This window comes from Blastococcus xanthinilyticus, assembly GCF_008124835.1.
GTDB classification, from domain to species: domain Bacteria; phylum Actinomycetota; class Actinomycetes; order Mycobacteriales; family Geodermatophilaceae; genus Blastococcus; species Blastococcus xanthinilyticus.
On record NZ_VNHW01000018.1, the window covers coordinates 1 to 56401 of the forward strand.

Consider the following 56401-nt stretch of genomic DNA (forward strand, 5'->3'; position numbering starts at 1 on the left):
GCAAATGTGGGAGTCAGACCGCCCCGGACCCGGCGTCCGTGCCCCGCAGCCTGCCCGGGAGGGACCGGTTACGGGAGCCCGATTCCATCAATGCAAGACGTGTGACGGCCACCGATCTTGATTGCTCCAGTTGCGAGCACGGCAGCCACCGGGGGCACGACCGTGACAACGTCAACCAAGGTCGACCTGAAGCTCATCGGCCCGTCCGCCATCGCTCGACGGTCTTGGTCAGGTCCTTCAACGCCTTCTCGACGTTGGCAAGACTTCCGGCATCGACATCGGCCGCCTGACCGGCGAAGTCGGCTAGCGAGAGGTCGTAGACCAGAGGCTCCACCTCTCCGAAGGGGCCGATGCAACGGACTGTCACCGTGCTCGGCGGGGGTGGTGCTTGACCCTCCTCGAAGTAGCTGAAGGACGTTCCGAGATGCCACGACAACGAGCCACCGGGCGGCAGGAACGTGATGCCTCCCTCGAGGTCATCGAACGTCCCTCTATCAGCTCCCAGGCGACGCTGCAGCGGAGGGTCGAAAGACACTCGAACATCGCGGGCGACTGAGTTCCCTCGGTTCTCGACCACGACCTGCAGAAGGTGCCCACTGTGCGAACTGGCGCGCACGTCCGCCACCACGTAGGGCTGCGCCTGATCTCGCCGCATCTGCTCGGACAACTCGGTCTGTCGTTCGGCCGCAGCCGCAGCGTCGCGAGCCGCTGCGACCTGCTCGCGAGCCGCCATGACCTGGTCGCGTGCACTGCTTGCCTGCACGTTCGCTGCCTGCGCCGATTCTTTGGCGCTCCTCGCTTGGTCTTTGGCGCTCTGCGCGGACAGAATTGCGACGACGAGCGCTCCCCCCGCGATTGCGACCGACACAATGGCCACAATGAATTCCCCGCTCATGCGGCCAATCGTCACAGCTGAGTCTCAGAACCAGCAGCCGCCACGCGCATAGGGAACGTCGCGACTCGTGTCCCGTGGACCGAGGTGGGTCCCGCTTGGCCCACTGCGGGAGGGGCTCGCAGGTAGCGTGAGGACATGGATCACGAGCACGCCTTGGATATCCATATCCTCGCCGACGGCTCCGAGGAGCGCCGGCAGCCTTGGGTGATCACCGACGGGCACGAGAGGCTGACTGGGGCGCACTCTGGCGGCGTATGCGTTCACGCCGAGGCGTCGTTCGAGGTCGCGAGGCGGGGGCGGCTCTCCGGGTCACTCTCGCTTCAGCCCGGCAGCTCGGCCCGCATCGCCGGTCAGCACGCTGGATCGCTGCATGTGGGGGCCGGGGCCGTAGCGGAGGTCGTCGGCGACCAGAGCGGCTCGGTGCACGTGGAGGACGGAGGCCTGGTGAAGGTCCACCCCGGCGGCAAGCTGGCTGGGTCGCTGCACGTGGCGGGCCTCGTCGAGAACCGGGGGATTCGGGGAGGTCCCGTTCAGGTGAGCGGCGGTGTGGTTGAAGACCTGGACGGCGGGTCCGTGAAGCAGCCGACCAAGGGTCCGCGCGGCGAGAACGTCTACAGGTGGTGACGCCGGGCGCGAGTGACCCGACTGTGGTCACGGCCCCAGAGGGAGCTGGCACGAGGCTGCAACCTCGCCGTATGAGCCGTGTGGCGTGACCCATCCATGACCCACGCAGCGCAAAACAGGGGTAAAGACGGCTCATTCAGGCCTACCGGAGGATCCTCCAGACCTTCTCCCATTACGCTAACGGGGGCTCTTACCTGCGGTAATACGTGGACTGACCGGGGTCGAAGCGAGATGGCCAGCTTGGAAGGGATCGACCACCAGAGGGCGGTCGCATGCCCTGCGGCGGTCCTACTGCCGTCCGGTAGGTTGTCTCGGGCGCCGAGGGGATCGCTGGACCGGGGACCCCCGGAAGGAGAGCGCGTCGTGGCCGTACCGCTCCCCTGGGAGTGCACGGTGCGTGGAGTACCGGCATCGCTGCAGGCCAGCAAGACGAAGATCGGCGACTGGCGGCGTCGGGTGGCCGAAGCAGCGAAGGAACGGTGGCCCTACGGAGAGCCGCCGCTGGAGCAGCCCCTCGCGCTGCTCGTCGCGTTCATGCACTGGGGGCAGAGTCTCGACGTCGACAACATGCTCAAGCCGACGCTGGACGGGCTGATCGATGTCACCTACGTCGATGACGCGCTGCTCGAACAAGTAGTAGGCGCACGGTGGGACCTCTCGCGGATGCTTCGCGTGGAGCGACTGACACCCGTCCTGGCTAGGGCGGTGGTGGAGGCCATCGTCGATGAGCGACCCTTTGTGTACCTGCGGTTGAGTCCGCCGGTCGGACTGGAGGAGCTGCTGCGGTGACGAAAGCGACCCAGCTCGATCCCGGACGCCATGAGGCGACTGAGCGAACCATCGAACGCCTGCGCGCTGGAGGCTGGGACGTGGTCGTCAGACCCGGACCGGATGAGCTGCCCGAAGCCTTGTCTGACTTGCAGCCGGACCTCGTCGCGCACCGGGGTGATGAGCACGCCGTCGTCGAGGTCAAGTCGCGGCTAGCGCCGCCCAACCTCGACCTCGTTACCCTGGCCGAACGAGTTGCCAGCCTTCCGGGCTGGCGGCTGGAGCTGGTGTACATCCCTGATGAGCCTGCCGTCGCAGAGCCCGCGCAACTCCGGCGATGGGCCTCGACCGCGTCGGAGCTGGCGGGCTCATCACCGGAGGCCGCGCTGCTGTTGTCATGGGCCGCACTAGAGGGACTCCTGCACCAACTGGCCCAACAACGCGGCGTCGACACTAACCAGGCCGGCAGCTTGCTTGCTGCCCTCGCCAGCCTCGGTGTCCTCGACGATGACGAGCACGACCGGCTGCGACGTGCGATGACGGCCCGCAACGCTCTCGCGCATGGCCGTCAAGGCCCGCCCATAGAGGCGGCCCATATCCGGGAGCTGAGCCAGCTGGCTGGCCGATTCGCCGATCGCGCCGAGGATGAAGAATCCGGCGACAGGTCACCAGCCTCTACATGAGGCCGTACGCGTCTTGGACCTCATGACCGCCGGAATGCACCGCGTGTGTCAGCTGGGTTCGGCGTGGTGACTCAGATGTCGCGTGCTTCCGTATAGGACGTTGGCTCGAGTCGGCCTGGTGCGTAATTGAAGTACCTGAAGAGGATCGGCAGCGCTGTGCGCAAATACTCGGGCTGGGCTGGAGTTGTGAACCATTATGAGAGGAGCTGCGCCCGCCGCTCAGCGGTCCGAGACTTGGCAAAGAGGTGTCGATGACCGTTTCGCCATGCGCGGGGCCCCGTCAACCGTCGCCCCGACCGGCCTACGATGACGGCTGAAGGCCTTCGGGCGGCACGGTTCAGCATCGGGAGTGACCATGGTCGAAGTTGCGTGGCCAGTTATACATGCAACCCAGGTCGAACAAGTCATAGCCGTTTTCCTGTCCCGCGAGCACCCTCACGCATTACGGATCACCCCTTCACAAGGGGATAAAGGGCTCGACGTTATCGTGGAACAAGCAGACTCTACATATCACAACTTCCAGGTGAAATACTTCGCAACAAACCTGAACTCTTCGCAGAAGCGGCAGATCAAGAAGTCGCTAGCGTCGGCTATATCCCTCCATAACGACAAGGATTCGGACTTCGACTTGTCTTTGTGGATTCTAACGATGCCATGGAACCCCACGACTCAGCAGCTCGGCTGGTTCCGGCAGATCCAGACCGACTTGGCATGCCCCTTCTCGTGCGAATGGCGGGGTCTGGACTACGTCAACGGGCTAGCGTCCAAATACCCACAAGTTGTTGATTACCATCTCGGGAACGACAAATCGCGCCTCGAGCAGCGGATCAAGGATCTCGAGAACTTTCAGAGGCTTCGAGCCCTAGCCGGAATGCCCTCAGCAGACTCGACTCTCGTCCCCCAAGATCTCTTGACGCCACTCGCAGAGGTCGTGCAAGCCATCAATCGCGACGATCCGCACTATCAATTCTCGGTTGAGGCTGGCCCTTATGCTCCACCCGCCGTCAGCCGACCAGGACTCATTGCGAGCACCACGATTGGCGAAACGCAGGTCGGCCCCTTCGTGACATTTCATGTCTACGCTCGATACCGGCACGCAACAGATGACCGACCCCTACCCCTAACCATTCACCTGAATGAAGCGGCTCTCACGGAAATGGACCGCGCTGCGTGGCAGGACGCGATACGGTTCGGCAGCCCAGTCACGCTGGCTCCTGGGTCATTCACATTGGACATCGATCTACCGGGCGGGTTAGGTGTCACGAACGGTGAAGGAACGCTTCGTCTGTTCGCCTCTGATCTTCAAGCTCCGCAGCCGGGTCCCGTCCGTTGGGTGATCGTCGGTCCCGCGTCATGGTCGGTGATCGCGGAGATTGAGGTACAGAACGGGCCGGCGACCAGAGGCGTCGCTGGTGGCATTGAGTTCGAGGGCATTGACTCAACAGGCATCATGACGACCCGTACCCGAGCCACCCCAAACCCGAACGGCACGTTTAACCTCAATGTGACTATCAGCTTGGCGCCCGAGCAGGAATTGATCGGACTGCCAGTGGCTCAAGCACTCCAAATTCTACGGTTCATCGACGCATACAAGCCAGGTAATCGACTTGCCTTCGGACCGCGTTGGGAGCCAATTGTTCGGGATTCTGCCCAGCTAATCCAAATCGACGCGGGCAGTGCCACCGCGCTGATATCCTTTCTCACGGATCTGAACCTAGTTAGCAATGAATGCGGTGCTCCAGCGAGCGTGCCGAACTGGCGAGAACTGACCCGGCAAGAGTTCCTTGGCGTGCGTAACGCGGCCAGGGTCTTAGCGGGGTCGACGGCCCGCTTAGAGGTACACGAATCATACATCGCAGAACTGGCCAAGTCGGATATAGAGATGCTCCCCAAAGGCGAACCGGTAGCCGTCACTATGCCCACGCAGTTCGAGCTGAAGGTGGCAGAGCAGAAGTTTGTTCTACCGTTCACGGAGATTAGCTTTTCCCGCATAACGATAGAGTCATCGGATCAGACGTCACCCGACCCGGATCGCGGCTTTATCGTATTCCGCCCGATGGAGGGTTGCGAGATCACGCAGTCAATGCCGTACGGTGCAGAGGGTGATGATTCACTGGAATGACATTGGCGAAACCCATGCTGTGGCTAGCGGCCAGCGAGATCAGCAACCCAGGGTGCAGTCGGGCCGCCAGGCAGCTCGAGACATCTGTTGGTCCATGCAGGCAAGCCTTGGCCCTGTGCAGGTCCACGGCGGGGCATGGGTAAGTCGCTGGCGGCGACCACGGTGGAGCTCCCGCGCTGGGGACGTCTGGTGAACTCACGAGCGCGAGGCTCAGGTCTCGAGAAGTCCGCAAGAATCGCAGAACGGCCGGTCTCAGCCGTTCGCCATCGTCGACAATTGTCGATATAGCCGCTGGACAGTATGTTGTTTGCAGCGCCAGTCCATCACGGTGGAACACCCCATCAACGTTTGCTCAACTCCTGCACCGCCGAGCTGGCCATCCGCGATACCGACGCTTTGCGCGCGTTTGGGTCGGGGCAAACCACTATCGAGCGCCGCCGAGCAGTCGCTGTCACTGCCCAACGGCGGCATGCCGTCGCTGCCCTCAAAGTAGGCATGAATCTGCTCACCTTGGGTGGGGTGGGTCTGATCGAGGTTCTGGCGGACGAGTTTGTGCTCGGCCGCGTAGCGGTCGAAGAGGACCGATGGTCAGTGCGCGGAGCGGGTGACCGGGATCGAACCGGCATGGCCAACCCGGAAGGTTAGAGGCCCCGCAGCTCATTATGCGCAAGGTTCACCTTCACCAACTTGGCGCTGCCTCCACGCCGCCACCGGCGCCGAAAATGTCGATCGGCACTGTGGTGGGCTCTAGGGTATTCCACCTGCTTCCAACGAGGACCCGATAGTCGACATTGGTGGCACGTTCACTCCAGCGACGGACCTGCTCGTCGCTGAGGAAGCGCGGCTGACAGAATTGCAGCACGGTGTCGAAGGCAACTCCGATGGCGTCGCTGACAGCTCGATCATCGTCGGCCGCGGCGAACGTGAATCCGACATGCCATGGATGGTCGGCCAAGAGATGGACTATGAGCGGCCGGATCTCATCCAGCTGACTGTCGTGCCACAGCCGGCGGATGTCGACGGGCCGCTCGCGTGGATAAAACTCGGCGTGCCATAGGTAGCCAGCACCCGGGCTGGCATGTGTCTCGCGGTCGGCCCAAGGTCGTCTGCTTAGACGCAGCCGGAAGCGCGTCTCGTACTGGCGGCGGGCGTGCTCAATGAGGCGCTGCGCCGCCTCATGCTGACCGCGGAGCCATCCATGACCGATGGCATTGGGTACATCACTGGGGTCAGGAAGCCAGCGGTCGTTGTAGGTGGCGAAGGCCGTGAAGGCGCCTCGCTCCAAGTCGCGGAGCGTCTGCTCGAGTCGACCCAGGTCGTCCTGGTGCGGTGCTCGGACATGTCCGATGCGGTGCCTTATTCGACTGAGGTCAACGAGCCGCCCCTGCCAGGTGGACCGCTCCATCAGGGCGTATCCCATCTGATCCCAGCGCCGCTCGATCAAGTCGGTGAGGCTGCTGACGTCGAGGTAGGCCAGCGGATCCTGGCTGTCGGCACTCAGCATGTGGGTATAAGCCGCATCCTGGGTCTGGCGACCGGCGGCTGCCCTGACTGCCTCCGTCCAAGCCGCGCCTCGTAGGGCGCGGAGCTCAAGGTATGCCAAGTCGCGCAGCCAGGTTTCCAGCTGCCACCAACGGGCGTAGAGCGCGAGCGACTCCGCCGGCATGCCGCTCCCGACGGCCGCTTCCAGGGCGCGGCCGACGACGGAGTTCTCGGTTGGGGGTGGCTCCGGCCACATGCCGCAATCCTGCCGCCTGGGGTGACATCGCGCCGGGCGGTCATGCCGCGGGGCGGCGCGGGTGAGTGGCGCGGACATAGGTCCAGTAGCGGTCCGACGAGCAGCGCCAGGAGGGGCGCCCGCTGCGACCGCAGCCCGGACCAGTCCGGAGAGAACCCGCCGCGCGGGGGGCGGGGGCTTCGGTGGGTGGCCACCGCCTGCGTGGCAGGGGACACACGGTCGAGCGTGGACCGATGGGGCAGTGGGGGCGGGTGTCCCTCCGGGACGTCGGCGTACTGAGTGCCTGTCCGCGCTGCCTGCTGCCAGGATCGTCGCGGTAGCGCTGGTTGCAGTTGCGGTTGCAGTTCGCGGCGTTCGCCCCGGTATGCCGACGTCCGCCGCCGTTCGAACCAGCAGGTCAAAGGGTTTACGGAACGGCGGCGAACCGCCACGCACGCGATCATGACGGCCTGGCAGTGTGGGGGTCAGGGGTTCGAGTCCCCTCAGCTCCACCCCGATGACCAGGCCGTTCTCCTCCGGGAGAGCGGCCTGAGTCGTCGTCGGTGCCTTTCGCGGCCGGGCGGGCTCAGGGCGCCACCGCGAGCGCGGCCGAGACGGCGTGGCGGCGCCGGGCGCTGAGGTCGGCGAAGAAGGCGGGCGCGTCGTCGAAGGGCACGACGTCGGTGAGCAGGTGCTCGCGGACGAGATCACCGGAGCCCGCCAGCAGGGCCAGTGTCTCCCGGGACAGCCGGGCGCGGTCCCAGAGGTGCGCCAGCCCTCGCGGCACCCGGCCGATCTGGGCGCACCGCACCGACAGCCCGTTGTGGTGGAACTCCTCGCCGAGGGGGAGGTCGGGGGCGCCCCCGGTGTAGAAGGCGAGGTCGACCACGGTCGCCTGCGGCCGGGCGCAGCGCAGCGCCGTCGCCAGCGCCGCCGACTGCCCGCGGCACTGGAACACCACGTCGGCGCCGTGGTCGGCCGGCCCGTGCCGCCACCGGGTCTTCAGGGTCCGCGCGACCTCCGGGGTGTCGTCGACGGCGGTCAGCCCGAGCCCGGCGGCGGCGGCCCGCCGCTCGGGGGTGGGGTCGACGACGACGACCTCCGCGGCGCCGTGCACCCGGCAGAGCAGCCCGACGAGCAGCCCGATCGCGCCGCCGCCGACCACGACGACGAGCCGGCCCGCGACGCCGTCGCCCAGCTTCCGGCCGCCGGCGTCGGCGGCGGCGTGCAGCACGCCGTTCACGCAGATCGGCCCCAGGTGGGCCGCGTAGATGCCCAGCAGCGGGTCGAGGTCCGAGGGCAGCGGCACCACGTGCTGGGTCACCGGGTCGCCGTGGACGACGGTCGCGTGCCCGTACGCCATCGCCACGACCGCGCCCTCGGCCACCGCGGCGGTGCGGCTGTCGGTCACCCGGGCGACCTCCATGTAGCCCAGCTGCCGGACGGGGAACGACCGGGGCTCGGCCGCCGCGTCGAACAGGCCGAGCTCGGCGTCCCAGCCGGTGGCGAGGTAGGGGCTCGTCCCGCGGAACCAGGTGAGCTCGGTCCCCGCCGACACCCCGCTGTGCAGCGTCTCGGCCCGGAAGCGGCCGTCGGCCAGCGGTGGCTCGGGCGTCTCCTCGATCTCCAGCACCCCGGGGCGGGGCACCACCAGCGTGCGCACGGTGCTCACCGGCCCACCCGGACCGTCGCGCCGGTGCGCGTCGCCTCCGCGACCGCGCAGCCCAGGCGGTGCGTGGCGAGCGCCTCGGCGACGTCGACCAGGCCCGGCGGCGCCGGCCGCCCCGACAGCACGTCCACGAACGCCCGGTCGACCGCGGTGCGGGCGTCGAGGGTGGGCGCGGTCTCCTCGTCCCCCGCCGCCGTGCGCACCCGGAGGGCGGTCTCCGTGAGGTGCACGGAGGCTCCGTCGGCCACCACCTCCAGCCCCGAGGCGGTGGGCGCCGGCAGCACGCAGGAGGTGCTCACCGTCCCCACGGCCCCCGACGACAGCCGCAGCACGGCCGCCGTCGCGTCCGGCACGTCCCGCCCCTCCCGGGTGGACGGCGCCGCCCCGCCGACCACCTCGTCGACCTCCCCGGCCAGCACCCGCAGCAGGTCGAGCACGTGCGTCGCCTGCTCCACGACCTGCCCGCCGGAGCGGTCCGCGCGGCTCCACCAGGCCGGCGGCGGTGTCGTGCCCCACCACCGCGCGTCGACCAGCCGCACGGTGCGGCCGGCCAGCGCGGCGCGGGCGCGGGCGACGGTGTCCAGGTGCCGCCAGTGGTAACCCGTCGCCGTCGGCAGACCGGCATCCGCGACCGCCGCGGCGACCCGCTCGGCGGTCGGCAGGTCGGCGGCCAGCGGCTTCTCCACGAAGAAGGGCAGCCCCGCACGGACCAGGGTCAGCTCCAGCTCCCCGTGCGCGAACGGCGGGACGCACAGCCAGACGGCGTCCAGGCCGCGGCCGAGCAGCCCGGCGAGGTCTGCGGCCACGGGAGCCGCGACCTCGGCGGCCACGGTGACGGCGGTGGCGGGGTCGGCGTCCCAGATCCCGGCCAGTTCGACGTCGTCGAGACCCGACAGCACGCGCGCGTGCCGGGCGCCCACGGCCCCCGCCCCCACCAACCCGACCCGGATGCCCATGCCCGGATGCTGCCGTCCGTGCCGGTCCTCCGCGCGAGAAAAATACGGACGAAATCGTTCCCGGTATGCGAGCCGGGCGGGGGTCAGGATGCAGCACCCCGACCGGGAGGGCTGCGATGCGCACCGATGTCGCTCACTGGCTGCACCACCGCACGTTCCGCGCGTCGGACTACGACCCGCACCGGCTGCTCGAGCAGAAGCGCTGCCAGGGCTCGACGGTCAGCGTGGTGCTCCCCGCCCTGGACGAGGAGCGCACGGTCGGCGCGATCGTCGCCGCGCTGCGCCGCGACCTCGTCGACGGCGTCCCGCTCGTCGACGAGGTGGTGGTCGTGGACAGCGGGTCCACCGACCGCACGGCGGGCGTCGCCGGCGCCGCGGGGGCCCGCGTCGTGCACGTCGACGACGTGCTGCCCGAGCACGGGCACGTGCCGGGCAAGGGCGAGGCGCTGTGGAAGTCGCTGTACGTGACCTCGGGCGACCTGCTGGTCTTCCTGGACTCCGACCTGGTGGGCTTCGACCCCACCTTCGTCGTGGGCCTGCTCGGCCCGCTCCTGACCGATCCGGCGATCGGCTACGTCAAGGGCCTCTACGACCGGCCGGTGGACACCCACGACGGTCTGGTGCCCACCGGCGGTGGCCGCGTGACCGAGCTGACCGCCCGCCCGCTGCTCAACGCGCTGTGGCCGCACCTGTCCGGCTTCGTCCAGCCGCTGTCGGGGGAGTACGCGGGCCGGCGCGAGCTGCTGGAGCAGGTGCCGTTCGTCTCGCACTACGGCGTCGAGCTCGGGTTGCTCGTCGACCTGGCCGACCTCGCCGGCATCGACGCGCTGGCGCAGGTCGACCTCGGCACACGGCGGCACTCCCACCAGAGCGACGCGGCGCTGGGCCGGATGGCCGGGCAGGTGCTGCAGACGGCGCTCGCCCGGTGCTGGGGGATCGGGGTCGGTGAGGACACGCTGGTCCAGTACGTCCGCACCGAGGCGGAGATCGAGGCGGTGACCTGGGAGGTCGGCGTGCGCGAGCGGCCGCCGATGCGGTCGGTGCCCGGCTACCGCGGGGCGCGCGCCCGTGGGCGGGTCCGGTGAAGATCCTCATGGACGCCGGTCCGTGGCTGCCGGTGCCGCCGGTGGGCTACGGCGGCCTGGAGAACGTCGTCGCGACCCTCACCACCGAGCTGCGCCGCCGCGGGCACGTGGTCGTGCTGGCCACGGTGGGGGACAGCCGGCTGCCCGCGGACGGCCGTGTCGCCGCCTTCCCGACCGGGCAGTTCCCGCAGCTCGCCGCTCCCTACCCGGAGGTCACCGGCATCGCCCACGCCCACGTCCACGCGGTGGTCGAGGCGATCCGCCGGCACCAGGCGGACGGCGTGCCGTTCGACTTGGTGCACACGCACCTGGAGGTCGTGGGGCCCGCGGTGCTCGCCGCGCTCGGGGCGGCGGCGCCGCCGGTGCTGCACACGCTGCACTGGGACCTCCGCCGCAATGCCGATTTCTACGCCCGCTTCGACGGCGGGGGACGTGTCTTCTTCGCGGGCGTCTCGGACTCCCAGGTGGCCCGCGGCCCCGAGGTGCTGCGCCGGCAGACGCTGGGCGCGGTCCCGCTCGCCGTCCCGATCCCGGAGCGGCCGCCGGTCCCGCGGGAGGAGCGCACCGACGCCGTCCTGGTCCTGTCCCGGCTGTGCGAGACGAAGGGCACCGACGTCGCGCTGCGCGCCTGCCGGGCCGCCGGGGTGCCGCTGGTCCTCGCCGGGCCGGTCGGCGGGCAGCCCGACCGGGCGAGCCTCGAGGCGGCGCTGGCCGACCCGGCGAGCCCGGTCGCCGGCTACCCCGACGTCCGGTGGTTCCGGGAGCACGTGGAGCCGCTGCTGGACGGCGACCGCGCGCGCTGGATCGGCAGCGTCTCCGGGGCCGAGAAGGCGGAGCTCCTCCGCCGGTCCCGGGCCGTGCTGTTCCCGATCCGGTGGCCCGAGCCCGGGGGGACGGCGGTGTGCGAGGCCCTCGCCGCGGGGACGCCGGTCGTCGCCCACGCGCAGGGCTGCCTGCCCTCTCTCGTGGACCACGGCGTCACGGGCTTCCTGGCCGGGGACGAGGAGGCGTTCGTCGCGGCCCTGCGCCGGCTCGACGAGATCGACCCGGCCGCCTGCGCGGCCACCGCTGCGCGCCGCTTCGCCCCGGCCGTGATGGCCGACGGGTACGAGGTCCTCTACGCCGAGGTGCTGCTGCGCGCCGGTGCCGTGCCGGGTGTGCCGCGCTTCCCGCAGCCCCTTGCGCCCGTCGCGGCGGTGGAGCGAGGGCCGTTCACCCCCCGCATGAGCAGCCCCATGGGGTGAGGGCGGGTGCCGGGGAGGGGTCGATTCCGGCCCGGCGAGGTCACCCTGGACGGCATGACCTGCGACGACTGCCTCGAGCTGGCCACCTTCTGCAGCTGCGGGTACCGGCCCTGGTGGCGCCACTTCCGGTAGGCCGGCGGACGGGCGGTGAACCGGACACCCCCGGGCGGATGACCGTACCCGCCCGTAACCGTTACCGCCCTCGGCCGTTGTACCGCGCACTGCTGCCCCTCTCACCTGGAGGAGACGTGCGCCGTCTCGCTGCCTGCGTCCTCACCGCTCTCGCCGTCCTGACCGGCCTCGTGGTCGCTCCCACCGCGCAGGCCGGGCCTGCGCCGCTCCGGTACGTCGCGCTCGGCGACTCCTACAGCGCGGCCTCGGGGGTCCTGCCACCGGACCTGACCGCGCCGCCGCAGTGCCTGCGCTCGATCCGCAACTACCCGCACGTGCTGGCCGCGGCGATCGGCGCGCGGCTGACCGACGTCACGTGCGGGGGAGCCGACACCGGTGACTTCTTCGCCGCGCAGTACCCCGGTGTCGCGCCGCAGCTGGCGGCCCTCGGCCGCGACACCCAGCTGGTCACCATGACCATCGGCGGCAACGACAGCGGCGTCTTCATCAACTCGATCCTCGCCTGCAGCACCGCCGGCCTGTCGACGCTGGGCACCGGCAGCCCCTGCAAGGACAGGTACGGCTCCTCCTTCGAGGACACCGTGCGCACCACGACGTTCCCGGCCCTGGTCGAGGCGCTGCGCGCGGTCCGGCGGGCGGCTCCGCACGCGAAGGTCGCCATCCTCGGCTACCCGTGGATCGTCCCCGCCAGCGGCGGCTGCTTCGACCGCATGACGATCGCTGCGGGCGACATCCCCTACCTGCGCAGCCTGCAGGCGACCCTCAACGACGTGGTCGCCCGGGCGGCCGCGCGCAGCGGCGTGACCTTCGTCGACCTGAGCAGGGTCTCCGACGGGCACGACGCGTGCCAGCGCCTCGGGGTCCGCTGGGTCGAGCCGGTGCTCCAGGGCACCAACGCGGTGATCGTGCACCCGAACGCGCTGGGCGAGGCCGCGATGGCGGCGCGGGCGCGCGAGGTGCTGCGTCTCGGCCGCTGAGCCGGGGGCCGGAGGCGGCTAGCGTGACGGCGTTCCCCAGGGGCGTCGAGCACGGAGGTGGCCGCGTGGCCGGTCGGGTCGAGGGCAGGTCGCGGGCGCTGGTGCTCGGCGGTGGCGGGATCGCCGGGATCGCCTGGGAGATCGGCCTGCTGGCCGGGCTCGCCGAGCACGGCGTCGACGTCCGGGCGGCGGACCTGATCGTGGGGACGTCGGCCGGCTCGATCGTGGGCACGCTGCTCCTCCGCGGCGGAGACCTGCAGGAGCTCTACGCCGTCCAGGCCACGCCGCCGGGCCCCGAGGAGCCCGTGGTGGAGTTCGACGCGCTGGCGATGATGACCGCCTTCGGGGAGGTGCTCGCCGGGGCCACGGCGGAGCAGGACGCCCGGGCCCGCATCGGTGGGCTGGCGCTGCGGTCCAGCTCCGTGCCCGAGAGCGAGCGGCGGGCGATCATCGCCGGGCGGGTCGGCGACCCCGACTGGCCGGAAGGCCGGCTGGTGGTCACCGCCGTCGACACCGGCGACGGGTCGTTCCACGCGTTCGACTCCACCTCCGGGATCCCGCTGCTCGACGCCGTCGCGGCCAGCTGCGCGGTGCCCACCGTGTGGCCGCCCACCACGATCGGCGGCCGCCGGTTCATGGACGGCGGCATGCGGTCCATGACCAACGCCGACCTGGCCGCCGGTGCGAAGAAGGTGCTGGTGGTGGCGCCGTTCCCCGGCACGCCCGGCAACCCGATGGGCCCGGACCTGGCGGGCGAGACCGAGGTGCTGCGCCGGGACGGCGAGGTGCACGTGCTCCTCGCCGACGACGCGGCGCTGGAGGCGTTCGGCACCAATCCGCTGGCACCGGCCAGCCGGCAGCCCGCGGCCCTGGCCGGGCGGGCCCAGGCCGACGCCGTGTGGGCGGAGGTCGCCGCGTTCTGGAGCTGAGGGTCAGGCCTGGCCGGTGGTCGGGACGCCGATCCGGCGGGCCACCCGGGCGGCCGGCGGCATCGCGGCGTAGCCGTTGAGCAGGGAGCTGCGGCGGGCGAACGCGCCGGCGCGGTCCTCGGCGATGAGCCGCAGCACCTGATCGATCCCGGCATCCAGGACCAGGTGCGTGCCGTCGACGAGGTGCACCTCGGTGTCGCCGTGGTGCTCGATGCGCTCGATGTGGTCGGGGTCGACGGCGAAGTACTTCCCGTTGCGGCAGGTCACGGCGATCACGGGAGCACCCCTTTCGGTGGGTGGTGCGGCGGGCCGGTCGGATGCCGTCCCTGCAGGTCAGCCATCGGCCGCCGCAGGCAGGTGCTGGAGAGGGTGACCGGAACCGGCACCCGATCGGGTGACCCCGGTTCAGCCCTTCGCCGCTCCGCGGTGCGCCAGGTAGGTCAGCGCGGCGGTGGCCACCGCCGTGGCCCACCCCCACTGGACGGCGACGAGCACGGCCAGCGGCGGCCCGTCGACGAGCAGCGCCACGAGGATCGGCGCGCTCCCGAGCAGACCGACGTCCACGCCCTGCACCAGGGTGGCCCCGGCACCGGCGGGCACGATCCCCATGGGCGTGGAGACGACCGGCCCGCCCCAGTCCAGTTCCGGGCGGTAGGCCCCGCGCACCGCCGCCGCCGTCCAGGCCGGCACCGCACCCAGCGCCAGCACCGTCCAGGCGAAGAGGTCGTCGCCGCTCTGGCCGATCAGCAGCCCGCCGCAGCCGCAGACGACCGTGAGGAGGACGGCCGGCACGACGGCGCGGGCGACGACCAGCCGGCCGGGGGAGAGGGGGAGCAGCCGGTCGAGCGCCGGCATGGCGTGGCCCTGCCGGGAGGGGTGGCCGACGGCCACCGCCGCGAGCAGCCAGCCGAGGACCAGGCCGACGGCGCCCGCGACGGGCAGCCGGTCCAGGCCCTCGGTCCGCACCGCGAGGACCGGGAGGGCGACGGCGACGAGCAGCTGGCCGAGCTGCCAGGGGCTGCGGGCCATGAGGGTGAGGTCGGCGAGGACCACCGCGCGCCCGGGACCGCGGGCCGGCCGGAACCGGCGCGGCCGGGACGGGGCCCGCCGCGGCGGGCGGGCCAGCGCGCGACCCAGGTCGCGCAGGTCCATGGAGAAGACCGAGGCCGAGGCGAACGCCGACGTCGAGCCGAGGGTCCGCAGTGCACCGGCGCCGATCCGGCCCAGCCCCCGGTCGGCGGCGACCAGCAGCAGCACCGCGACGGCTGCCGCGGCGAGGGCAGCGGCCAGGGGGACGGCGCCGCCGACGGCGGGAAGCTCGCCGGCCGCGCGGGCCAGCGGTGGGGCGATCGCCAGCAGCGCCGCCGTGGTGCTCGCGAGCACCGCCACCGCGCCGGCGACCGTGGACAGCCGGCCGGTCCGGCCCCGCGTCTGCGCCAGCGCGACCGCCCCGACCAGGCCGGCCGCTGCTGCGGCGGCGGTGACCGCGGCCGCCGTCACCGTCGCCGGTGTGGCGCCGGGCAGCACCATGGCCAGGGGCAGGGCGAGCACCGCGCTGGTCGCCGCGCATCCCGCGGCGAGGCGGACCAGGTCCCCGCGGAGCAGGCCGCGCCGGTCGGCGGGCAGCGGGAGCCACCAGCCGGCCGCCGCGGGGCTGGCGCTGATCGGGCCCAGCCGGTCGAGCAGGCCGATCAGCCCGGCGACCACGACGACGAGGGCCACCAGCGCGGCGGCCGACGCCGGCAACGGTGCGGCCGCAACCGGTTCGCGCACGGAGATCTCGTCCCGGACCGACGCCAGCCACCCGCCGGCGACGGCGAGCAGGATCGCGACGTAGGCGATCGTCGACCACGCGTCCTCCACCCGGGTCCACCACGTCGTGGAGGCCCGGGCGGCGGCGCTCCGGCGGGTCAGCCTGCGGACCTCGCGCCCGTCCAGGGGAGCGGCGGCCGGAGTCGCGGCGGCCACGGTCATCCCTCGGTGCCGGCCATGGTGGCGGGCACGGCCTCCGGCGGCAGCAGCACGCACTCCTCGTCCGCCAGCAGCGCCTCGTCGGCGGCCGTGGTCACGAAGGCCGCGTCGTGGCTGGCGAACAGCACCGCCAGCCCGGCGTCCCGCTCGGCCGCCACCCGCTCGGCCAGCGTGCGGCGCATCTCGGCGTCCAGGCGGCGCTCCGGCTCGTCGAGCACCAGCAGCCGCGCCGGGCGGACGAAGGCGGCGGCCAGGGCGAGGCGCCGCCGCTGCCCCGAGGACAGCCGGGACGGCAGGGCGTCCGCGCGCTCCTCCAGGCCGAAGGCGGCCAGCTCCGCCGCCACCACCTCCTCGGCGTCCTCGACCCCGTGTGCCCGCGCGGTCAGCAGCAGGTGCTCGCGGCCGGTGAGCGCGGGGAAGAACGCGTCGTCGTCCAGTACCTGGGCGACGTCCCGGCGGAACGACGCCCGGCGCTCGTCCACCGGCTCCCCGTCGAAGCTGACGCTGCCCCCGAGCGGCGGCAGCAGCCCGACGAGGGTGTGCAGCAGCGTGGACTTGCCGGCGCCGTTCGGCCCGATGACGGCCAGCGCACGGCCCGGGGGCAGGTGCAGGTGCACCGGAGCGCTGGTCGGGACGTCGTCGTGGCCGGCGGTCAGCTCGTCGGCGCGCAGCAGGGCGGCGTCGGGGGAGTCGGGCATCGCGGCCAACCTAGTGCGCGGCTGCCGCGACGACGGCGATCACCGGTCGGGCGCGGTACCGATGCCGTTCAGCAGCAGCGACCAGAAGTGGTCGGCCACCTCGTCGGTGGTCAGCGGACCGCTGCGGCCGAACCACTGGTAGGTCCAGTTCATCAGCGACAGCACCGCGAGGCTGGTCAGGTCGGGGTCCACTCCCCGGAACTCACCGAGCTCGTTGCCGGCGGTGATGACATCGGCGACCAGCTGCCGGTAGCGGGAGCGCTGCGCCGCCACCGAGGAGCGGGCGACGGGCGGCAGTTCCCGGTAGCTCTCGAAGAAGATCCGGAGGTAGCCGGGGTGGGAGTCCATCAGCCCGATGACGTCCCGCATCATGGCCCGGAGCTCGTCGCGGGGTCCGAGCCGCTCCGCCGTCCGCCGGTCGAGGTGGCGGCCGATGACGACGGTCATCAGCGTCTCGTGCAGCTCGACCAGCAGCTCGTCCTTGCTGCGGAAGTAGTGGTAGAGCGACGCCTTGCGGATCCCCGTCCGCTCGGCGATCGCCTGCATCGACGTCTCGTGGTAGCCGTCCCGGTCGAAGAGGTCGGCGGCGACCCCGATGATCTGGGCGCGTCGCGGGTTCTCCGCTGCGGTGCTGGCCACGCCGCGCAGGCTACCAATGCATTGACAGGCCGACGCCATTCTCCATAGCCTTCCGACCGGCCGGTAGGAATGGCGCGACGCACCGGGACGGAGCCGCGTGAAGGCGTGCATCATCGGCGCAGGAGCGTCTGGTGTGACGGTTGCCAAGGCCCTGGCGCAGCGCGGGATCGACTTCGACTGGTTCGAGAAGGGGTCGGCGCTCGGCGGCCTCTGGCGCTACGACAACGACAGCGGGACGTCGTCGGCCTACCGCTCGCTGCAGATCGACACCAGCTCGCGGAGCCTCGCCTACCCGGATTTCCCCGTGCGCCCCGACCGGCCGGCGTACCTGCGCGCCGGCCACGTGCTGGAGTACCTGGAGAGCTACGCGGCGGAGTTCGGGGTGGCCGACCGGGTGCAGACCTCGACCGAGGTCACCTCGGTGGAGCCGGTGGGGAGCCGGTGGTCGGTGACCACCGACCGGCACGGCGCCCGGAGCTACGACGCGGTCGTCGTCGCCAACGGGCACCTCAGCGTCCCCCGCCGGCCGTCCTTCCCCGGCACGTTCACCGGGCAGCAGCTGCACTCCCACGACTACCGGACGCCGGAGCCGTTCAGCGGGAAGGTCGTCGTGGTGGTCGGCATGGGGAACTCCGGCTGCGACATCGCCGTCGACCTCGCCCGGGTCGCCGGGCAGGTCCACCTCTCGACCCGCCGCAGCGCCTGGATCCTGCCCAAGTACCTCCTCGGCGTGCCCACCGACCGCTGGTCCGCGCTGTTCACCCGCCGGCTGCGGCTGCCGACGCCGGTCTCGCGCAACCTGGTGAAGACGCTGGCCAGGATCGCCGTCGGGCCCCAGGAGCGCTTCGGCGTGCCGACGCCCGCGCACCCGATCCACCGCGAGCACGCCACCATCGGCCAGGAGCTGCTGCAGTACGTGGCCTACGACTGGATCCGGATCCGGCCCGACATCGCGTCGTTCGACGGTGCGGAGGTCCGCTTCACCGACGGCTCCAGCACGACCGCCGACGCCGTCGTCCACGCCACCGGGTACGACCCGTCGTTCCCGTTCCTGCCCGCCGACGTCGTGGCGGGGGCCGAGGACGGAGCGCGGCTGTACCGCAGGATCGCGCACCCCGATGCGCCCGGGCTGCTCTTCGCCGGCCTGGTCCAGCCCGTCGGCCCGACGATCCCGCTCGTCGAGATCCAGGGCCGGTGGATCGCCCGGGTGCTGACCGGGGAGGTGCAGCTCCCGGACGCCGAGGCGATGGCGCGGGAGATCGCGGCGCACCGCCGCTGGGTCCGCGCGACCTTCGTGGCCTCGGCGCGCTACCGCCTCGAGGTCGACTTCCGGACCTACGCCAGGCAGCTCCAGCGGGACATGGCGGCGTGAGGCCGGGGGGCATGGCCGCGTGAGGCCGGGGGACATGGCCGCGTGAGGCCGGGGGACATGGCCGCGTGAGGCCGGGGGACATGGCCGCGTGAGGCCGGAGGACATGGCCGCGTGAGGCCGGAGGAGGGGACATGCAGGTACTCGTGACCGGCGGCACCGGGATCATCGGCAGCCTGACCGGCCGCACGCTCGCGGCCCGGGGGCACCGGGTCAGGCTGCTCGACGTCGCCCCGGATCCGGTAGCGGTGGCGCGCAACGGCGGGGAGGCCGGGGACGTGGAGGTCGTCGCCGGGGACGTCCTGTCGTTCGCCGACGTCGGCGCGGCCGTGCAGGGCGTGGACGTGGTCGTGCACCTGGCCTACAGCCTCGGTGAGGCGACGAACCGTCGCCCCTACGCGGCCAGCCAGCTGAACGTGCAGGGGACCGCGACGGTGCTGGAGGCGGCGCGGTTGTTCGGTGCGCAGCGCGTCGTGCTCGCCAGCTCGATCGCGGTGTACGGCTCCGACGGGGCGTACGCACCGGAGGAGCTGCCGCTGACCGAGGACGCCGCGCCGCGGCTCGCCCCGGGCATGCCGCTCTACGGCGCCGGGAAGCTCTACCTCGAGCAGCTGGCCCGGGTGTACCGCAGCACGCACGGGCTGCTGGGCGTCGGGATCCGGCCGAGCCCGGTGTACGGGCCCGGCGGGGTGCGCGGTGTCTCGGGGTGGCTGTCCCGGGCGATCGAGGGAGCTGCCAGCGGCCGGACCGTCACGGTCGACCGCGGCGACGCGCGGATGAGCCTGGTCCACGTGGAGGACGTCGCCGAGCAGCTCGTCCGGCTGGTCGAGCTCGACGCGGCGGCGTTCGGCGACCGCACCTTCTTCAACACCGGAGGCGACGCGACGACCATGCGGGAGATCGCCGCGATGGTGCGGCAGATCGTGCCGGAGGCCCGGCTGGAGGTCACCTCGGACGGGGAGCCGGACGTCGCCGGCCTCGCCACGCAGGTGAGCGGCCGCGCCCTCGCCGAGCTGATCGGCTACGAGCGCCGCCACGACCTCGCCTCCGGCCTGCGGGCGCACATCGAGGCCACCCGCTCGCCGTCCTGAGGAGGAGCCGACGTGGAGATCGACGCGGGCGGCGGGCCGGTGCCGCCGCGGGACCTGCCCGATCTGCTGGGCCGGCTGGTGCGCCAGGACCCGGATGCGGTGGTGGCGCTGGACAAGGGGCCGGACGGGGCGACGGTGCCGGTGTCCCGTACCGAGCTGGAGCGGCGCGTCGCCGCGCTGACCGGCGAGCTGCGGAAGGCCGGAGTGGGCCCCGGGGACTGCGTCGCCGTCTGGCTGCCGAACTGGAGCGACGCGCTGGTCTGGCAGTTCGCGGCCGCGGCGGTCTCGGCGCACGTGGTCGGGATCAACACGCGCTACAACGTCACCGAGGTGGCGCACGTGCTGGCCCGGGCCCGGCCCGAGCTGGTCGCCCTGGCCCACGACTTCCACGGCCTGGACCTGCTGCGCCGCCTGCGGGAGGCGGTCGATCAGGCGTCGTCACCGGCTCCGGCGGTCGTGCTCGTGCCCGGCCCCGGCCGGGAGCGGCCGGCGGCGGAGGAGATCGCGGCCTCGGACGTCGGGCGCGGCGCCTGGACCCCGGATCCCGACGCGGCGCCGGGTGATCCGGCCGTCCCGGACCCGCAGGCGCTGGCCGTCGCCTTCACGACCTCCGGGTCCACCGGCATGCCGAAGCTCGCCGCGCACCGGGCCGCCGGCGTCCTGTCGCACGCCGTCGCCGACGCGGCGGCGCTCGGGATCGCACCCGGGGAGCACGTGCTGTGCGCCCTCCCGTTGTCCGGCACGTTCGGCCACACCCTCGCCATGGCCGCGCTGGCGGCGGGCGGGGTGTGTGTGCTGGAGCCGGTGTTCGACGCCGACGCCGTCCTCGACGACATGGCGGTGCACTCGGTCACCCACGTGGCGTGCGGCGACGACCTGATGGCCCGTCTGGCCGAGGCCTGGCGAGCGCGCCCCCGGGACCTTTCCTCCTGGCGGTGGTGGGGTGCGGCGGACTTCCAGGGCCGGGCGCGCGAACTCGCGCAGTGGGCCGCCGAGGCGTTCGGCACCACCACGTGCGGGGTGTACGGGTCCTCGGAGCTGTTCGCCCTCACGGCCGCGTGGCCACCGGACGAGCCGGCCCCCGGCCGCTGGGCGGGCGGCGGGCGGCTGGTCTCCCGTGCCATCGAGGTGCGGGTGGTGGACCCGGCAACCGGGAAGGTGCTCCCGCACGGGCAGGAGGGCGAGCTCCAGTTCCGCGGCCCGAACGTCGTCGACAGCTATCTCGGGGACGCCGAGGCGGCCGGGCGGGCGTTCACCGGGGACGGCTGGTTCCGCTCGGGCGACCTCGGCCGGCTGACGGCCGACGACGCGTTCGTGTACGTGGTGCGCATGGGCGACGCCCTGCGTCTGCGCGGATTCCTGGTCGACCCGGCCGAGATCGAGCAGCGACTGGCCGAGCACCCGGACGTCCGGACCGCCAAGGTCGTCGGCGTCCCGGGTCCGGACGGGGCGACCGCGGCGGTCGGCTTCGTGGTCGCCGTGGACGGCCAGGAGCCTGACCCCGCCGAGCTGCGCCGGTGGTGCGCCCGCACCCTGGCGGGCTTCAAGGTCCCCGCGGCGGTCCAGGTCATCGGCGCGATGCCGACGACGAACGGCCCCAACGGCGTCAAGATCCGCGCCGACGTGCTCCGCGAGTGGGCCGTCCGGTCCATGGATCAGTCGGAGTCGCGGCCCTCGCGCCAGTAGCCCATGAAGGCCACCGACCGGCGGTCCACGCCGACGTCCTGCACCAGGTGCCGCCGCAGCCCCTTGACCACCCCGGCCTCCCCGGCCAGCCAGGCGTAGACGCCCGAGGAGCCGGTCGGTACGGCATCGGCGTCGGGGACCTCCCAGAGGATGCCGCTGTCCACGTCGACGTCGACCAGCTCGGCGGCGGGGGAGGGGGCCAGCAGGTCGCCCAGCTCGCGCACCGTGGCGACGACGGCGGCGGTGAGCAGCCGGCCCCGGGGCTCGGCCGGTGCGCCGTCGGCGGGCCAGCGGGGGAGCCAGGTGATGTCGACGCCGGCGGGAGCGGCGACGTTCAGGGCGTCGGCGGCGGTCGGGACCTCGAGGAGGACCCGGGCGCGGCGCCCGTCGGGGAGGCTCTCCACGATCGCGCAGATCGCGGGCACGGCGGTCTCGTCGCCGGCGATCAGCAGGCACGAGGCGTCGGCCGGCGGGTGCCACTCGACGCCGCCCGTGGGCCCGGGGAAGCGGGCGTTCGGGCCGACGAGCACCACCTCGTCCCCGGTGGCGGCCTGCTCGGCCCAGGCCGACGCGGGGCCGGTGGCACCGTGCAGGACGAAGTCGACGTCGACCTCCTGCCGCTCGGGCCGCGCCGCGCGCACCGTGTAGGTGCGCAGCGGCATCCGGCGCTCGGGCGGCAGCGCCCGCCACTCGCCGTACCAGTCGTCGCCGGCCGGGCAGTCGAGGACGCCCCGGCCGGGGAGCGGCAGCAGGACCTTGATCCGCTGGTCCAGCCCGTTGGAGGAGAAGTCGCCCAGCTCCGGCCCGGCGAAGGTGATCCGCAGGAAGCTCGGGCTCAGCCGCTGCACCCGCGACACCTGCACCGGGAAGGTGCGGTAGGCGGGGATCTGCGGTGCGACGACCGTCACGGGGCCTCCCGGATCCAGCAGGTGCGGGCCGTCTCTCGACTTAGGCTAGCCTTCCCTGTCTTCCGGCAGTCTTGCACATGGTTGCCGACCGATCCAGCCGCATGCCCCGGGCATGCGCACCGAAGGAGAACGATGACGATGCGCCTCGTGCGGGCGAGCAGCCTCGTGGTGGTGGCCGCTCTGGCCCTGACCGCTTGCGGGCACGACCCCGCCCCCGAGGGAGACGCCGCCGGCGGTGCCACCGCCTCGGAGGCCGGCTTCCCGCGCACCGTGGAGCACGCCATGGGCAGCACCGAGATCCCGGCGGAGCCCGAGCGCGTCGTCGTCCTGGACACCGGCGAGCTCGACTCGGCGCTCTCCCTGGGCGTGACGCCCGTGGGTGCGGTGACCACGGCCGTCTCCGAGGAGTTCCTCAGCTACCTGGCCGAGGACGCCGAGGGCGTCGAGGTCGTCGGCACGATCGCCGAGCCCGACCTGGAGGCGATCGCCGCGCTGGAGCCGGACCTGATCCTGTCCAACTCCGTGCGGCACGAGGACATCTACGAGCAGCTGGCGCAGATCGCGCCGACCGTGTTCGCCGCCGACCTGGGCGACACGTGGAAGGAGAACCTCCTGCTCGACGCCGAGGCGCTCGGCAAGGAGGAGGAGGCCGAGGAGCTGCTCGCCGACTACGAGGAGCAGGCCGGGCGGCTGGGCGAGGACATCGGCGACGCGGCCGGCACGACGGTCAGCCCGCTGCGCTTCGTCGGCGGGGCGATCCGCGCCTACCGGCCCGACTCCTTCATCGGCACGGTCCTGGCCGACATCGGCCTGGACCACATCGAGCTGCCGGCGGGGGAGAACCCCACCTTCGCCGAGCTGAGCCCCGAGCAGCTCACCCAGGGCGACGCCGACATCGTCCTCTACTCCTCCTACGGCGCGGCGGACGAGTCCGGCGAGGCCGAGGTCGTCGGCGGCCCGCTCTGGCCGCGGCTGACCGCCGTTCAGGAGAGGCGGGCGTTCCAGGTGGAGGACGACGTCTTCTACACCGGCATCGGGCTGCGGGCGGCCACCCTCCAGCTCGAGCAGCTGCGGGAGCTCCTGGCCGGCTGACCTCCGGATACGACGAGCACCCGGATGCGACGAGCACCCCGCTACGTCGAGGGCCCCCTCCCGGAGACCGGGAGGGGGCCCTCGACGTACCGGGCGTCAGGGCGTCTCGGTGACGATCTGCGCGGCGAGGTACTGCGGCGAGCCGACCCGCTCGATGGCGGCGATCTGCGCCTCGAACCAGTCGGCGTGCTTCTCCTCGTCGAGGACCATCTCCTCGAACACCGACGCGGTGCCGTGGTCGCCGAGGTCGTGGCACTCCTTGGCGGAGGCGTTGAACTGCGCGACGGCGGCCTTCTCGCTGTCGAGGGCCAGCACCAGCATCTCCTCCGCGGTCTCCCCGACCCGGATGGAGCCCAGCCGCTGCAGGTTGGGGTGGCCGTCGAAGAGCAGGATCCGCTGGATGAGGGCGTCGGCGTCCCGCATCTCGTCGATGGAGAGGTCGTAGAACACCTTGCCCAGCTTGGGCAGGCCCCAGGCGTCGAGCATGCGCGCGTTGAGGAAGTACGTGTTGGTGACCGTGAGTTCGAAGGTCAGCGCGTCGTTGAGCAGTTCGACCACGCGGGGGCTAACGGGCTGCACCGGCTACTCCCAGCTCTCGCTCGGCCGGGCGCTCGGTGGTGCGCCCGGCTCGGACCGGGCAATGCTTGCACACCAGGTCCCGGAGCGAGTCGACGCAGTTGCCGCAGGTCCGGCCGGCACCCGTGGCCCGGGCGACGTCGGCGACGCACTGCGCGCCGTTCGCGATCGCCTCGAGGATGTCGCGGTCGGTCACCACGTTGCAGTGGCACACGTACATGGAGCGGGTCGCCTAACGCGAGACGGCAGGGCGGCGCTGCTCCGGCGCACGGCCCGGGGCAACGCCACGCAGGTTAGCCTGGCCTAAGCCCTCGGCGCCAGCCCTGCAGGTCGGTGATCCGGCGGCGGCCCGGATGCGGCGCTCAGCCGGCGAGGACGAGGACCCGCACGAGGTAGAGCAGCACGACGACGGTGATCGCCGCGGCGAGGCCGACGTACAGCCGCCGTTCGCGCACCCGGTCGGCCTCGGTCTCGTCGGCCAGGGCCACGGGGTCGGCCCACACCGGGAGGCGGCCGCCGCAGCGGGCCAGCTCCTCGTCGGTGAGCACGACCGGCGGGCTGACCCGGTAGGGCTGCCCCGCTCCGGTCAGCTGGTGGACGGCGCTCATGCCGCGACCCTCCCGGTCTTCTCGGTCTTGTCCCAGGTCATCGCGGCCCCGCGGAACTCCTTGACGTAGGCGTCCACGGTGATCGCGCACATCATCGGCCCGAAGCCGACCAGGTACAGCGCCAGCGGCGCCAGCGGGCGGCCCCACCGGCTGAGCTCCAGCCTGCGCACGCCGTAGGCCAGCGGGATGCAGAGGACCAGCCAGCTGTAGACGAACAGCGTCCACGCCGTCTCGGCGGCGCCCGACAGCGGCACCACCCCCGGGAAGGCCGCCGTCAGCAGCACGACGAAGGAGATGGCCCCCGGGAAGAGCAGCGCCTCCCGCCACACCTTCCGGCCGGTCGGCGGGTCCACCGAGATGGTCAGCGTGATCATGAAGACGAACGTGGCGATCGGCACGAACACCGCCGCCCCGAAGACGCTCCCCGCGAGGTCGCTGTCGAGCAGGTAGAGCCCGATCAGGCCGACCGACGTCAGGACCATCGCCACCGGCAGCAGCAGGATGGCGAACCAGAAGATGCCGAAGAAGATGCCACCCAGCCCCGGGTGCACCGACCGGCGGAAGAACAGGTGCCGGTACATCGAGGTGATCTGCACGTTGCCGCGTGCCCAGCGCAGCCGCTGCTTCCAGAGCGCGTCGACGCCGGCCGGCTCCTCGGCGAGCACGCGGGCGTGCGGCTCGAAGACGACCCGGCGCCCGGCCAGCTGGGTGCGGAACGTGGTGACGGTGTCCTCGGCCAGCGAGGAGGTGTCGATCTGGCCCCCGATCGCCAGCAGGTTCTCCCGGGTGTGCAGCTGCGCGCCACCGGCCAGGCAGGCCATCGCGCCGGCGACGTTCTGCGCGCGACGGGAAGCGGCCTGCGCCGCGAGGTAGTCGAAGCCGATGAACCGGGTCATCCCCTTGGGGTCGCGGCTGCCCTCGCGGATGTAGGCGGTGACCGCGCCGACGGTCGGGTCGGCCAGGTGGCGGGTCATCTTCCGCAGCGAGACCGGCTCGTAGATGACGTCGGCGTCCATGATCAGCAACGCCTCCATCCAGTCGTCGGCGAGGATCTCGCGCAGCCCGTGGTTGAGCGTGTGCGCCTTGCCCTCGCCGCCCTTGTCGCGGCGCAGGTGCACGACCCGTCCGGGGTGGCGCGCGGCACACGCGGCCAGCACGGCGGGGGTGTCGTCGGTGCTGGCGTCGTCCACGACGTAGACCCGCAGCCGCTGCGGCGGGTAGTCCAGCGACATGAGCCGCTCGATGCTCATGGGCAGCACCGCGGCCTCGTTCCAGGCCGGGATGACCACCGCGACGTTCGGCAGGTACGGGCCGGTCTCCCGGTAGTGGTTGCGCACCGCGTGCAGCGGGATGACCAGGAACTGGGCCAGCCCGGCCACGACCGGGATCGCACCGATCCCGACGAGGACGAGCAGCAGGACGACGAGGACGTCGGTCATCGGGCACCCACCAGCCGGGTGGCCGACGCGGCATCGGCGACCCAGGAGTAGCGGCCGACGGTCGTGGCGTCGTGGCTGTCCGTGGAGCCGACGAGGGTCACGCCGGCGGCGGCCAGCGCCACCACCACGCGGGGCCCGGGGCAGCGCCACTTCTCGTTGACCTCAACCGTCGTGCCGGTGCGGACCGCGGCGTCGGCGATGGCGGCGATGTGCTCGTCGAGCAGCGAGCTCTCGTGCAGGCCGATCTTGGGCAGCAGCGAGAACAGGTGCGCCAGCTGGCCGCGCCCGGCCCGGCCCATGGCGCGGACGGTGGCGTCGACCAGCGTCGAGAGGGCGTCCTCCGGGCGCAGCCCGGCGGCGATCTCCTCCAGCGTCCGGCGCGGGCTCCACGGGCCGTCCGGCCCGGGGAACTGGTGGTCGGCGATGAGGACGCGGTCCACCCCGCCGGGGCCGACGACGAGGTCGTCGGGCACGTCCAGGCGCCCGGAGGCGTCGAGGATCTTGGCCTCGACACCGGTCAGGACCTCCAGGCCCTCGATCCGGGGGAGGGCGGCGACCTCGGCGAGGAAGCCGGACACCCACGCCGTCGACGTCCGGACGTGGTCGACCATGCGGATGCTGGCCAGGCCGGTGTCCCGCGCGGCGACGAGGTTCTCCATCGGCGCGCTGACCGCGTCGTCGGACCAGGTGGAGTGCACGTGGTGGTCGGTGAGCACCAGGTCCAGGCCGGGCAGGGTGGTGGTCATCGGGGGGCCTCCGAGGGGACGAGGTCGGCGGGGGCGACGAAGACGTCCTCGAGGTACCGGACGACGGCGAGCTCGGTGAACGGCACGTGCGACGGCAGCGGGCGGCCCAGCGCCAGGTCCAGCGCCAGCGACGGCATGTCGACCCCGGCCGCCACCGTCAGCGGCATGGCACCGGGGAAGCGCGGGTTCACCTCGAGCAGCGCGGGACGGCCGTCGGCGTCGCGGCGCAGCTGCACGTTGGCCACCCCGACCAGCCCGATCGCGGCGGCCACCCGGCGGGCGGTCTCCTCCAGCTCCGGGTCGGCCACGGTGGCCCCGGCGACCGAGACGCCGGAGTCGACCCGCAGCCGCGAGCGGGGAACGGCCGCGACCACGTGCCCGTCGGCGTCGGCCAGGGTGTCGACGGAGTACTCGTCCCCGGGCAGGTGCGCCTGGACCAGGATGTCCTCGTCGCGGCCGAGGGCGCGCAGCGCGGCGGCGTCCTCGACCAGGTGCACGCCCCGGGAGCCGGCGCCGCGCCGCGGCTTGACGATCACCGGGTAGTCCCAGCTGTCGGGGTCGGTGTCGCCGAGCAGCGCGGTGCGGGGGGTCGGCAGCACGTCGGCGCAGCGCCGGGCCAGCGCGTACTTGTCCAGGCAGACCTCGAGGGTCTCCAGGCTCGGCGCGGCCAGCGTGGTGCCGACGGCGTCCAGCCGCTTGCGCTCGGCGGCCAGCCGCGGCAGCTCGACGTCGACGGTGGAGAACAGCACGTCGACCCGCTCCCGCTCGCACAGGGCGACCAGGTCGTCGACGAAGTCCTCGGCGAGGCCGGGACGGACCAGGTGCCGGGCCGCTGCGCCGACGAGGTACAGACCGCTGGCGTAGCGGTCCATGTCGGCGGCGAGCAGCTCGACGTCGGGGCGCCGGGCCAGCGAGCGCAGCACGGCGATGCCGGCCGGGCCCCCGGCACCGGTCACGAGAACACGGGTGGGAGTGGGGTCAGACACCGAAGCGCTCCGGGGTGGTCGTAGGGGACGTCGAGGACGACGAGGAGGTGGTGGAGGGGGCGGCGAAGGCCGACCCGCTGGTGGCGCCGACGACGCCGCCGGCGTCCCGGATCACCTCGAGCGGCTCGCAGTACTGGCCGCCGCTGCCGTAGCGGGACCAGTAGCGGGCCGTGGCGAGGACGAAGTCGTCCTGCAGGTAGGCGCGGATGCCGGCCTGCGAGCGGAAGCTCTTGAGCAGGTCGAGCTTGGTCGTGGTGAAGCCGTCGATGCTGACGAACCGGCTCGGCCGGAAGTCGATCGTGGCCGAGGGGCTCTGGAAGCAGGCGACGGTCGGCACGTTCCGCGTGGCCACGGTCGCCGCCTGGTGGACGGCGCGGTGGTCCTGGTGCCGGTCGTTGGCCGAGTGCGTGTAGACGATGCCGGGCGACACCTCGCGCACGACGCGCTCGATGATCGACATCGTCGGGTCCATCGGGCTGATGCGGGTGTCCTCGAGGTCCTCGAGGAAGAGCCGGGCGCCGATCAGCTCGGCGGCGGCCAGCGACTCGTTCTGCCGGTCCCCGGCCTCGCCGCCCCGGGCGCCGCGGCTCAGGGTGAGGATGACCACCGGGTCGCCGGCGGAGCGGTGCGCGGCGAGGGTCCCGCCGACGCCGATCTCCACGTCGTCGGGGTGGGCGCCGATGGCCAGCACGGTCTGCCGCGGGGCGGTGGCGGCGCGCCTGGCCTGGGCGGTCTCGGCCAGCCGGCGGATCGTCGCGGCCAGGGTGTCCTTGGGCACGGGCTTGACGAGGAACTCGTCGGCGTTCCGGCGCAGCGCGTCCACGGCGTAGTCGACCGTCGCGTGCGCCGTCATCACCGTGACCGGCAGGTCCGGGCACACCTGGCGCAGCCGGTCGAGGAACTCCAGCCCGGTCATCCCCGGCATCTCGATGTCGGTGATCGCCGCGTCGAACTCCACGCGGGCGACCAGGGCCAGCGCCTCCATGGGGTCGGCGCACGTGGTCACGGTCATGCCGCCGCGCTGCAGCACCGTGCGCACGAAGAGTGCGGTGTCGGGATCGTCGTCGACGACCAGGACGTGCAGTGCACCGTCCACGGTTTCCGGCTCCCTCGGTCGGCTCCCCCGGCGACCGGGGTGGGGACGGGTGCCCCCGCGGAGGTTGACGGCCGGAATCCGGGCCGCCCTGAGCCGGGGCGGCGGCACCTCATCCCTTGGGGTGGGCCGACCCTCCCGGGCGGTCGTCCCGGTGCTCAAGCTGGTCGCCCCGGCTGCCGATCACCCGGTCAGGTGACGGGAGGACCGACCTCCGCACCGGTGATGCAGCAGAGGGGGACGTCGTGCCGGAGCAGTCCGTGCTCGTGGTGGAGGACACCCAGGAGATCCGCGAGCTCGTGACCACGGTGCTGGAGCGGGCCGGGTTCGCGGTGCGTGCCGTGGGCACCGGGGCGGCCGCGCTGGAAGAGGTGCGGCGGGACCCGCCGGACCTCATCGTGCTCGACCTGGGGCTCCCGGACACCGACGGCACCGAGGTGTGCCGGCAGATCCGCGCCGAGACCCCCTGCTACGTCCTGATGCTCACCGCGCGGGCCGAGGAGGTCGACCTGCTCATCGGGCTGGCCGTCGGCGCCGACGGGTACATGGCCAAGCCGTTCTCGCCGCGCGAGCTCACCGCCCGCGTGCAGGCGATGCTGCGCTTCCCGCGGACCGCGCCGCTGCCCGCGGCCGACCCGGCCGCGACCGCCGAGTCGGTGCGCCGGCTCGCCGAGCTCGAGGTCGACGAGGACAGCCGCGAGGTGCGGGTCGACGGCGCCGTCGTGGACCTGACCCGCACCGAGTTCGACCTCCTGGCCGCCCTGGCGTCCCGGCCGGGCCGGGTGCTGCAGCGGGAGACCCTGCTGCGCGAGGTCTGGCAGACCGACTGGGAGGGCAACCTGCGCCTGGTCGAGGCGCACATGTCCAACCTGCGCCGCAAGCTGGTCGCCGCCGGGCTGCACTCGCCCGAGATCAGGACGGTCCGCGGCGTGGGCTACCGCCTCGTCGCCGCCTGACCTCCCGGGGGCATAGGAAGCTATCCACCCGTCTCGGGGGCTCGAACCGCAGGTAAAGCTTCCTATGCCTCGAGGGGCGGGGTCCTGTCAGGCGCCGGCGAGCTCGTGCAGCTGGACCACGCGGGAGTGCGCCAGCACCCCGCGGCGCGCGTCGGCGGCGATCTCGCGGCAGATCGAGGCCACCTCGGGGTGCCCGAGCTGACCGCTCGTGCCGGCCAGCGTGTGCGCGGCGAAGGCGACCGCGGTGGCGTCGCCGGTGCGGGTGTGCCGGTCGATCGCCGAGAGGCGGGCGGGCAGCGCGTCGGCGTAGATGCCGCGGAGCCGGGTCATCAGCTCGGCGTCCACCAGGTCGGCGTCGTCGGGCACGTCCGTGTCGTCGGACCGCGCCTGCTCGGCCGGCCCCGTGGTCCGGCGGCGCAGGAAGTCCAGCAGCGCCCGTGCGGTGACGGGCTTGGCGAGCGTGGTGAGCGCGCCCGCGGCGGCGGCCTCGGCCCGGACCTCGTCGGTCGGGTCGGCGGTGACGACGACGAACCGGGCGGACGAGCCGTTGCGACGGATGCGGCGGAGCATCCCGGTCCCGGAACCCCCGGGCAGCTCGGCGTCGGTGACGACCAGGTCCACGTCGGTGACCAGTGCGTGCCGGACGGCGTCCTCCGGGCCGGCGGCCTGCTGCACGTCCCAGCCGCCGAGGCACAGGAGGTCGGCGACCTCGTCCCGGGCGGTGGCGTCGGCGTCGACGACGAGGGCGGTCAGCACGTCAGCGCCGTCGTCCGCGCGGAGTCCGCGGTCCAGCCGTAACGGGTTTCGGTGGTGACCAGCAGGCTGGGCCGGTAGTACAGCGCGTCGGCATCTTGCACAGCACTGACCTGGGTCCCCGTGGTCCGGAGCATCGGGGCGACGCTGCCGTCGATCCCCAGATGTGCCGAGACCAGGTAGCCGGTCACTTCCCGGGTGGGGCTGCCGGTCCAGCGCAGCGTGACGTGCAGGTCGGTGTTCTTGTCGACGGTGGTGGTCGTCGTCTCGTCGGTGCCCGGGCCGGCGGTCGAGCTCTGCGTGGTGCTGTCGACGTTCGTGCTGCTGTCCGCGTACGTGATCGTCCGGCTCCAGGCGGTCTGGGTCTGCACCCTCGTGACGGGGTCGGTCCGGACCGTCCGCTTCGTGGTGGTCGTCGTCGTGACGCAGTGATCCTCGACGGTCAACCCGGTGGGGGCCTGGACGGTGACCGTCGGGATCTTGGTGCTGACCACGGCGGTGTCGTTGAAGGCGGCCCACGCGGGGAGGGCAGCGCCGAGCGCGACGGCGACGGCGAGCCCGGCCACCACCAGGACGCGGCGGATGCGGCTCATGCTCGCTCCTCGGTCTCGTTCCGGGTGGGGCGCCAGATGGCCAGCAGCACCCAGGCGGCGAGCAGCGCGGGGGCGCCGTAGAGCAGCGCCTGGCTGATCACCGGGGTGCGCAGCAGCTGGATGAGGTGGCCGATCTCGGGGACCACGGCCCGGACCTGGTAGACGGTGTCGCCCTCCAGGCCGGCGGTCCACGGGTCGATGGCCTCGTTCGCGTCGCCCTTGGTCTGCACGGCGACGGTGCCGTCGGCGGCGGTCTCGACGGAGACCACGCGGTGGGTCACGAGGCTGTGGTCGCCCACCGGCATGTGGTAGGTGATCACCATGCCCTCGGTCACCTCGGAGACGCTGACCGGGGTGGCGATCGTGACGTCACCCGGCTCGATCTCGGGCGCCATGCTCGCGGTCAGCATGGTCATGGTGCGGTAGTCCAGGACGTGCGGTCCGACGGCCAGGACGGCGAACGCCAGGACGGCGACCCCCATGGCTCCGCGGACCAGCCACGGGACCGTGCGGCCCAGGATCTGGCGGGCCCGGCCGGCCGGCGTGCCGGCCGTGGAGCGCTCGTCCTCGGCCGGGGGCAGCTGCACGGCTGCCCCCGGGGCCGGGACGGGGAGGACGGTGGTCATGGCGGGTTCTCCGAGTGGTCGTCGGGATGCGATCAGCGGGCGGTGCCGGTGGCCTGCGTGCCGGTGAAGGTCAGGCGCAGCGTGGCGGTCTTGCCCTGGAAGGCGTTGTCGGCCGCGGTGGGCAGCGAGATCGAGAAGACGAGGTTGTCCGAGCCGCCGGCGGAGAGCGACTTGAGCGCGCCCAGGTTGGCGGCCGCGAGGACCGGCCCGGTCGAGAGCTGCTTCTCGCCGCTGGCGCAGGTGTAGGTGCGCGCCGCGTCGGTGCCGCCCTGGACCCAGGCGACGTCGCAGGACTTCACGGTCAGCTGGAGGCCGTTGGCCGTGCCGTTGGTGAGGACGCTCGACGTCGTGTTCGTGGCGGACAGGCCGACCGAGGCCAGGCCGGTGTTGCCGTCGTTCTTGAGGGTCACCGCGCGGGTCAGGCTGTCACCGGGCACGAAGCCGGCCGTGGTCACCGGGATGGCCGCCGCGGGCTGGGTCAGGTCGATCGAGACGGTGCCGGAGGTGATCGTGGTGTCGACCGAGGTGCTGTCGGTGAAGCTGCCGAAGGTGCCCATGCCGGCGACGGCGGCAGCGGCGCCGAGCACGCCGAGCGAGCCGACGACCTTGCGGGCGGTGGAGCTGGTGGTGGTGGTCTTGGTGCTCATGTCCTGCGTCTCCTGTGTCCGTGGGGCCACCGGGTTTCCGGCGACACCGAGGACTCTGGCGGCCCAACCGCAGGCCACCCGCCAGCGATCCGCAAGGAATCCGCAAGAAGACGGAGCGCGCCGGAACGCGCCGCGCCCCCCGTCCCCGAGGGGGCGGAGGGCGCGGGCACGGGTGTCGGTCACGCGGGAACGGGCAGGGTCATCGTGAAGGTGGTGCCCACGCCCTCGGTGCTCACCAGGTCCAGCGTCCCGCCATGGGCGGTGGTGATCGCCTTGGTGATCGTGAGCCCGAGCCCCACACCGGGGACGGCGTTGCGCTGGGCGTTCGACGTCCGGAAGAACCGGGTGAACATCTGCCCCTGCTCGCCGGCCGGGATGCCCATCCCGGTGTCGGCGACCGACAGGAGCGCCACCGGCGCCGCGTCCGGGGCCGGGGAGCCGGTGACCTCGCCGTCGGGCGTCCGCCACGCCGGGCGCAGGACCAGCTCGACCCGCCCCCCGGCCGGCGTGAACTTGACCGCGTTGGAGACCAGGTTGTCGCAGGCCTGACCCAGCCGGACGGCGTCGCCGTCGACCACCAGACCGTCGTCGGGGACGTCGACGACGAGCTGCACGCCCGCGGCCGCGGCGGCGACGCGTGCGGTCTCCTCGGCGGCCCGCACCACCCCGGCCAGGTCGACCGCGGCCGGCTGGAGGGTGAACCGGCCGCTCTCCACCTGGGCGGTGAAGAGCAGGTCGCCGACCAGGCGGAGCAGACGCTGGGCGTTGCGCTCGACGGTGGACAGGTACTGCCGCTGCTCGTCGGTGAGCGGTGCGTCCTCGTCGTCCATGACGAGCTCGAGGTAGCCGAGGATCGAGCTCAGCGGGGTGCGCAGCTCGTGGCTGATGAGGCTCACGAACTGGTCCTTCATGCGCTCGGTGGCCCGGACCTCGGTCATGTCGGTGCCGACGAAGTTCCAGCCGGCGTGCGTGCCCCGGTCGTCCGACCGCGGGGTGATGGCGACCGACACCGTGCGGTGCCGGCCGTCCGCCGCGACGTAGGTCCAGTCGCGGACGTCGCTGCCCCGTTCGCGCGCGGCGTGCACCAGGGCGTCCAGGCCGGACGCCGACCCGTTGGCCTCGGCGGCGGAAGCGAGCTCCTCGGGGACGTGGAAGTCGAGGATGGACCGGGTGCGCACGACCTCCGGTCGCGGCACCCCCAGCATCTTCTCCGCGCCGGGGTTCCAGACCCGGATGGTGCCGTCGCGGTCGGTGCCGATGATCGACTGCTCCGTCACGGCGTCGATGACGCTGGTCATGGTCTGGGCGCGGGCGGCCAGGATCCGCGAGGCGGTGTCCAGCTCGTCGGCGCGGCTCCGGACCTGGGCCAGCAGGGCGGCCTGCTCGCGCTGCAGCCGCGCGATGTCCCGGGCCTGGTCGGCGTTGCGGCGGGTGCCCACGTTGATCGCGGCGCCCCCGACGGCGACGACCAGCGGGCCCAGCAGGAGGGCGCCGGGCATGGTCGCGGTACCGGGCAGGTGCGCGCCGATCAGCTGGGGAAGGGCGAGGACCACCGCCGTCCCGGCCACCGCGACCGGGACGCCGCGGCGGCCCGCGTGGGTGGAGAGCGTCCACAGCGGGCTGACGAGCAGGAAGAGGATCGTCGGCGCGGCGCTGCCGGCGTAGAGCAGGGCGATGGCGGCCAGGTGGGCGACCGGCACGGCGAGGGCACCGGCGCCGGCGAGCGGCCGGCGCAGGGACCAGGCTCCCGCGATGGCGGCGAACGCGATCGCCAGCCCGGTGTGGACCAGGGCCGGCCGGACGACGGGCAGCGCACCGACCAGGAGCAGCAGGGAGGCCGCCGCGAACATGACGGTGCCCGGCAGGAGGTTCCCGGCGGCGGTCTGCCAGCCGGTCGGGTCGAGCAGCCGGTGCCGCCGGCGGGCAGCGGCCGGGGCGGGCGGGTCGAGGACGGCGATGGTCATGCCACGGCCTCCCGGGAGGCGAGCGCGCGCACCTGCTCGACCAGGCCGACGACGGTGAAGGGCTTGGCCAGGTAGGCGTCAGCGCCGGCGGAGAGGCCGCGGGCCACCTCGTCGGGGGAGGCCCCGGCGGAGAGCAGCAGGATCCGGATGCCCGCGGTCGCGGGGTCCTCCCGGAGGGCGGCGCAGATCTCCAGCCCGGTGGCGCCGGGCATCGAGACGTCGAGCACCGCGAGGTCGGGCAGCTCCGCCCGGGCGGCCGTCAGCGCCGCGGTGCCGTCGGGTGCGGAGGCGATGACCTGGCACCCGGCCTTGCGGACGGCGAGGGACACCAGCTGGCGGATGTCGTCCTCGTCGTCGGCCACGAGCACGCGGGTCGGGCCGGCGGGATCGGCCCCGGCGGGGCGGTCGCCGGGGGAGGGCGGGGCCGAGTGCACGGCTGCTCCCGTCGGTCGTGGTCACGCACCGCTGGGAACGGTGGGACCGGTGGCGTCGTCCTGGGGAGGAACGGCGCACCGAGGGGCTGCCTGCAGCGGGGGGCGGGGGGTGCTCACCCGTCGGGGGTGGGCCAGGACAGCACTGCGCCCCGCCGGGGATCCCGGCGGGGCGCAGGCGACGAGCGCGGGTCGGGACCCGCGGGTGGTCAGGAGCCGGACTTGCTCTGCGCCGACTGCTTGGACTGCTGGGCCTGGCCCTGCACCGACTGCTTGGACTGCTGGGCCTGGCCCTGCACGTCCTGCGCGGCCGACTGGCCCTCCTGCTTGACGGTCCCGGCCGCGTCCTGAGCGGTGGCCTTGACCTCCTCGACCGCGTGCTGGGCGGCGGGCTTGAGCTGCTCACCGATCTCCTGCGCGGCCTGCTTGGCCGGCTGGAGCAGCTCGTCCTTGTGCTCGCGCAGCGCGGACTCGGCCTGCTGGGCCAGCTGCTGCTCGCGCTGCGAGGCGGGCAGCAGGCTGGAGACCAGCCACCCGACGCCGAAGGCGATCAGCCCGGCGGCCAGGGGGTTGCCCTGGGCCTGCTGGGTGAGCTGCTGCGGCACCTGCTGCACCGACTCCATGGCGCCGGACGCCTTGTCCTGCACGGACCCCGCGGAGTCCGACGCCCGGCCCTGGGCGTGGTGCATCTTGTCCTGCGCCGTGGACATGGTGTCGTGGGCGGAGCCCATCACCTTGTCCTTCAGGCCGCTCACACGGCCCTTGGCGGCGGTCACCCGCCGGTCCATCACGCGAGACGGGTTGACCTTCTCGTTGAGGGCATCGACGTCGTAGCTGAGCTCGCGCCGAGTGTCCTCGATCTGCCGCCGGATGACGTCCGGGTCACTGCTGGTCATGGTTCGGCTCCTGCCGTTCGGAAGACCTCAGCGGTCTGGTGGTCAGTTGGGCTTCAGGGCGCCGGGCACCTGCTGCAGGGTGTCCACGGTGCGCTCCGGCTTGGGGTTCACCTGCTTGAACTTCTTGCGGCCCATCGAGAAGGCCACCGCGCCGACGATGCCCCAGAGCACGGCGACGATGAGGCCCGCCCAGCCGACCGGGATGGCGCTGGCGAGGGCCCACATGAGGGCGAGGGAGAGGAACAGCGCCACCATGTAGCCGGCGAAGCCCGCGGCACCGAACATGCCGGCGCCCGTGCCCGCCTTCTTGGCCTCGGCCTTGAGCTCCACCTTCGCGAGCTCGAGCTCCTGCCGCATCAAGGTGGACATGTCCTTGGCGACCTCGCCGATCAGGGCGCCGACCGACACACCTTCGACGTCGGGGTGCCCGGCGTCGGTGGTCGGGGTGCCCATGGCCCCGCTGTAGTTCTGGTCCTGCGAGTAGTCGGCCGCGTAGTTCTGCGGCGTCGGCTCGGCATAACCCTGGGGCGTCGCGCCCGCGGGGGTGGCCCCGGAGTAGGGGGTGCTCATGTCAGGCCACCCCGCCGGGCCGGCGTGCCGGGTCGTCCCAGCCGGCCGGCGTGGCCGGCGGCACGACGGCGCCCTCGGGGGGCACGGTGCCGTACGGCGGCGGGGGCAGCGGGGCGCCCGTGCCGGTCGCGACGCCGGTGGTGGCCGCCGAGTAGTCGGAGTACGTCGGCGCCGGGTCGACGTAGTTGATCGGGGTGCCCCGGTAGCCGGAGTTCCCGGTGTTCGAGCCCGAGCCCGAGTCGGTGTGCGCGGCCTTGACCCCGCTGGTCAGCCGGCCGGCGGCGATACCGGCGACGGCGGCGCCGAGCAGGAACATGCCGGGCTTGCGGCGGGCGAACCGGCGGACCTCGTCGAGCAGCTCGGCGGGCTCCTTGTTCTGGAGCATGGAGGCGAAGCTCTCGACCGAGCCCGACGCCTGCTGGAGCAGGTCGCGGACCGGGCCGGGGGCGCCCTCGCTGCTGCCGTCGGCCAGCCCGCGCATCTGCTGCGCGATGGCGTTGAGACCCTCGGCGGCCTTCTGCTGCTGACCGACCGCCTGGTCCTTCAGCTGCGAGCGGCCCTGGTCGAGCAGGTCCTTGGCCTGCCGCTGGGTCTCGTCCGCGACGTTCCTGGCCTGGTCGGCGGCGGTCGAGGCGACCTGGCTGCCGGCCTGGGCGGCGGTCTGCCCGACGTTGCGGGCCTCGTCGCGGGCGACGTCCTTGGTGTGCTTGGCCTCGTCCTTGGCCACGTCCTTGGTCGACGGGCTCCCGGTCGTGGTGGTAGTGGTGGTGGCGCCCGTCGTGGCCGGAACCGGCGGCGGGAACGGGGCGTCGATGGAGTGAGTCATCGGTCCTCCTCGGCATGCTTCGTGGTCGGTGGGAGCGCTACCCCGCAGCTGTTGCGACACACATCCGGAACGGCTGATCACCGGCCCGGACGGCCGTGACGACGGCGGTTCGGCGCCCGTGTGTCGGGCGGGAGTGCTGAGTGACGTCCACCCGGCGCGTCCGTGCGTCTCGGGGCGGGACCGGGGTGGCAGGGAAGGGCAGCGCCACGCGCTGCGCCGTCCCGCTGCCGCTCGCTAGAGCACCGTTCCGCGCAGCGGCTGAACTACCCGCGTCGGAGGGGTGATCAAACGGAGGCGATCAGCCCGCCGGGCCGAACCGCGGTGGCCGGCGCTCGGCGAAGGCCCGGACCCCCTCGGCCAGTTCGCCCGAGGCGATCGTCTCCAGGTAGCCCGCGGCGGCGACGTCCTCGCCGTCGCCCCCGGCGGCCAGCGCCGCGACGACGTCCTTCGTGGTGCGCTGGGTCAGCGCCGAGCGGGAGGCCAGCACCGCGGCGAACCGGTGCACCTCCGCCGTCAGCTCGTCGGGCCCGACCAGCCGGTCGACCAGGCCGGTCCGCAGCGCGTCGGCTGCGTCGATCAGCTCGCCGCTGTAGAGCAGGTACTTGGTCGTGGCCGGGCCGACGAGGTCGACCAGCGCCCTGGTGGACGACGGGGTGTACACGATGCCGACCTTGGCGGGGGTGACCCCGAAGACCGCGGAGGAGTCGGCGAAACGCAGGTCGCAGCAGGTGGCCAGCTCCACGCCGCCCCCGATGCAGTGGCCCCGGATCACCGCCACCGTCGGCTTGGGGAAGGAGCGCAGCGCCGCCTGGGCGGCGAGGTTGTGCCGCCGGACCTCGGCCATCGGGTCCCTGGGGTCGTCGCCGCCGAGCAGGTCGGAGATGTCGGCGCCCGCGCAGAAGCTGGGGCCCTCGCCGGTGACCAGCAGCACCCGGACGGCGGGGTCGTCGGCCAGCGGGGCCAGCACGTCGGGCAGCGCCGCCCACATGCCCACGGTCATGGCGTTGCGCTTCTCGGGCCGGTCGATGGTGAGGACGGCGACGGCGCCGTCCCGGGTCACGCGGAGCTGGTCGGTCATCTCAGCCCAGGCCGTCGGTGGCGAAGGTGTCGCAGCGGCCGGGGTCGCCGGTCTCGTACCCGGTGCGGAACCAGCGCTGCCGCTGCTCGGAGGAGCCGTGGGTGAACGCGTCCTGGTCGACCGTGCCCCCGCCGAGGTTCTCCTGGATGAAGTCGTCGCCGATGCGCCCGGCGGCGTCCAGGGCCCGGGCGATGTCGTCGTCGGTGATCTCGGCGATCAGCGGCTGCCCGGAGTCGTCGGGCACCGTCTCGGCGTGGCTGGACCAGGCGCCGGCGAAGCAGTCGGCCTGCAGCTCCAGCCGCACGGTGCCGCTGGTCGGCCCGCTCTCACCGGGGGTCACCTGCCGGTTGATCCCCAGCAGGTTCTGCACGTGGTGCGCGTACTCGTGGGCGATGACGTAGGCGTTGACGAACAGCCCGCCCCGGGCGCCGAACTGCTGCTCCAGCTGGTCGAAGAAGCTGAGGTCGATGTACACCAGCTCGTCGGCCGGGCAGTAGAACGGCCCCGACCCGCTGGTCGCCCCGCCGCAGCTGGTCTGCACGGCGCCGTCGAAGAAGACGGTCTGGGTGGGGCGGTAGTCCGCGCCGAGCACGCCGGACCAGTAGTCCTGGATCGACTCGATGTCGGCGACCACCGCGCACTCGACCGACTCGTTCGCATCGGCCCCGGTGCGGCACTCACGGGCCAGCTCGCCGTTCCCGACCGTGCCGCCCGAGCCCGCGCCGGGGAAGCCGCCGATCGCCGCGCCGGTGCCGTCGCCACCACCGCCTCCCAGGACCTGGATCAGCACGACGACCAGGAGGCCGACCACGCCGAGCCCACCCCCGCCCACGGCGAGACCCCGGCCGCGACCGGACCCGCCGCCACCGCCCCGGACGTCCCGCACCCCCGACGTGTCGAGGTCGGCTCCTTCGCTGTACCGCATCCTGCGCTTCTCCTCTTGCTGACCGGCCGCCCGAACGGTGCCACCGGGCCGGGACGGCCGCGACCCGGGTCGCCGCGCACGCCGCCGCGGCGGGCCCTAGATTCGGCTGCATGCCGCTGGAAGGTGAGTACGAGCCGAGCACGGAGCAGTGGGTGCGCGACCAGGTGGAGCGCTACGAGGCCACCGGTGGCCGCGAGGCCGACACCCTCATGGACACGGGGCTCCCCGTGGTGATCTTCAGCACCCGCGGGGCGTCGAGCGGCAAGGTGCGCAAGCAGCCGCTCATGCGGGTCGAGCACGACGGCGTGTACGCGATGGTGGGCTCCAAGGGCGGGGCGCCGACCGACCCGGCGTGGGTGCGCAACCTGCGCGAACACCCCGACCAGGTCACCGTGCAGGACGGCCCGGAGCCGTGGGACGGCGTGGCCCGGGAGATCTCCGGCGCCGAGCGCGACGAGTGGTGGGAGCGGGCGGTGGCCCACTATCCGCCCTACGCCGAGTACCAGCAGAAGACCGAGCGCCAGATCCCGGTCTTCCTCGTCGAGCGCCGCTGACCCTTCCCCCGGGGCTCCGGCCGGCCGGTCAGGGCCAGCCGGCCGCGAGCCGCGGGACGGCCGCCTGCACGCCGGGGGGCCAGGCGGTGAACGGCTCCGCGTCGGGCGTGCGCGCGCCGCCGCGACCGGTGAACCGCCAGGTGCCGGTGATCCGGCCGTCGGCGACCACGGTGGGGCGGAAGACGCCGTTGCGCCCGGGCACGATCCGCTCGGCGAACTCCGGGTCCAGGACGGCGCTCCGGTCGGCGTAGCCGAGCACGAACTCGTCGAAGCCGGACAGGAGCAGCGGCTCGCCGGCCTGCGCGCGGTGGGCCGCGCAGCGGTCGGGCGTCTCCGGGTCGAGGAAGTGCTCCCTGCCGTCGACCTCGAGGCGGTCCAGCCGGTCGCGGACCGCCGCCAGTCCGGCGCGGACGTCGCGCACCGTGGTGCCCGCCCAGCGGACCAGGTCGGAGACGGTCGCCGGGCCGTGCCCGGTGAAGTACCGCAGCACCAGCTCGGCCAGCGCCTCCTCCCGCGCCGGCCGGCGGGCGTGCGGCACCCACTCGTCGAGCAGCACGAACAGCTGCTCACCCGCCTCGGTGGGCCCGAGGCAGAGCGTGCCGGTCTGCGCGAGGAACCACAGCAGGTGGTACCCCCGCTGGCCGGTGGTCGCGACGCCGCCCGCGTCGATCGCGCCGAGCAGCGCGGCGCGGGAGAGCCGCCCGCCACCGGACAGCGCGGCGACGGCCAGCGCGCGGGCGCGCTCGGCGTCGGCATCGGTCAACCCGAGGGCGGCCCGCCGCCCGGCCAGCCCGGTCAGCGCCCGGGGCCCGAGCAGCTCGAGCATCCAGGGCAGGTCCTCGGCCGCGACCAGGTGCAGGGTGCCGCGCATCGGCCACGAGCGCACGACCGCCCCCTCGTCCAGGGCGCGCACCACCCCGGCGCGGTCCCGGGCACGGGTACGCAGGGCCACCGACGCCAGCGCGCCGGGGAAGTCCTGGCCCTGGGCGGCGGTCAGCCGGCGCACCGCGGCCGCGGCGTCCTCCTCGGGCGGGCCGGCCAGCCGCTGCGCCACCAGCCGCATGAGCGCCAGGTCATGCGTCGTCGTCACGCCGTACACCGTCCCAGGTGGGTGCGACGGAACCGGCTCCGCGGTCAGCGGCGCCGCGGCCGCCGCTCGATGACCTCCGCGGGGGGTGTGGCCGCGTGCCAGGCGCGGGACCGCTCGCCGGCGGCGTCCCCGGTGTCCCCGTGCACCCGGTCGGTGATGTCGTCGAGGATCGCCTGCCGGCCGTAGAGCACCACCACGTCCCCGGTGCGCAACCGCAGCTCCTCGCTCGGCGCGCCGTGCCAGGTGCCGTCGTCCCGTTCGACACCGAGCACCGTGACCCCCTCCTCGGGGAGGCGCAATCGGCCGATCGGCCGCGCGGCGATCCAGTCGTCCTCCTCCACCGGCAGCTGGACCACCCGCCAGTGACCGCGCACGTGCAGGAGCGCGGCGTAGTCGCGCACGTCCAGGTCCGCCACCCGCCGCAGCGCCCGCTCGATCACCCGGCGCAGCAGCTGGTCGACCCGGTCGTTGCGGGCGAGCCAGAGCAGGGCCACCAGCGCGCAGACGATGACCAGCGTGCGCCGGACCCCGGTGCCGGTCGAGTCCACGCCGGCGTAGGTGAGGATCAGGGTGCCCAGGACCGAGACCACGCCGGCGCCGCTGACCAGCATCAGCACCATCACGATGCGCCGGCGCACCGGGTGGCTGACCACCGCCTCGGCCTCGGAGGTGGTGAAGCCGGTCCCGGTGAAGGCCGAGCGCGCCTGGAACCGGGCGTGCTCCAGGGTCATGCCGGTCATGGTGAAGGCGACCGTGGCGATCCGGGTGACCAGCAGGCCGATGATGACGATGACGACGAGGGAGACGACGGCGAGCACCCCTCCACCCTGACCGCCGCCGGGAACGGGAGCGACTCCGCCCGGCCGGGGGCACCCCCCGCCGGTAGCCTCGGCAGCCGTGATGGGCATGGGCGGGGCCGGTGGCCGGGACGCGGAGCGGCGGCGGCGGCTGGTCGCCCTGGTCATCGTGCTCGCGATGGTGCTGGCGGCCGGGGCGACCGTGCTGTCGATCGTCCTCGGCTGAGCCGCGAGGTCTTAGGTCCCTGGCGCGGGACGCAGCGGAACGGCACCGTGGTGGAACCCCCCGCCGCTGCCGGCACCGGACGCGGCCCGTTCCCGGAACCAAGGACCGCCGATGACCCTCGCCGTCCCGCCGAGCGCCTCCGCCGCAGACGATGCCTCCGGGCCCGTGGACGACGCCGTGACGGCTGCCGTCGGCCGGCTCAGCGGGGAGTTCGCCGGCCGGGTCGGACCGCAGCTGGTCGTCCGGGTCGTGCGCGACTGCCGCCGGGAGCTGGGCGGGTCGCCGGTGGGGGCGCTGTCGGAGCTGGTCGAGCGCCTGGCGCGCTACCGCCTGGACCGCCAGATCGGCTGACCCCGGAATCCGGTTGCTGCCGCCCGGCAGGATGGGCGCGTGGGCTACGTCGACGTGACCGGGATCCGGCACACCCTCTCCGACGGCCGGGTGCTCCTGGACGACGTCAACTTCCGCATCGGCGAGGGCGCCCGGGCGGCGCTGGTCGGCGAGAACGGCGCGGGCAAGACGACGCTGCTGCGGATCATCGCCGGTGACCTGACCCCCGAGGAGGGGGCGATCGCGCGGACCGGTGGGCTCGGCGTGATGCGGCAGTTCATCGGCTCGGTGCGCGACGACACCACGGTGCAGCGGCTCCTGGTGGACCTCTCACCACCCGCCGTCCGCGCTGCCTGGGACGCCGTCGAGGCGACCGAGCTGGCGCTCATGGAGTCCGACGACGAGCGCGCGCAGATGGCGTACGCCGGGGCGCTGGCGGAGTGGGGTGACGCGGGCGGCTACGAGGCCGAGGTCACCTGGGACACGGTGACCGTGGCCGCCCTGGGCGTTCCGTACGAGCGGTGCAAGTACCGGGAGCTGTCCACGCTGTCGGGCGGCGAGCAGAAGCGGCTGGCCCTGGAGGCGCTGCTGCGCGGACCCGACGAGGTGCTGCTGCTCGACGAGCCGGACAACTACCTCGACGTCCCCGGGAAGCGGTGGCTGGAGCAGCGGCTGCTCGAGACGCGCAAGACGGTGCTGTTCGTCAGCCACGACCGGGAGCTGCTGGCCCGGGTCGCCGACCGGGTGGTCACCGTCGAGGGCGGGACGGCGTGGGTGCACGGCGGCGGCTTCGCCAGCTACGCCGACGCCCGGACGGCGCGGCACGACCGGTTGGCGGAGCTGCGCCGGCGCTGGGACGAGGAGCACCAGCGGCTGGTCGACCTGGTGCGCACCCTCCAGCAGCAGGCCGCCAACTCGCCCGACATGGCCAACCGCTACCACGCGATGCAGACCCGGCTGGCCAAGTTCGAGGCCGCGGGGCCGCCGCCGGAACGCCCGCCGGAGCAGAAGGTGGCGATGCGGCTGCGTGGCGGCCGCACCGGGGTGCGGGCGGTCATGGCCGAGCAGCTGGAGCTGACCGGGCTGATGAAGCCCTTCGACCTCGAGGTCTGGTACGGCGACCGGGTGGGCGTCCTGGGTGCCAACGGCGCCGGGAAGTCGCACTTCCTGCGGCTGCTCGCGGGCCAGGACGTGGCGCACAGCGGCGCGTGGCGGCTGGGCGCGCGGGTGGTGCCCGGCTTCTTCGCCCAGACCCACGCGCACCCGGGGTGGCAGGACCGCACGCCGGTGGACCTGCTGTGGCACGGCGAGCCCGGCCGGCCCGGGGTGGACCGGGGCCGCGCGATGGCGGCGCTGCGGCGGTACGGGCTCACCGACGCGGCGGACCAGCCCTTCCGCACGATGTCCGGCGGGCAGCAGGCCCGGTTCCAGATCCTGCTGCTGGAGCTCTCCGGGGCGACGCTGCTGCTGCTCGACGAGCCCACCGACAACCTCGACGTGCTCTCCGCCGAGGCGCTGGAGGAGGCGCTGGCGGCCTTCGACGGCACGGTCCTGGCGGTCACCCACGACCGCTGGTTCGCCCGGTCGTTCGACCGGTTCCTCGTGTTCGGCGCCGACGGCCGGGTGTACGAGTCGGCCGAGCCGGTGTTCGACGAGTCCCGGGTGGTCCGGGCCCGCTGAACCCGGCGCGCGCCGGGAACCGGCCGGACGTGCCCGCGGGCACGTCCGGCCGGTGCGGTGCCTAGCCGAGCGCGTAGAAGACGCGCGCGTCGGAGTCCCAGCTCATGGTGGGCTCCACCGAGAGCTGCGCGCCGGCGAGGGCGGCAGGCGGCACGTCCATGCAGAACTGGAAGGTGTCCGATCCGCCCGGGTTGAGGGTCGGCGCCTGCATGGCGTCGTCGGGCAGCACCGCCGCGCAGTCGGAGTCGCTGTACTGGCGGTTGTCGCTGCCGTGCACGACCGCGGTGAGGTCCATGCCCGGGAAGCCCTCCTCGGTGCCGGTGTAGGTCACCGAGAACTGCGTCATCACGTACTGGCCGTTCGCCGCCGGCTCGTTGAACTGGTTGGCGGCGGCCACGGTCGCGTTGGCGTCGAGCTCCACGGCGTCGAGCCGGACCTGGTAGTCGCCGACCTGCGCCGGGACGCCGAGCGGCACGACCTCGGTGGGCTCCTCGACCGGCGCCACGTCGGTGGGGTCCTGGGCGGCGGGGTCCTGGGCGGCGGGCTCGGTGACGCCGTCGGCCGCCCGGTCCAGCTCCTGCTGGACCTCGTCGATGACGTCGGCGTAGAAGGCCTGGGTCACGAAGACGACGACGAGTGCGAGCACCGTGGTGACGAGGCCGGTGATCGCCATGCCCATGCCGCCGTGGGTCCCGCGGCGGGCACGCAGCAGCGCGGGGATGGCCAGCCCCAGCCCGACGAGGGCGAGAACGGCCGCCCCGTTGTTGATGATCGGGATCCAGCTGAGCAGCAGCGCGATGATGCCGAGCACCATCGCGGCGATGGCCAGCCCGGCACCCTTCTTCGGCGGTTGGTAGGACGGGGGCGGGCCGTAGGACTGCGGCGGCGCCTGCGGGGGGTAGGTCAAGACGTCTCCTCGGACGATGCGGTGGTACCGGGCGGGACCGTATGGGCGGAACGGCTCCGCGCCGCTCACCCGCCGCCCGACACCGCCGGTGGCTTCCCAGCCGCCCCACGGGCCACGGCAGCCTGCCCGTCCGCCCTGCTCAGCCGAAGGCCCGGCCCTCGCCGCGGTAGGAGGGCAGCGCGTCCGCCACCCCGCCGTCGGCGACGGCGTGCAGGACGTCGACGTGCTCGCAGACCTCGCCGGCCTTCGCGTGCCGGAACCACACCCGGCTGCCCACCCGCAGCCCGGCGGCGCCCGGTCCCCGCAACGGCGTCTGGACCTCCCCGACGCCCTCACCCGGCAGCCACCGCAGGCCGGCCGGCCAGGTGGGTACCGGCAGCCGGTCGGCGCCCGGCGGGCCGGACGCGATCCACCCGCCGCCGGCCACGGTGACCACCCCGGGCGCGGGGACGCGGGTGACCGGTACGACGAAGAAGGTCGCCGGCCGGCCGCGGAAGGCGCGGTAGTGGTCGAACAGGGTGGGGGAGTACAGCCCCGACCCGGCCGCCACCTCGGTGACCGGTTCCTCGGCGCTGGTCCGCTCGAGGCTGCCGGTGCCCCCGCCGTTGACGAACCGCAGCGGCGTCACCTCGGACACCGCGGCGACCACGGCGGCGCGGCGGGCGGCGAGCTCCCGGCCCGACACCGCCTGCATGCCGCGCACCGCGAGGCCGCGCAGCGGCCGGCCGGCGGGGGCGTCGGGCAGCCCGGCGATCTGCGCCTCGTAGGCCATGAGCCCGACCAGCTCGACGCCGGGCCGGGCCACGATCGCGCGGGCGAGGGCCGCGGCGTCCGCAGGGGTGTGCACCGGCGAGCGCCGCACCCCCAGGTGCACCCGGCCCCCGGCGGCGCGCAGCGAGGCGTCGACGTCGATGCACACCCGCACGACCGGCCGCCGTCCCGGTGGCACGAGGGAGTCGAGCAGGTCCAGGTGGTCGGTCGAGTCGACCATCACGGTCACCCGCCCGGCGAGCTGCTCGTCGGCGGCCAGGGCGCGCAGCGCGGTGGCGTCGGCCGTCGGGTAGCCGACGAGGACATCGGTGCTCACCGGGTCCTCGCCGCCGGCCAGCCACAGCGCCTCGGCGAGGGTGTAGGCGAGGACGCCGGCGAACCCCGGCCGGGCGAGGACGCGGCGGAGGACGCCGCGGCAGCGGACCGACTTGCTGGCCAGCCGGATCGGGGTACCGCCGGCACGGGCCGCCAGGTCGGCGGCGTTCGCGTCCAGCGCCGCGAGGTCCAGCACGGCGAACGGTGCGTCCAGCCCGGCCGTGGCGTGGTGCAGCGCAGCCTGCCGTCCGTCGGCCGGGAGATCGGCGATCATCGGCCGCAGCGTGCCCCGGTCGGCGCTGCCGGGCAAGCCCTGCCCGGTCCGCCGGCCACCCGGCGGGCCGCGCCCGACGGAGGGAGGAAGCGGTGGTTGAGGGGCTGGACCTGTCGGGGCCGAGCAGGAGGTGGCGCAACTGGGCCGGCAACCAGCGCGCCGACGTCCCGGCCGTGCAGCCGGCGTCGGCCGACGAGGTGGCGCACGTCCTGACCACCGCGGCCGCCGCCGGGCGGCGGGTGCGGCCGATCGGCAGCGGCCACTCGTTCAGCGCCATCGGTCTGCCGGACGACGTCCAGCTCGGCTGCGGCCGGCTGGCCGGCATCCGGTCGATCGAGCCCGACGGGCGGGTGACGGTGGGCGCCGGGACGACGCTGCACCGGCTGGGCACCGAGCTGCTGCGCCGCGGGTGGTCGCTGACCAACCTGGGCGACATCGACCGCCAGACGGTGGCCGGCGCGCTGGCCACCGGCACCCACGGCACCGGGGCGCGCTTCGGCGGGCTGGCCACCCAGGTCCGCGGGCTGGAGCTGGTGCTGCCCTCCGGGGAGGTGCTCGACTGCGACGCGCAGCGGCATCCGGAGGTGTTCGGCGCCGCCCGCGTGGGGCTGGGCGCGCTCGGGGTCGTGACGGCGGTGACGCTGCAGGCGGAGCCGGCGTTCGCGCTGCGCGCCGTCGAGGGACCGGGCACCCTGGCGGCGGCCCTCGAGGGCTTCGAGGAGCTGATGACCTCCGCCGACCACGTCGAGTTCTACTGGTTCCCGCACACCGACGCGACGCTGCTCAAGTGCAACACCCGGCTGCCCCTGGCCGAGGGGCTGGACCCGCTGCCGCGCTGGCGCGCGGCCTGGGACGACGAGGTGGTGGCCAACGCCGCCTTCGCGGGGGTGGTCGCGGCCGGCCGCCGGGTGCCGGCTCTGGTCCCCCCGCTGGCCCGCTTCTCCGCGCGGGCGCTGGGCCGGCGCGCCTGGACCGACCACGCGCACCGGGTGTTCGTCAGCCGGCGGCGGGTGCGGTTCCTGGAGATGGAGTACGCCGTGCCGCGGTCGGACGCCCCTGCGGTGCTGGCCGAGTTGCGGCGGGTGCACGAGGCCGGGGACTGGCGGACCGCCTTCCCGGTGGAGGTGCGGCTGGCCGCGGCCGACGACGTGCCGCTGTCCCCGGCCGTGGGCCGGGACGTCGCGTGGATCGCGGCGCACGTGCCGGCCCGGACCGAGCCCGGCCGCTGGTTCGACGCGCTGGAGTCGATCGCCGGCGAGGTCGGTGGCCGGCCGCACTGGGGCAAGCTGCACGGCCTGGACGCCGCGGCCCTGCGCGCCCGCTACCCGCGGTTCGACGAGTTCGTCGCGCTGCGCGACCGGCTGGACCCGGCGGGCGTGCTGACCAACGGCTACCTGGACCGGGTCCTCGGCCCGGGCGCGCACCGCTGAGGGGCGCCCCCGGGCCGGGGGAGCCTCACAGGTCGACGTCGGGCTCCCCGCTGCCGCCGATCCGGTCCAGCTCGGCCAGCTCGGCGGGTCCGAGCACCCGCGCCGCGGCCTGCAGGTTCTCCTCCAGGTGGGCGACCGAGGACGTCCCGGGGATGAGCAGGACGTTGGGGGAGCGGGCGAGCAGCCAGGTGAGGGCGATCTGCATCGGCGTCGTCTCCAGCCGCCGGGCCACCGTCTCGAGCGCCGCGGACTGCAGCGGCGTGAAGCCGCCCAGCGGGAAGAACGGGGTGTAGGCGACGCCGTCGCGGGCGAGCGCGTCGATCAGCGGGTCGTCGGCGCGGTGGACCAGGTTGTAGTGGTTCTGCACGCAGACCACCGGCGCGATGGCCCGCGCCTCGGCGTACATCTGCGGGGTCACGTTGCTGACCCCCAGGTGCCGGACGAGGCCCTCCTGCTGCATGGTGGCCAGCGCCTCGAACGGCTCGGCCAGCGAGCGCTGCACCGGCTCGGCGAAGCCGGGCATCCGCAGGTTGACGACGTCGAGGGCGTCGACGCCGAGGTGGTCGATGTTCTCCTGGACGGCGCGGCGCAGATCGTCGGGGTCCAGGGCCTCGGGCCAGCCGCCGTCCGCGTCCCGCCGGGCGCCCACCTTGGTGACGATGGTCAGCCCGTCGGGGTAGGGGTGCAGCGCCTCGCGGATCAGCTCGTTGACCACGACGGGGCCGTAGTAGTCGCTGGTGTCGATGTGGTCCACGCCGAGCTCGACCGCCCGCCGGAGGACGGCCAGGGCGGCCTCCCGGTCGGCCGGTGGCCCCAGGACGTGGGGGCCGGCGAGCTGCATGGCCCCGTACCCGAGGCGGTGGACCTCGCGGTCGCCGAGGCGGTAGCTGCCGGACTGCTCTGCGGTGCCGATCGTCATGGGGCCTCCCTACCCGCGGCCGGCCGGGTATGCGCGCCGGGTCAGGCGGCCGCCGCGGACTCCAGGACCGCCGTGGTCTGCTCGACCGGGCCCGCCGGGACCGTCCGCCGCCGGTGCCCGAGCGCGATGAGCAGCGCGATGACCGCGCCGACGACCGCGAGCACCGCGCCCACCCACATCGGGGCGGTCAGGCCGAAGCCCTGGGCGATGAAGAGCGCGCCGAGGGCCGCCCCGATGGCGTTGGCGATGTTGAACGCGCCCTGGTTGGCCGCCGAGACCAGGCTGCCGCCGCCGGGCACCTGCGCGGCCACGATCACGCCGTTCTGCACGACCGGGCCCATCGCGAAGCCGACCGTGCCGAACAGCACCAGCAGGACGACGGCGGCGACGGGGTTGCGGGCGAGGAAGGAGAACGCCACCAGGACGACGGCGACGGCCGCCATGCCGACCGCCACGAAGCCGAAGCCGAAGCGGTCGCCCAGCCGCCCACCGAGCAGCGTGCCGATCGTCGTCCCGACCCCGAAGAGGGCGAGCACCGGCGTGACGCCGTGCTCGGAGAGACCGGCCAGGTCGGTGAGGATCGGGGAGACGTAGCTGTAGACGGCGAAGGTGGCCGCGAAGCCGATCATCGTCAGCCCCAGGACCAGCCACACCTGGCCGCGGCGGAAGGCCGCCAGCTCGGTGCGCAGGTCGACGGCGTCGCCGCGGTCACCGGGCAGCCAGGCCAGCAGGCCGGCGATCGTCACCAGGCCGATGACGGCGATGGCGCCGAGGACGACCCGCCAGCTGGTCTGCTGCGCGACCCAGGTCCCGGCCGGCACGCCGATGACGTTGGCGAGGGTCAGGCCGGTGATCATGAGCGAGATGGCCCGGGTGGCGCGGGCCGGCTCCACCAGCCGCCGGGCGGCGATGGCGCCGACGCCGAAGAAGGAGCCGTGCGCCAGCGCGGTGAGCACCCGGGCGGCGGCGAGCGTGCCGTACGTCGGCGCCAGCGCGGCCAGGGTGTTGCCGACGACGAAGACGACCATCAGCGCGACGAGGGTCTGCCGCGGGGTGAACCGCAGGCCCAGCGCGGTCAGCGTGGGTGCGCCGATGACGACGCCGATGGCGTAGGCCGAGATGAGCAGGCCCACGGCCGACACCGAGACGCCGAGGCCGGCGGCGATCTCGGGCAGCATGCCCATGACGACGAACTCGGTCGTGCCGATGCCGAAGGCGCCGATGGCCAGGGCGAGCAGTCCGCGAGGCACGGGGGAACTCCAGGGGACGCGGTCGGGGCGGGCCGGCGGACGGCGTCGTCCTGGTGGTGCCGGGCTGGGTCTGGTGTCCGTTGCCGGACGGAGAGGACAGCGGCCGGCCGGGGCCGTTCATGCCCGGCCGGCCGCGTGCTCCTGCTCACGCCGGACGGCGCGGCCGGGGGGTCAGGGCTGCAGCAGCACCTTCACCGCGCCGTCCTTCTTCTGCCGGAAGTTCGCGTAGGCCTCGGGGGCCTGCTCCAGCGGGACCCGGTGCGTGGCGAAGTCGTCGACGCCCAGCGGGTCGCCGTCGACGAGCAGCGGCAGGATGTCGGGCACCCAGCGCCAGACGTTGGCCTGGCCCATCCGCAGCTGGACCTGCTTGTCGAACATCCGCATGAGCGGTAGCGGGTCGGTCGCCCCGCCGTAGACGCCGGACAACGAGATGGTGCCGCCGCGGCGGACGGCCTCGATGGCGGTGTTCAGCGCGGCCAGCCGGTCGATGCCGGCCACGGTCATGACCTTCTCCATGATCGCGTCGGGCACCACCGCGCTGGCCTTCTGCGCGATCGTGGCCAGCGGCGAACCGTGCGCCTCCATGCCGACGGCGTCGATGACCGCGTCGGGCCCCCGCCCGTCGGTGAGGTCGCGGACGCGGGCGACGACCTCCGCCTGGTCGGTCGAGTCGATCACGGTGATGCCGTTGCGCCGGGCCCGGGCCAGGCGCTCGGGCACGACGTCGGAGGCGATGACCTGACCGGCGCCGAGGTGCTTGGCGATGCGGGTGGCCATGTCGCCGATCGGGCCCAGCCCCAGGACCAGGACGCTCCCGCCCTCCGGGATGCCGGCGTACTGCACGGCCTGCCAGGCGGTGGGGAGCACGTCGGAGAGGTAGACGAAGCGGTCGTCCGACGGGGCGTCGGGCACCTTGATCGGCAGCGTGTTGCCGAAGGGCACCCGTAGGTACTCGGCCTGCCCGCCGGGCACCTGCCCGTAGAGCTTGGTGTAGCCGAACAGCGAGGCGCCCATGCCCTGCTCGCGGTTCTGCGTCGTCTCGCACTGCGACTGAAGCCCCTCCGCGCACATCCAGCAGGTGCCGCACGAGATGTTGAACGGCACGACGACGCGGTCGCCGGGCTTCACCGCGGTCACGTCCCGCCCGACGTCGCGGACGACGCCCATGGGCTCGTGGCCCATCACGTCCCCGACCGTCATGAACGGGGCCATGACCTCGATGAGGTGGAGGTCCGACCCGCAGATCCCGCTCGAGGTGATCTCGACGATGACGTCGGTCTGGTCCTGGATGGTGGGGTCGGGAACCGTCTCCACCCGGACGTCTGCTCGGCCGTGCCAGGTCACTGCTCGCATGCGAAATCTCCCTCGATCGGACGCTTGGGACGGGGCTGCTGCCCCTTCGTGAGCTGGATCGCGCGACTCTCAACCACCCGCGGCGTGTTGCTCACGCTGTGTTTGATCGGGTTCACGGTCCGTCGAACAATGCGCGTGGAGCACGGTGACCCAAACCACAAACCTGCAGGTGGATACCCGGTAGCGCAGATCACGAACCCATCACGCCGTGTTTACATGGGCCCCGCTCCTCTCCCCGGGAGCTGCTCGCGATGTCCGCCGACGGAAGCCAGGTGCATGAGTTCGCTCCACGACGACCGCCTCCTCGAGGGGGGTGCGGCGCCGGCCGACGAGGCCGCCCCGGGGCCCCGCCCGACCCGCCCGACGACCCCGTCGTCGACCGGGGTCGTCGAGGAGAAGGCCACGTCCACGGTTCCGCCGCAGCGCCAGGGGAAGGCGCGTTCCGCGGAGGGCCGCACGGCTCCTGGCTCGACCTCCCGGACCACCGCCGGCAGCCCGGCGCCGAGCCGCCGGTCCGCCACGGCGAAGGCCGCCACGGCGAAGGCCGCGACGGCGAAGGCGGCGACCGCGAAGGCGGTCACCGCGGCGACGGCGCGGGCTGCCTCGGCCAAGGCCGCGACCGCCACGGCCGCCACCCGGAAGGCGGCGGGCGCCGCCCGCACCGTCGTGGCGGCCCGGAAGGCGGCTGCGAGGCCCACCGGCGCGAAGCCCACCGCTGCGAAGCCGACCGCTGCGAAGCCGACCGCTGCGAAGCCGACCGCTGCGAAGCCGACCGCTGCGAAGCCGACCGCTGCGAAGCCGACCGCTGCGAAGCCGACCGCTGCGAAGCCGACCGCTGCGAAGCCGACCGCTGCGAAGCCGACCGCTGCGAAGCCCACCGCCGCGAAGCCCACCGCCGCGAAGCCCACCGCCGCGAAGCCCACCGCCGCGAAGCCCACCGCCGCGAAGCCCACCGCCGCGAAGCCCACGCCCGCGCAGCGCACCGCCGCGAAGCCCGCCGGGAGCCCGCAGGCCGGTCGCCGGCACCGGGCGACGGCACCGGCACCGGCCGCGGTCACCGCCGCCCGGGCCGCGGTCGTCAAGGCGATCGCGGCCAAGGTCGCGGCTGACGCGCGCGCCGTCCGCCGGCCCACGCCCTACAAGCGGTCCCGCGTCGACCTCGCCGTCCTCGCGCCGGTCGTCGACGTCGCCGCGCTCGTCGAGCCGCAGCCGGCCCCCGGGTCCGCGCTCGTCGTGGTGAAGGACGCCCCGGCGCCGCTCTCCCTCGCGCCGGTGTTCATCGAACCCGTGGTCACCGGCCGGGACGTCGACGCCGACTGCCCGGACGCCGCCCCGGCCCGGGTCATCGAGGCCGCGGCCCGTGGTCGCCTCGGTGCGTTCCTGCGCCGGCCCCCGATGCTGCGGCGGCGGCCGGCCCTGTACCTCGCCGCCGCTCTGGTGGGTGCCCTGAGCATCGGCGGCGCCGCCACGGCCGCGCCGCTCCAGGTCGACACCCGGACGGTCAGCCAGTCGGTCAGCGTGGCCGAGCAGCTCGGCATCGCCGGCGAGCCGGTGCCGGTCGTCGACGAGGACGTCACGTCCCGCCTCGGCGAGCTGGTGGCCAGCCGCAACGAGCGGGACGCCGAGCGGGTGGCCGCCGCGGACGCCCAGGCGGAGGCCGACCGGATCGCCACCGAGGAGGCCGCCCGCGCCGCGGCGGAGGCGGCCCGCCCGAAGGCCGTGAACCCGGTCGAGGGTGGGCGCCTGACCAGCGGCTTCGGCGCCCGTTGGGGGACGATGCACGCCGGGATCGACCTGGCCGCCCCCATGCGCACCCCCGAGCGCGCCGCCATGGACGGTGTCGTGCTGGAGGCCGGTGCGGCCAGCGGCTTCGGCCTCGCCGTCTACATCCAGCACGACAACGGCGACGTGACCGTGTACGGCCACATGGACGAGATCCTGGTGGAGCCCGGCCAGATCGTCCGCGCCGGCGACACCATCGCGCTGCTGGGCAACCGCGGTCAGTCGACCGGTCCGCACCTGCACTTCGAGGTGCACGTCGGTGGCCTCGACGGCGCGAAGGTGGACCCTGTCCCGTGGCTGCGGGAGCGCGGCGTCGAGCTCTGACGGTGCCGCCCGCGAGGACGCCCCCTGCCGGATCCCTCCGGCCGGGGGCGTCGCGCGTGGGGGAGACTTCCTGACCTCGGTCGGACGGGAGGCGGGAGCGGAGTCGATGGGACACGGCCACGCGCACGCCCACGGCGGTCCGGCCGGCACGGCCGGGGGAGCGCACCGGCGCCGGCTGGCCACCGTGCTCGTGCTCACCCTCGGCGTCCTGGTCGCCGAGGTGGTCGGCGCGGTGCTCTCGGGGTCGCTGGCCCTGCTGGCCGACGCGGGCCACATGGCCACCGACGCCCTCGGCATCGCCCTGGCCCTCGGGGCGGTGACCCTGGCCCAGCGTCCGGCCCGCGGCCGGCGGACCTTCGGCTGGCAGCGCGCCGAGATCCTGGGCGCGGTGGCCAACGGCCTGCTGCTGCTCGGCCTGGCCGGCTTCGTGGTGGTCGAGGCCGTCCGCCGGCTCGGCGAGCGCCCCGACGTGGCGGCCGGCCCGGTGCTCGCCATCGCCGCGGTCGGGCTCGCGGTGAACGTCGTCGGCATCCTGGTGCTGCACCGCGGCCGGGACGAGTCGCTGAACATCCGCGGCGCCTACCTCGAGGTGCTGGCCGACGCCCTGGGCTCGGTCGTGGTGATCGTCGCCGCGGGGGTGATCGCCGTGACCGGCTGGACCCCCGCCGACACGGTCGCGTCGCTGGTGATCGGCGCACTGGTCCTCCCGCGCGCCTGGCAGCTCCTCCGCGACGCCCTGGACGTCCTGCTCGAGGCCGCTCCCCGGGGGGTCGACCTGGAGCAGGTGCGGGCGCACATCCTCCGGGTGGACGGCGTCCTGGAGGTGCACGACCTGCACGCCTGGACGATCACCTCCGGGCTGCCGGTGCTCTCGGCGCACGTCGTCGTCTCCGACGGCGCCCTCGCGGCGGGGCACGGGGGCCGGGTGCTCGACGCGCTCTGCGCCTGCCTCGGCGACCACTTCGACGTGGCGCACTGCACCTTCCAGCTGGAGGGCGCGGCGCACGCCGGCCACGAGGCGCCGGTGCACGACTGAGGACCCCGTCCGGAGGGCGGGGCCGAGTGGGACAGTGGGAGAGCACGACCGGCCGGCAGGAGGAGATCGCGGTGGAGCACGGGCACCACTCGGGCATGTGGGTGCCCGACGAGCCGCCGACGTTCGGGCGGATGTTCCTCCCGCACCTGGACGGCTGGTCGGTGCTCGCCGTGCTGAGCATCGTCGGGCTGGTGGTCTACCTGGCCGCCGTCGTCCGGCTGCGCCGCTCCGGGGTCAGCTGGCCGTGGTGGCGCACGCTGGCGTGGATCGGCGGCACCGCCTCGCTGTTCGCCGTCACCGGGACGTGGCTCAACGGCTACAGCATGGTGCTGTTCAGCCTGCACATGGTCCAGCACATGGTGCTGTCCCTGATCACGCCGCTGCTGCTGCTGCTCGCGGCGCCGGTCACCCTGGCGCTGCGCACCCTGCCGCGCGGCAGCGGCGCGCTCGGGACGCCCCGGGCGCTGCTGCTGGACGCGCTGCACAGCCGGTTCGCCCGGTTCGTGGCCTCGCCGTTCTTCACCGTGCCGCTGTTCATCGCCAGCCTCTACGGCGTCTACTTCACGCCGCTGTTCGACGCACTGATGTCGAACCCGGCCGGGCACCAGTTCATGCTGGCCCACTTCGTCGTCACCGGGCTGCTGTTCTTCGGCCCGATCGTCGCGGCGGACCCGTGGCCGCGGACCCTCACCCATCCCGGCCGGATGATGGAGCTGTTCCTGCCGGTGCCGTTCCACGCCTTCTTCGGGGTGGCGATCATGATGGCCGGCTCGCTGGTCGTCGACACGTTCGCCCAGCCGCCGGCGGGCTGGGGCATCGACCCGCTCCGCGACCAGGGCGAGGCCGGGGGCATCGTCTGGGCCTTCGGCGAGCTGCCCACCGTCCTGGTGCTGGCCGTCGTCTTCTTCTCCTGGGCGAGCTCGGACGACCGCCGGGCGCGCACCCGGGACCGCGCGGCCGAGCGGGACGGCGAGGCCGAGCTGGCCGCCTACAACGCCCGGCTGCGCGCGATGGCCGGCCGCGGAGCCTGAGCACGACAGCGGCCCGCACCCCCGGGGGTGCGGGCCGCCGGTCGTGCGGGGCTCAGCCGACGTGGACGACGGCGTCACCCTCGGCCGGCAGGTCCTCCTTGGTGGCCTTGATGAGCACCGCCGAGACGACGGCGCCCAGCAGCAGCAGCGCCGCGGCCCAGGTGAACGCCGTGGTGTAGCCCTCCACCTGCGCCGCGAGGCCGACCGACGGGTCCTGCGGGTTCGCGCCCGAGGCGAGCACGTCGGCGGTGTAGGTGCTGATGGCGGCCACCGACAGCGAGGCCAGGACGGCGGTGCCGATCGAGGCACCCACCTGCTGGGTCGCGTTGAGCATCGCGCTGGCCGCGCCGGCGTCGTGCTGGCCGGCGCCCACGAGCGCCAGGTTCGACAGCGGCACGAAGGTGAAGCCGAGGCCGAGGCCCAGCAGCAGCTGGCCGGGGAACGGCAGCTCCCAGAAGCCGGTGTCCAGGCCGACGAACGACAGCGTGAACAGGCCCGCGGCCGCCAGCAGCCCGCCCAGGACCATGAGCGGCTTCGGCCCGATCCGGGGCACCAGCACGCTGGCCAGGCCGGCCGAGATGAAGACCCCGAGGGTGGTCGGCAGCGAGGCCAGCCCCGCCATCACCGGCTCGTAGCCGAGCACCTGCTGGAAGTACAGGCTCAGGAAGAAGAACGCCCCGAGCAGCCCGGCGCCCACCAGCGTCGACGTCAGGTAGGCCCCACCCCGGTTGCGGTCGAGCACGATGCGCATCGGCAGCAGCGGGTTGCGGGTCCGCAGCTCCAGCAGGACGAACAGCGCCACGAGCACCAGGCCGGCGACGATGAACAGCCACGCGAGGCCGTCGGCCCAGCCGCTCTCCGGCACCACCAGGGCGGCCGCGCCGCCCTGCGCCGCCGCCTCGGCGTTCGCCGCCGCGGCCTCGGCCGCGTTGGTCTGCGAGGCCTCGGCCACGCGGGTGAAGCCGTAGACGATCGAGGCGAGCCCGAGGGTCACGAGCACCGCGCCGGGGATGTCGTAGCTGGTGTCCCCGGGCGCCTTGCTCTCCGGGACGATCGGGATGGCCAGCACGATGGCGAGCAGGGCGACCGGCAGGTTCACCCAGAAGCACCAGCGCCAGTCGGCGTACTCGGTGAGCACGCCACCGAGCAGCAGGCCCACCGCGGAGCCACCGCCGGCGATGGCGCCGTAGACGCCGAAGGCCTTGGCGCGCTCCTTGGGGTCGGTGAACAGGACGGTCAGCAGCGCGAGCGACGCCGGGGCCAGCAGGGCGCCGAAGACGCCCTGGAGGGCGCGGGCGCCGAAGAGCATCGCCTCGTTCTGGGCGATGCCGCCGAGCGCGGAGGCGACGGCGAAGCCGGCCGCG

At 73.6% G+C, this 56401-nt stretch carries 56 protein-coding genes (1 of these 56 cut by a window edge); 21 read left to right on the forward strand and 35 right to left on the reverse strand.

The window, feature by feature from the left end:
• Positions 1–193 precede the first annotated feature (193 nt).
• A complete protein-coding gene (locus tag BD833_RS20070) occupies positions 194–895 on the reverse strand; it encodes a hypothetical protein (protein ID WP_166534937.1) in 702 nt (233 codons plus the stop codon).
• Between the two features lie 135 nt (positions 896–1030).
• Here BD833_RS20070 and BD833_RS20075 point away from each other — a divergent pair, with 135 nt between their 5' ends.
• From BD833_RS20075 to BD833_RS20090, 4 genes are all read left to right on the forward strand, one after another.
• Entirely contained in the window at positions 1031–1519 is a 489-nt protein-coding gene (locus tag BD833_RS20075; protein WP_166534938.1) for a hypothetical protein, read from the forward strand.
• 363 nt (positions 1520–1882) lie between these two features.
• On the forward strand, positions 1883–2308 hold the full coding sequence (locus BD833_RS20080; RefSeq protein WP_166534939.1) for a RusA family crossover junction endodeoxyribonuclease: 426 nt from the start codon (positions 1883–1885) through the stop codon (positions 2306–2308).
• Positions 2305–2970: a hypothetical protein gene (locus BD833_RS20085; RefSeq protein WP_166534940.1), complete on the forward strand. Its 666-nt coding sequence runs from the start codon at positions 2305–2307 to the stop codon at positions 2968–2970. The genes BD833_RS20080 and BD833_RS20085 overlap by 4 nt, the downstream gene beginning before the upstream one ends.
• 349 nt (positions 2971–3319) lie before the next feature.
• Positions 3320–5092: a hypothetical protein gene (locus BD833_RS20090; RefSeq protein WP_166534941.1), complete on the forward strand. Its 1773-nt coding sequence runs from the start codon at positions 3320–3322 to the stop codon at positions 5090–5092.
• A gap of 679 nt (positions 5093–5771) precedes the next feature.
• On the opposite strand, the gene BD833_RS20095 is transcribed toward BD833_RS20090, so the two are convergent.
• The 3 genes from BD833_RS20095 to BD833_RS20105 form a co-directional block, all read right to left on the reverse strand.
• Positions 5772–6830: a hypothetical protein gene (locus BD833_RS20095; protein ID WP_166534942.1), complete on the reverse strand. Its 1059-nt coding sequence runs from the start codon at positions 6828–6830 to the stop codon at positions 5772–5774.
• Positions 6831–7395: 565 nt separating this feature from the next.
• Complete coding sequence (locus BD833_RS20100) at positions 7396–8481, reverse strand: zinc-dependent alcohol dehydrogenase (RefSeq protein ID WP_208092787.1); 1086 nt, start codon at positions 8479–8481, stop codon at positions 7396–7398.
• Positions 8478–9434, reverse strand: a complete 957-nt coding sequence (locus BD833_RS20105) for a Gfo/Idh/MocA family protein (protein WP_166534943.1) — start codon at positions 9432–9434, stop codon at positions 8478–8480. Before BD833_RS20105 ends, BD833_RS20100 begins: the two co-directional genes overlap by 4 nt.
• A gap of 116 nt (positions 9435–9550) precedes the next feature.
• On the opposite strand from BD833_RS20105, the gene BD833_RS20110 reads away from it, so the two are divergent.
• From BD833_RS20110 to BD833_RS20125, 4 genes are all read left to right on the forward strand, one after another.
• Complete coding sequence (locus BD833_RS20110) at positions 9551–10519, forward strand: glucosyl-3-phosphoglycerate synthase (protein WP_166534944.1); 969 nt, start codon at positions 9551–9553, stop codon at positions 10517–10519.
• Positions 10520–10527: 8 nt separating this feature from the next.
• On the forward strand, positions 10528–11763 hold the full coding sequence (locus BD833_RS20115) for a glycosyltransferase (RefSeq protein WP_243737843.1): 1236 nt from the start codon (positions 10528–10530) through the stop codon (positions 11761–11763).
• Between the two features lie 248 nt (positions 11764–12011).
• Positions 12012–12872 carry an SGNH/GDSL hydrolase family protein gene (locus BD833_RS20120; protein ID WP_208092788.1) on the forward strand — a complete coding sequence of 287 codons (861 nt, stop codon included), beginning with the start codon at positions 12012–12014 and terminating at the stop codon, positions 12870–12872.
• Positions 12873–12937: 65 nt separating this feature from the next.
• Positions 12938–13801, forward strand: coding sequence for a patatin-like phospholipase family protein (locus BD833_RS20125; RefSeq protein ID WP_166534947.1), 864 nt, complete (start codon positions 12938–12940; stop codon positions 13799–13801).
• A 3-nt stretch (positions 13802–13804) separates the two neighbouring features.
• Here BD833_RS20125 and BD833_RS20130 read toward each other — a convergent pair whose 3' ends face one another.
• The 4 genes from BD833_RS20130 to BD833_RS20145 form a co-directional block, all read right to left on the reverse strand.
• Positions 13805–14077, reverse strand: coding sequence for a flagellar FlbD family protein (locus BD833_RS20130; protein WP_166534948.1), 273 nt, complete (start codon positions 14075–14077; stop codon positions 13805–13807).
• A 129-nt stretch (positions 14078–14206) separates the two neighbouring features.
• The gene (locus BD833_RS20135; RefSeq protein WP_166534949.1) at positions 14207–15769 is read right to left on the reverse strand and encodes a DUF6297 family protein; all 1563 of its coding nucleotides are present in this window, start codon (positions 15767–15769) and stop codon (positions 14207–14209) included.
• Between the two features lie 2 nt (positions 15770–15771).
• Complete coding sequence (locus BD833_RS20140; protein WP_166534950.1) at positions 15772–16470, reverse strand: ABC transporter ATP-binding protein; 699 nt, start codon at positions 16468–16470, stop codon at positions 15772–15774.
• Between the two features lie 39 nt (positions 16471–16509).
• Positions 16510–17109 carry a TetR/AcrR family transcriptional regulator gene (locus tag BD833_RS20145; protein WP_166534951.1) on the reverse strand — a complete coding sequence of 200 codons (600 nt, stop codon included), beginning with the start codon at positions 17107–17109 and terminating at the stop codon, positions 16510–16512.
• A gap of 97 nt (positions 17110–17206) precedes the next feature.
• Between BD833_RS20145 and BD833_RS20150 the strand changes: the two genes are divergently transcribed.
• From BD833_RS20150 to BD833_RS20160, 3 genes are all read left to right on the forward strand, one after another.
• Positions 17207–18481, forward strand: coding sequence for a flavin-containing monooxygenase (locus BD833_RS20150; protein WP_166534952.1), 1275 nt, complete (start codon positions 17207–17209; stop codon positions 18479–18481).
• A 131-nt stretch (positions 18482–18612) separates the two neighbouring features.
• A complete protein-coding gene (locus tag BD833_RS20155) occupies positions 18613–19569 on the forward strand; it encodes an NAD-dependent epimerase/dehydratase family protein (RefSeq protein WP_166534953.1) in 957 nt (318 codons plus the stop codon).
• A 12-nt stretch (positions 19570–19581) separates the two neighbouring features.
• Positions 19582–21255 carry an AMP-binding protein gene (locus tag BD833_RS20160; protein WP_208092790.1) on the forward strand — a complete coding sequence of 558 codons (1674 nt, stop codon included), beginning with the start codon at positions 19582–19584 and terminating at the stop codon, positions 21253–21255.
• On the opposite strand, the gene BD833_RS20165 is transcribed toward BD833_RS20160, so the two are convergent.
• The gene (locus tag BD833_RS20165; RefSeq protein WP_166534954.1) at positions 21225–22163 is read right to left on the reverse strand and encodes a siderophore-interacting protein; all 939 of its coding nucleotides are present in this window, start codon (positions 22161–22163) and stop codon (positions 21225–21227) included. The two genes, BD833_RS20160 and BD833_RS20165, sit on opposite strands and share 31 nt — an antisense overlap.
• 132 nt (positions 22164–22295) lie before the next feature.
• On the opposite strand from BD833_RS20165, the gene BD833_RS20170 reads away from it, so the two are divergent.
• Positions 22296–23255: an ABC transporter substrate-binding protein gene (locus BD833_RS20170; RefSeq protein WP_243737844.1), complete on the forward strand. Its 960-nt coding sequence runs from the start codon at positions 22296–22298 to the stop codon at positions 23253–23255.
• A gap of 96 nt (positions 23256–23351) precedes the next feature.
• On the opposite strand, the gene bfr is transcribed toward BD833_RS20170, so the two are convergent.
• The 7 genes from bfr to BD833_RS20205 all read right to left on the reverse strand — a co-directional run bounded on the left by bfr (position 23352) and on the right by BD833_RS20205 (position 28706).
• Complete coding sequence (gene bfr, locus BD833_RS20175) at positions 23352–23834, reverse strand: bacterioferritin (protein WP_166534955.1); 483 nt, start codon at positions 23832–23834, stop codon at positions 23352–23354.
• A complete protein-coding gene (locus tag BD833_RS20180) occupies positions 23821–24051 on the reverse strand; it encodes a (2Fe-2S)-binding protein (protein WP_166534956.1) in 231 nt (76 codons plus the stop codon). The genes bfr and BD833_RS20180 overlap by 14 nt, the downstream gene beginning before the upstream one ends.
• Before the next feature lie 142 nt (positions 24052–24193).
• Positions 24194–24439 (reverse strand): hypothetical protein, encoded by a 246-nt coding sequence (locus BD833_RS20185; RefSeq protein WP_166534957.1) that lies wholly within the window; start codon positions 24437–24439, stop codon positions 24194–24196.
• Positions 24436–25878, reverse strand: coding sequence for a glycosyltransferase family 2 protein (locus BD833_RS20190; protein WP_166534958.1), 1443 nt, complete (start codon positions 25876–25878; stop codon positions 24436–24438). Before BD833_RS20190 ends, BD833_RS20185 begins: the two co-directional genes overlap by 4 nt.
• Positions 25875–26624, reverse strand: coding sequence for a histidinol-phosphatase (locus tag BD833_RS20195; protein WP_166534959.1), 750 nt, complete (start codon positions 26622–26624; stop codon positions 25875–25877). Before BD833_RS20195 ends, BD833_RS20190 begins: the two co-directional genes overlap by 4 nt.
• Complete coding sequence (locus BD833_RS20200) at positions 26621–27610, reverse strand: ATP-grasp domain-containing protein (RefSeq protein ID WP_166534960.1); 990 nt, start codon at positions 27608–27610, stop codon at positions 26621–26623. Before BD833_RS20200 ends, BD833_RS20195 begins: the two co-directional genes overlap by 4 nt.
• Entirely contained in the window at positions 27603–28706 is a 1104-nt protein-coding gene (locus BD833_RS20205) for a response regulator (RefSeq protein ID WP_208092792.1), read from the reverse strand. The genes BD833_RS20200 and BD833_RS20205 overlap by 8 nt, the downstream gene beginning before the upstream one ends.
• A gap of 242 nt (positions 28707–28948) precedes the next feature.
• Here BD833_RS20205 and BD833_RS20210 point away from each other — a divergent pair, with 242 nt between their 5' ends.
• Positions 28949–29659 (forward strand): response regulator transcription factor, encoded by a 711-nt coding sequence (locus tag BD833_RS20210; RefSeq protein ID WP_166534961.1) that lies wholly within the window; start codon positions 28949–28951, stop codon positions 29657–29659.
• A gap of 87 nt (positions 29660–29746) precedes the next feature.
• On the opposite strand, the gene BD833_RS20215 is transcribed toward BD833_RS20210, so the two are convergent.
• From BD833_RS20215 to ypfJ, 11 genes are all read right to left on the reverse strand, one after another.
• Positions 29747–30415, reverse strand: a complete 669-nt coding sequence (locus BD833_RS20215; protein ID WP_166534962.1) for a response regulator — start codon at positions 30413–30415, stop codon at positions 29747–29749.
• Complete coding sequence (locus tag BD833_RS20220; RefSeq protein ID WP_166534963.1) at positions 30409–31005, reverse strand: hypothetical protein; 597 nt, start codon at positions 31003–31005, stop codon at positions 30409–30411. Before BD833_RS20220 ends, BD833_RS20215 begins: the two co-directional genes overlap by 7 nt.
• Positions 31002–31631 carry a signal peptidase I gene (locus BD833_RS20225; protein WP_208092793.1) on the reverse strand — a complete coding sequence of 210 codons (630 nt, stop codon included), beginning with the start codon at positions 31629–31631 and terminating at the stop codon, positions 31002–31004. Before BD833_RS20225 ends, BD833_RS20220 begins: the two co-directional genes overlap by 4 nt.
• Positions 31632–31663: 32 nt before the next feature.
• Entirely contained in the window at positions 31664–32278 is a 615-nt protein-coding gene (locus BD833_RS20230; protein ID WP_166534964.1) for a TasA family protein, read from the reverse strand.
• A gap of 179 nt (positions 32279–32457) precedes the next feature.
• Entirely contained in the window at positions 32458–34242 is a 1785-nt protein-coding gene (locus BD833_RS20235) for a sensor histidine kinase (RefSeq protein ID WP_166534965.1), read from the reverse strand.
• Positions 34239–34676 carry a response regulator transcription factor gene (locus tag BD833_RS20240; RefSeq protein WP_166534966.1) on the reverse strand — a complete coding sequence of 146 codons (438 nt, stop codon included), beginning with the start codon at positions 34674–34676 and terminating at the stop codon, positions 34239–34241. Before BD833_RS20240 ends, BD833_RS20235 begins: the two co-directional genes overlap by 4 nt.
• Before the next feature lie 206 nt (positions 34677–34882).
• Entirely contained in the window at positions 34883–35569 is a 687-nt protein-coding gene (locus BD833_RS20245) for a DUF3618 domain-containing protein (protein ID WP_166534967.1), read from the reverse strand.
• A 42-nt stretch (positions 35570–35611) separates the two neighbouring features.
• On the reverse strand, positions 35612–36139 hold the full coding sequence (locus BD833_RS20250; protein ID WP_208092794.1) for a phage holin family protein: 528 nt from the start codon (positions 36137–36139) through the stop codon (positions 35612–35614).
• A 1-nt stretch (position 36140) separates the two neighbouring features.
• Positions 36141–36965 (reverse strand): hypothetical protein, encoded by an 825-nt coding sequence (locus BD833_RS20255; RefSeq protein ID WP_166534968.1) that lies wholly within the window; start codon positions 36963–36965, stop codon positions 36141–36143.
• Between the two features lie 298 nt (positions 36966–37263).
• The gene (locus BD833_RS20260; RefSeq protein WP_166534969.1) at positions 37264–38043 is read right to left on the reverse strand and encodes an enoyl-CoA hydratase/isomerase family protein; all 780 of its coding nucleotides are present in this window, start codon (positions 38041–38043) and stop codon (positions 37264–37266) included.
• A gap of 1 nt (position 38044) precedes the next feature.
• Positions 38045–38968 (reverse strand): KPN_02809 family neutral zinc metallopeptidase, encoded by a 924-nt coding sequence (ypfJ, locus tag BD833_RS20265; RefSeq protein ID WP_166534970.1) that lies wholly within the window; start codon positions 38966–38968, stop codon positions 38045–38047.
• Between the two features lie 110 nt (positions 38969–39078).
• Here ypfJ and BD833_RS20270 point away from each other — a divergent pair, with 110 nt between their 5' ends.
• Entirely contained in the window at positions 39079–39522 is a 444-nt protein-coding gene (locus BD833_RS20270) for a nitroreductase family deazaflavin-dependent oxidoreductase (RefSeq protein WP_166534971.1), read from the forward strand.
• Positions 39523–39550: 28 nt separating this feature from the next.
• On the opposite strand, the gene BD833_RS20275 is transcribed toward BD833_RS20270, so the two are convergent.
• Positions 39551–40612, reverse strand: a complete 1062-nt coding sequence (locus BD833_RS20275) for a winged helix DNA-binding domain-containing protein (RefSeq protein ID WP_166534972.1) — start codon at positions 40610–40612, stop codon at positions 39551–39553.
• Positions 40613–40656: 44 nt separating this feature from the next.
• Positions 40657–41430, reverse strand: a complete 774-nt coding sequence (locus tag BD833_RS20280; protein WP_166534973.1) for a TrkA C-terminal domain-containing protein — start codon at positions 41428–41430, stop codon at positions 40657–40659.
• Positions 41431–41509: 79 nt separating this feature from the next.
• Here BD833_RS20280 and BD833_RS23340 point away from each other — a divergent pair, with 79 nt between their 5' ends.
• The 3 genes from BD833_RS23340 (at position 41510) to BD833_RS20290 (ending at position 43645) form a co-directional block, all read left to right on the forward strand.
• The gene (locus BD833_RS23340) at positions 41510–41635 is read left to right on the forward strand and encodes a hypothetical protein (protein ID WP_279536041.1); all 126 of its coding nucleotides are present in this window, start codon (positions 41510–41512) and stop codon (positions 41633–41635) included.
• Positions 41636–41746: 111 nt separating this feature from the next.
• On the forward strand, positions 41747–41986 hold the full coding sequence (locus BD833_RS20285) for a three-helix bundle dimerization domain-containing protein (RefSeq protein WP_166534974.1): 240 nt from the start codon (positions 41747–41749) through the stop codon (positions 41984–41986).
• A 39-nt stretch (positions 41987–42025) separates the two neighbouring features.
• Positions 42026–43645 (forward strand): ABC-F family ATP-binding cassette domain-containing protein, encoded by a 1620-nt coding sequence (locus BD833_RS20290; RefSeq protein ID WP_166534975.1) that lies wholly within the window; start codon positions 42026–42028, stop codon positions 43643–43645.
• A 61-nt stretch (positions 43646–43706) separates the two neighbouring features.
• Here the strand turns inward: BD833_RS20290 and BD833_RS20295 are convergent, their stop codons facing one another.
• Complete coding sequence (locus BD833_RS20295; protein ID WP_166534976.1) at positions 43707–44552, reverse strand: DUF4190 domain-containing protein; 846 nt, start codon at positions 44550–44552, stop codon at positions 43707–43709.
• Positions 44553–44691: 139 nt separating this feature from the next.
• Positions 44692–45912 (reverse strand): alanine racemase, encoded by a 1221-nt coding sequence (locus BD833_RS20300; protein WP_166534977.1) that lies wholly within the window; start codon positions 45910–45912, stop codon positions 44692–44694.
• A gap of 92 nt (positions 45913–46004) precedes the next feature.
• On the opposite strand from BD833_RS20300, the gene BD833_RS20305 reads away from it, so the two are divergent.
• Complete coding sequence (locus BD833_RS20305; RefSeq protein WP_243737845.1) at positions 46005–47342, forward strand: D-arabinono-1,4-lactone oxidase; 1338 nt, start codon at positions 46005–46007, stop codon at positions 47340–47342.
• 25 nt (positions 47343–47367) lie between these two features.
• On the opposite strand, the gene BD833_RS20310 is transcribed toward BD833_RS20305, so the two are convergent.
• From BD833_RS20310 to BD833_RS20320, 3 genes are all read right to left on the reverse strand, one after another.
• Complete coding sequence (locus tag BD833_RS20310; RefSeq protein ID WP_166534978.1) at positions 47368–48261, reverse strand: oxidoreductase; 894 nt, start codon at positions 48259–48261, stop codon at positions 47368–47370.
• A 41-nt stretch (positions 48262–48302) separates the two neighbouring features.
• Positions 48303–49511, reverse strand: coding sequence for an MFS transporter (locus BD833_RS20315; RefSeq protein ID WP_166534979.1), 1209 nt, complete (start codon positions 49509–49511; stop codon positions 48303–48305).
• A 171-nt stretch (positions 49512–49682) separates the two neighbouring features.
• A complete protein-coding gene (locus tag BD833_RS20320) occupies positions 49683–50864 on the reverse strand; it encodes a zinc-dependent alcohol dehydrogenase (RefSeq protein ID WP_166534980.1) in 1182 nt (393 codons plus the stop codon).
• Between the two features lie 276 nt (positions 50865–51140).
• Between BD833_RS20320 and BD833_RS23115 the strand changes: the two genes are divergently transcribed.
• From BD833_RS23115 to BD833_RS20335, 3 genes are all read left to right on the forward strand, one after another.
• Positions 51141–52970, forward strand: a complete 1830-nt coding sequence (locus BD833_RS23115) for a peptidoglycan DD-metalloendopeptidase family protein (RefSeq protein WP_243737846.1) — start codon at positions 51141–51143, stop codon at positions 52968–52970.
• A 106-nt stretch (positions 52971–53076) separates the two neighbouring features.
• Positions 53077–54006 (forward strand): cation diffusion facilitator family transporter, encoded by a 930-nt coding sequence (locus BD833_RS20330; RefSeq protein WP_166534981.1) that lies wholly within the window; start codon positions 53077–53079, stop codon positions 54004–54006.
• A gap of 26 nt (positions 54007–54032) precedes the next feature.
• Positions 54033–55037: a cytochrome c oxidase assembly protein gene (locus BD833_RS20335; protein ID WP_243737847.1), complete on the forward strand. Its 1005-nt coding sequence runs from the start codon at positions 54033–54035 to the stop codon at positions 55035–55037.
• 52 nt (positions 55038–55089) lie between these two features.
• Here the strand turns inward: BD833_RS20335 and BD833_RS20340 are convergent, their stop codons facing one another.
• Positions 55090–56401, reverse strand: partial view of an MFS transporter gene (locus BD833_RS20340; RefSeq protein ID WP_243737848.1) — the 3' portion only. 290 nt of this gene lie beyond the right edge of the window; only the last 1312 of its 1602 coding nucleotides appear in the window; its start codon lies beyond the right edge, outside the window; it ends in the stop codon at positions 55090–55092.

Coding starts and splice junctions, on each gene's coding strand:
- BD833_RS20255 (WP_166534968.1), bottom strand. CDS start 36,965: ATGACTCACTCCATCGACGCCCCGTTCCCGCCGCCGGTTCCGGCCACG.
- BD833_RS20155 (WP_166534953.1), top strand. CDS start 18,613: ATGCAGGTACTCGTGACCGGCGGCACCGGGATCATCGGCAGCCTGACC.
- BD833_RS20075 (WP_166534938.1), top strand. CDS start 1,031: ATGGATCACGAGCACGCCTTGGATATCCATATCCTCGCCGACGGCTCC.
- BD833_RS20070 (WP_166534937.1), bottom strand. CDS start 895: ATGAGCGGGGAATTCATTGTGGCCATTGTGTCGGTCGCAATCGCGGGG.
- BD833_RS20300 (WP_166534977.1), bottom strand. CDS start 45,912: ATGATCGCCGATCTCCCGGCCGACGGACGGCAGGCTGCGCTGCACCAC.
- BD833_RS20195 (WP_166534959.1), bottom strand. CDS start 26,624: ATGACCACCACCCTGCCCGGCCTGGACCTGGTGCTCACCGACCACCAC.
- BD833_RS20220 (WP_166534963.1), bottom strand. CDS start 31,005: ATGAGCCGCATCCGCCGCGTCCTGGTGGTGGCCGGGCTCGCCGTCGCC.
- ypfJ (WP_166534970.1), bottom strand. CDS start 38,968: ATGCGGTACAGCGAAGGAGCCGACCTCGACACGTCGGGGGTGCGGGAC.
- BD833_RS20185 (WP_166534957.1), bottom strand. CDS start 24,439: ATGAGCGCCGTCCACCAGCTGACCGGAGCGGGGCAGCCCTACCGGGTC.
- BD833_RS20190 (WP_166534958.1), bottom strand. CDS start 25,878: ATGACCGACGTCCTCGTCGTCCTGCTGCTCGTCCTCGTCGGGATCGGT.
- BD833_RS20270 (WP_166534971.1), top strand. CDS start 39,079: ATGCCGCTGGAAGGTGAGTACGAGCCGAGCACGGAGCAGTGGGTGCGC.
- BD833_RS20180 (WP_166534956.1), bottom strand. CDS start 24,051: ATGTACGTGTGCCACTGCAACGTGGTGACCGACCGCGACATCCTCGAG.
- BD833_RS20170 (WP_243737844.1), top strand. CDS start 22,296: ATGACGATGCGCCTCGTGCGGGCGAGCAGCCTCGTGGTGGTGGCCGCT.
- BD833_RS20285 (WP_166534974.1), top strand. CDS start 41,747: ATGACCCTCGCCGTCCCGCCGAGCGCCTCCGCCGCAGACGATGCCTCC.
- BD833_RS20230 (WP_166534964.1), bottom strand. CDS start 32,278: ATGAGCACCAAGACCACCACCACCAGCTCCACCGCCCGCAAGGTCGTC.
- BD833_RS20235 (WP_166534965.1), bottom strand. CDS start 34,242: ATGACCATCGCCGTCCTCGACCCGCCCGCCCCGGCCGCTGCCCGCCGG.
- BD833_RS20095 (WP_166534942.1), bottom strand. CDS start 6,830: ATGTGGCCGGAGCCACCCCCAACCGAGAACTCCGTCGTCGGCCGCGCC.
- BD833_RS20320 (WP_166534980.1), bottom strand. CDS start 50,864: ATGCGAGCAGTGACCTGGCACGGCCGAGCAGACGTCCGGGTGGAGACG.
- BD833_RS20250 (WP_208092794.1), bottom strand. CDS start 36,139: ATGAGCACCCCCTACTCCGGGGCCACCCCCGCGGGCGCGACGCCCCAG.
- BD833_RS20245 (WP_166534967.1), bottom strand. CDS start 35,569: ATGACCAGCAGTGACCCGGACGTCATCCGGCGGCAGATCGAGGACACT.
- BD833_RS20310 (WP_166534978.1), bottom strand. CDS start 48,261: ATGACGATCGGCACCGCAGAGCAGTCCGGCAGCTACCGCCTCGGCGAC.
- BD833_RS20105 (WP_166534943.1), bottom strand. CDS start 9,434: ATGGGCATCCGGGTCGGGTTGGTGGGGGCGGGGGCCGTGGGCGCCCGG.
- BD833_RS20330 (WP_166534981.1), top strand. CDS start 53,077: ATGGGACACGGCCACGCGCACGCCCACGGCGGTCCGGCCGGCACGGCC.
- BD833_RS20260 (WP_166534969.1), bottom strand. CDS start 38,043: ATGACCGACCAGCTCCGCGTGACCCGGGACGGCGCCGTCGCCGTCCTC.
- BD833_RS20140 (WP_166534950.1), bottom strand. CDS start 16,470: ATGCCCGACTCCCCCGACGCCGCCCTGCTGCGCGCCGACGAGCTGACC.
- BD833_RS20225 (WP_208092793.1), bottom strand. CDS start 31,631: ATGACCACCGTCCTCCCCGTCCCGGCCCCGGGGGCAGCCGTGCAGCTG.
- BD833_RS20115 (WP_243737843.1), top strand. CDS start 10,528: ATGGACGCCGGTCCGTGGCTGCCGGTGCCGCCGGTGGGCTACGGCGGC.
- BD833_RS20110 (WP_166534944.1), top strand. CDS start 9,551: ATGCGCACCGATGTCGCTCACTGGCTGCACCACCGCACGTTCCGCGCG.
- BD833_RS23115 (WP_243737846.1), top strand. CDS start 51,141: ATGAGTTCGCTCCACGACGACCGCCTCCTCGAGGGGGGTGCGGCGCCG.